The organism is Colwellia sp. MB02u-10, from assembly GCF_014077185.1.
GTDB lineage: Bacteria > Pseudomonadota > Gammaproteobacteria > Enterobacterales > Alteromonadaceae > Cognaticolwellia.
The window spans coordinates 115,344-173,014 of sequence record NZ_JACGVK010000117.1; the positions used below are offsets into that span (position 1 = coordinate 115,344).

Genomic DNA, 57,671 nt, shown 5'->3' on the forward strand with positions numbered 1-57,671 from the left:
TATGCGGCCTTTATTTAAGTTGCGATATTTATCATCAATTTCGTCATTGTTTAGATCAGAAATTTTAGCCTGAACAAGGTTACGAGCAGCGCGACGGTCAAATTGAGAGGCATTGTTCTTATAGACAACAATAATTGAGTCTGATTTGTAAGTAAGGTTTTTTACTGAATTTAGCTCGATTGATGCATTTGCTAATAATGGCAGTAAGGCTAAAGTTAAAGCCGATAATTTTGCTTTCATTTTTTGCTCCATATTTATTTAGTATTGTATTTACATTATTTATAGCCCAAAAATAAGCGTTAGGCCGTAGTCCTTTATTTTTAACTTTTCTACTTTCTATGGGTTTACGCAACCTTATTACTTTAATCATAAAAATAGAGTTGTGACTATAAAATTGCAACAAACACGACTTTCTCATTACTATAAAGATGTTTTTTTAATATTTTTACTACTTTTTTACTACTTTTTGTTGATTGTAATTAGCGCGCTAAAACTAGTCCTTTTTTAGTGCTTTTTAATTGTTAACATTTTCATATTCAATTTATATCTATTTTTTTCTCTTATCTTATTGTTTTTTAAGTTTTTATTTAAATAATGAAATAGGGTGATGTTTATTGATTGGTAAACGACGTAGAGTTCTTAACGCAACGAAATAAAGCGAACTGCGCTTTTATTGGAATTGTTGAGGTTAGTAAAGCAAAAGACTGAAAAGTGCCTTTTTTTGATGGTTTATCTATTGATGTAATCTGCAAATTTACTAATGATAGCGCTACTCCAATAAAACCAGTTAAGTGAAGTGAGACAAATAAAGCTGGTACTTCAAAATCTCACTGCAAAAATTTTTAATAAAATTACTGGTTTTTTTAATAATAGTATTCGTATTATTTTCAAAACTACTATGGGAATACAAAACGCTACTACAGATAAGAAAAGTAAGCTGCTTATCCATTAATAATATATATGGGTTAAATTTTTACTCATATAAAACAAAAATAGGGATATATTTTGAAACTTAATAAATCATTAATTGCTTGTGCTGTCTTTATGGCACTTGGACTAAACCAAAGCGCTTTTGCTGTTGAAGAAACAAAAGTAGAAACTGAAAGCACTATTATTCAATCCGATTTAATGGTGAGTGCCTCAGGCAATGTCATTGTTATATCTCAGACCTCTGCTGAAGGTGTTGATGAAGGTAACGAAACGGCTGTTATGCAAGAAGGTGACTTTAACGGTGACAGCTTTACTGTTATTGGTGAAGGCAATATCACTGAAATTATTCAAATTGGCAGTGATAACTTAGCTCTTGGTTCTTATACGGGTAATAATAATCTGCTGTTCGTTGAACAAAATGGTGATATTAACGAAACAGATAACAAGGTTACAGGTAATGACAACAGCATCGAAGTGACTCAATTAGGTGCGGGTTATTTGGGTATTGGTAACCGTGTGATTAACCAAGTGCTAGGCGATGGTAATTTTATTGCTATAGATCAAGCTGAAGGTGGTCATTGGGCATTTAATAACGAAATGGTTGGGGTTAACAATGATCTCGACATTGTACAAGACGGCGAATGGCATGAAGCTTATTTTAGAAGCATAGTGGGTGACTTCAATGCGGCTGAAGTCACTCAAGATGGTTATTGGAATGTGATAAATATTTCAGCGATTGCAGGTAATGCTAACGAATTGGCTATTGAACAAGATGGTGATCGTAATCAGGTGACTATTGCATCAGTTGATGGCGATGAAAATGAAATCTCTATTGATCAAGAAGGTGACCGCAATACTGCTGAATCAGGTATTTATGCGGGTATAGCTAACTCAACAGATATTATGCAAAACGGTAGTGATAACAGTGCTACTTTTGAAGCTATCGGTGATGATAATGAGTTTAATTACCTGCAAGTAGGTGATAGTAACATTAGTTATATTGGCGCTATCGGTGTTAATAACGAATACTCATCAGTACAAATAGGTAACTTAAATGAAAGCCACGTGGTTAACTTTAATGGTAACGACAATGACATTGACGTGATGCAATCAGGCGATGAAAACGTCGTCATTTTAGAGGCTTCAGTTGACAATAATGAGTTGACTACCAGCGAAAATGACATTGAAATCGCGCAAACAGGTTATGCTAACGACGCCGTGGTTATGTTAAGTACGATGATTAGTAGCAATACTAATACCATTGATATTGCCCAAAGCGGTGAGTTGAACTCATTAGATATTTTAGTTGAAGGTAGTAATCATGACATTAATATTGAGCAAATAGGTAATGAAAACTTAATCACTGGCGAAGGGGGGGACACTATGCTAATTGGCGGTACTAATGTCGCTTTTAATGTCAGCCAATTTGGTAATGGTAACATTGTTGAAGGTTCATTTATTAGTGATTCTGGTTCTGTTTCAATCACACAAGTAGGTGATTGGAATGCGGCAGTAATTGTGCAGCAATAATTGCTTATATTCTATAAGTTAATAAGGGGCTTAAAGCCCCTTTTTATGTCTCATTATATGTCTCATGATATGTCTAAATATATCTGCTTTTGTATGGTAACACTCTCCTTGTTATCTACTCCTATGTCTTACGCCACTAACGAAGTTGAAGAAGTCGAAATAGGGGGCCTATTACTTGATAACACTAAGAGTCGTTTAGGTCATGATTTTTATTTTAAATTTAGTCAGTTATGGCGTGACATACCAAATACGCAAGGCATAAATGCGCAATTAATTGAGCAAATTGTGCCGATGGCGGGTACTAAACTTAGCTTATTACTCAATGGTCGCATTATTTATGTTACTTATTTTGGCCGTCGTCAATCACCCGTTCAAAATAAAGTGGAGCAAGCTATATTTATCTTGATTGATGCTATGGCGAAAACTCAATATAACCAAGACAGTATAGATATGGCTAGCAGTGGTTGGTAGCAATGGTTGGTAATTAAAAGGCAGTAACAATGAAGAAATTAATTTTAGTGTTGGTGGTTTATCTTAGCTTAAGTAATTATGCGTTAAGTACAGAATTAGTTTACACACCCATTAATCCCAGTTTTGGAGGTAGCGCGTCAAACGGTGGTTTTTTGTTAAGCAAAGCACAAGCGCAAAATAAACATACAGCAACACGGAGTGAACAAAGCTTTGAAGAAAAAGTATCAGACGCATTAGAGCGTGCAACCCTCAGTGATATTGTCAGTAAATATAAAGATACGGTCTTAGGTGAAAATACCAACCTAAATATTGGTGAAGACGAGAGCTTTATTAGTGGTGACTATCAAATTGATATTTTATCTGCGAACAGTGATGCAATTACAATAGAAATTACTGATTTGTTGACGGGAAAAATAACAATAATTGAAATACCGAAGTTTGGATGAATAAATGAAAAAAATTATAATCGTGAGTCTTGTCAGTTTCTTGTCGGCCTGTAGTGTTCTGGATACCGCGAGTAACTTATTTCCGCCAGAGCAGTCGTTAGCAACAAAGATGACGCCACTTGAAAGCTTTAAAGAACTAAAGTCGCTGCCTAAGCCTAAAGGTGCCATACCTGTGTCGGTATATTCTTATCGTGACCAAACAGGGCAATACAAACCACAGGCGAATGTCAGTTCATTTTCTACTGCGGTAACGCAAGGAGCAACGTCTATTCTAATGCAAGCATTAAGTGATTCTGACTGGTTCTTGCCGGTAGAGCGTGAAGGTCTACAAAATGTATTAACTGAGCGAAAAATTACCCGTGCGGCAAATCAAGCAAGTAAAGCCACAGAAAATATTGAATTACCTCCTTTGACCACAGCTAAAATACTACTTGAAGGCGGTATTATCAGCTATGACTCTAATACTAAAACGGGTGGTTTTGGTGCGGAATATTTTGGTATTGGTGCTTCAGAGCTTTATCGTGAAGATCAGATCACTGTGTATTTACGTGCGGTTGATGTTCGAACTGGACAAGTTCTGGTGTCGGTATCCACTAATAAAAAGGTCTTGAGTCAAGAAGTACGAGCTGGATTTTTCCGCTATGTCAGCTTTAAGCGTTTAGCTGAAGCTGAAGGTGGTTTTAGTGAAAATGAACCCATGCATGTTTGTGTGCAGCAAGCGATTGAAAAAGCTATTACGGAATTGGTGGTGAAAGGAATTAAGCGCAAAGTCTGGCGAGCTGATACTTAGCTGATGTCAGTGTATGTTTGCTTTTTTATTATTAAGTTCTAAAGGTGAGAACACATTTAGAACTGAGCACACTCACCCATTTATTATTGTAAAAGTGTTAATCTTATTTATCCCGTGATGAAATCTGTAAATATATTGGATGATGGGACAGTTTGTATTTTAAAAATTCAGGTTATTAACTCAGGTTATTAACTCAGGTTATTAATTAAGTGTAGCTGTATAACGTTGTGTTCGACTAATAAGCTCAATACGATTTCGTGAGCTGGTTTTTCGAAAAATACTGTAGAGGTGTGTTTTTACCGTATTGGGACTAATATTGAGTTGTTCTGCTATTTCTTTATTTTGAGCGCCTCTAGAAACTAAGCCGATGATTGTTCTTTCTCGCTTGGTTAACGTAGGAAAAATCATATCCGTGTTGTCATCAAAAAGTTTAGTTTGCTGAATTTTGTTGTTTCTTAATAAGTCGCTAATGGCTTTGTTCATGGTCGTGCGTTTAAACCAAGACTCTTCTTTCATGATAGCGTCAAAACCTTTTAATATGATGTCAGGTCGATCCTTGGTATAAAATACGCCTTTTACATTGGACAGTAAGGCAGTTTTCTCACAGGTTATTCCGTCGGTAGCATTAAACAGTATGGTGGTATTATTAGCGGCAAGCGCTGTAATGTTAGTGGGTAAACCTTTTCCTACTTGATAATCCAATAAGTCGATTAGCAAAAATTGATATGAAAGTAATTCTGATTTATCAGGAAGTTTATTCCCTATCTCAATATTAATATTACAGGCTTTGATTAAGCCAGTGAAGCGATTGAGCAGCGTTAAGTGTGATTCCCCTGCTATATCAACTGTTGAAGTCAGTATAAACGCACGTAGTTTTGTCATATCCGTTGACATAATTAACTCTCCGAATTGCTAACCATAATTGTAAAACTCACTTGCTAAACTATTTACTAACATAGTGATAATATATACTAGCTGCTTGAAATTTAGTTGTGAATTAAATTATAATTCACATTTTTACAATTCATTGCTTAAAGATAAGTTTTTTACTTTTAATTATATATTTACATTAACTTTACAATCAATAATATACGCCGTTAGTTTATCTATGTCTATCCTAGAGCTATTTTGTTTTTAGCTTTTTGGGGTGATATACGGGCATGACTTTCCTGATTTATTAGAGTAAGTTATGCGATACTTGGCGTGATAGTAATTAATAACTAACTTAATATATTTGGCTTTCATGAAACATTGTTTTAATGATTTAATCTGCATTTTTGAAGACACTTTTAAAGAAAAATATAATACTCGATTAATAAAAGGGGATGGTGAACCGCTCTATTTACCGGTTCATGATAAATGTTCATACCATCAAATTATTTTTGCTCATGGCTATTATGCTAGTGCGTTACATGAGGTTTCTCATTGGTGCTTGGCAGGGGCTTCGCGGCGATTATTAGAAGACTTTGGCTATTGGTATATTCCTGATGGTCGTGATCAAAGCCAACAACAAGCATTTGAGCAAGTAGAGATTAAACCGCAGGCCATTGAATGGGCGTTATGTGTCGCTACAGGAAAAGCTTTTGATGTTTCTAGCGATAATCTGCTGGGTAACGGCGAAACTGACCGAGTGGCATTTAAAGCTAAGGTATACCAACAAGTGCTTGCCTATCTTGAATACGGTTTTCCTAACGATGCAGCAACATTTATTATCGCTTTAACAAATTATTATCAAACGCCTTGGCCTTTAATCTCTGGGCATTTTAAATTTTCGGACCATGAATGTTTTTGAAAATAATTTTTTTGAAAGTAATGTCATTAAAATTTAAATCCTCAGCAGAACCAGTGTCTTTGAAATAAATGGACGGAAAATTTATGAGATTAATTAATGAAACAATTTAAATTAGGCTTAGTCATTAATCCTATTGCCGGTATTGGTGGTAGTGTGGCATTAAAAGGTAGCGACGGTATGGGTATTGCTGAACAAGCGATTGCGCTTGGCGCTATGGCAAAGTCGAACACTAGAGCCACACTTGCGTTAGAAATATTGCTACCTTACAAAGAAAATATCATTATTTATACCGCTTCTGGCGATATGGGCGAGCATACAGCTAAAGCGTTAGGTTTTAACACCCAAGTGATATATAAAGTTGAAAATAGGCTTGGAGATAGGCTTACCACCGAGCTTGATACTGAGCAGGCAGTTACCGCATTAATCACTAAAGATATTGATTTACTGTTATTTGCTGGCGGTGATGGCACTGCACGTAATGTTTGCCATATTGTTGAAGACAAGTTTCCGGTATTGGGCATTCCTGCGGGTTGTAAAATTCATTCAGGTGTTTATGCTATTACGCCTAAAGCGGCTGGGCGAGTGGTCGAATTGATGATAACGAATCAATTAGTGAGCTTAACCGATGCTGACGTGATGGATATTGATGAAAGTTTATTTCGCCAAGGCATAGTAAAAGCAAAGCGCTTTGGTGAAATGCAAGTACCATCAGAGTTACGTTATATTCAAGCGGTTAAATCCGGTGGCATAGAGTCGGATGAGTTGGTGTTACAAGATATTGCCGCGGATGTTATCGCTAAAATGGATGACGAGCTATTTATTATTGGCTCAGGCTCTACCACGGCTTTTGTTATGGAAGAGTTGGCGCTTGAAAATACTTTACTGGGCGTCGATGCGATAAGCGAGCAAGCCTTAATCGCCAGTGATTTGACTGAACCTCAGCTTTGGCAGTTAATTCAGCCTTATGCACAAGGTAAAGTTAAGCTGCTTATTACCTTAATTGGTGGTCAAGGTCATATATTTGGCCGCGGTAATCAACAATTGAGCCCACGTGTTATTCGCGCTATAGGTAAAGAAAATATTATTATTATCGCAACAAAAGCAAAATTGAATGCGCTACAAGCTAGGCCTTTAATTGCTGACACCGGTGACAGCGAACTCGATATAGTTTTGTCGGGCTATTTGGCGGTTATCACAGGTTATAATGATCAAGTATTATATCCGGTTGCTAGTCCGCAATAATAAATAGCTCTGCCGAAAAAACTGTAAATATATTAAAAATAGACGCAGTTGAAAAACGAGTCTACATGAATTTGGAATTAAGTATGCAATTTGAAAACCTTACCGCGTTATATCACTTTTTAGATGAACAAGTTACACAAGATGTTAGCGGCGATGAACTATTTGCCGGGAGTTATTTAAGAGGATTTATTAGTTTAGCGAGCAGTGAATATGGCGATGAGTCACAAGTGTTAACGCAAACGTTAGCGATAAATATTAGTGAGAAGCTACAAGTTGCTCGTACTGAGCTTACGCCACAAGATCACCAAATTGTACAAGATTATTGGCTAGAATTAAAAACGGCTTTTACAGCGTAAGTTTACAACGTAAGTTTTACAGCGTAACTTTTATTGCCGTCAGTTTGAAAAAAAAGCAGCTTTTCATGTTGAATTAGCTGCTTTTTTTTTAGATTTAAGTAGAACTACTCAATCGAACTTACGACGAATAATGTCTCGAATAACAAAGCGATTTGGCGCCAGGTTAAATAACTGTTCATTATTTAGTGGATAGGGTGTACCACAAATATCAGCAGTTAAAATATCGGCCAATAGGGGTGCAGTACAAAGTCCTCGCGCACCTAATCCAGTCAACATATATAGATTTTCAATCACGGGTGCTTGTTGATTATAGCGCCAACGTTTATCTTTACTTAAGTGTGGGAATTGTTGCTTATGGCCATTAATGTCAGGCATAGCACCTACCATTGGTAAGTGATCTGGCGTCATACAACGTAAGCGCGCTTTGCTACTGAAAATATCTGTACTTTGCCATTGTGTTAAACCCGGTAAGCATTTATCTAGCATAGTAAGATTAAATTGGTCTTCTTCGGCTTTGTTGTCGATATCAAAGCTGTGCTTTTGAAACGTTGCCCCTATGCAGTGCAGATTTTTATTCGCCGGTGTTAAATAACCTTTATGGCAAATAACGGTGGCTAGTTTGGCAATTTTTTCATTACTGGTCATATTACTGACTTGGCCACGTACCGAGGTTAAGGGTAATTGCTCAATCAGGTTCAAGGGTATGCCTTGGGCGCCGCCACAATAGATAATAACATTGGCTGGATAATTATCTGTATCGCTGTGTAGTAACCATTTTCCTTGAGCTTGTTGGCTAATTTTATTAATTTTACAACCGGTTTCAATGCGCAGGCGATGACTTAATTCAGCCGCCTTAAATATTTGCTTTACCAGTTGAGCAGGGGCTATCCAGCCCGCTTTAGGGAAGAATAGCCCGCCATGATCAAGGGCTATGTCTGCTAATGCGCTAGCTTGGTTTTTATCAACACTATGAATTAAGCTTTTTGGCCAAACACTAGAGTCTGCTATATGTTGCTGACGCAATGCTAAAGCGGGTTTATAGGATATTTCTAACAGGCCGCACCAGTCGTGATCAAAGTGAAATCCTTGCTCGCTGATACTTTTATAATAAGTGAGTGCTTGCTCAAAAGCTTGTTGATAAAATAGGCTAATATCATCGGCTTTTTGATGAATAAGTGGGTATAGTGCGGCAATATTATTACTCGATGCACCTTGAGCAACGCTGAAGTCTTGGCAATATACTGTGACTTTAACCCCAGCTTTTGTTAAGGCATAAGCGGCACATGCTGACGCTATACCACCACCGATAATACTGACATGTTGCGGTTTATTTACTATAGGGCGTTGCTGATAACCCTTACCTGAAAGAGGATTTTGCTGAAACACCGCGCTAAGCATTTCATTTTTTTTACCTATAGCAGGGCGCTTTTCAACCCGAAAACCTGCAGAAACAAGTTGGCGTTTAACTTTTCCTGATACCGTAAAGGTGGCTAACGTTGCTTGCTCTTTTGATAAACGGGTGATTTGCTTAAAAAGCGCTTCGTGCCACATTTCAGGGTTTTTGGCGGGTGAAAAACCATCAAGAAACCAAGCGTCAACCTGCTTGGAAAGATGCACTGCTTTCTCGTTTCCTAGCTGAGCTAAACCTTGCGTGGCATCGTTAAATATTAGCTGTAGTGTGACTGAACCCTCAAGAAAACTTAGTGTAATATCTTTATCAAAATTTTCAGGGTATTGTGTAATAAGTTGTTGACTATATTCTTTAAGTTGCGGAAAAACTGCTAACGATTGTGCCAGTTGCTGCTTTGATAAGGGATATTTTTCCACACTAATAAAGTGCAAAGCACTCACTTTAGCCGGCGCTGCATTTTGTAGGTGAGCGGTTAATTTTATTTTGTCAAATACCGCTAGGGTCAATAAAAAATTTAATCCTGTACCAAAACCTGTTTCAGCAATGACAAATTTTTCTGGGTACTGGGCTAGTCTTGCTTTAAGATTATTGCCATCAATAAAAATACATTCACTTTGACTAGTGCCATGGTTGGTATCAAAATAGATATCTTCAAACTGGCTTGAATAAGGTGAACCGTCATCCTTAAAGGTAATCTTTGTTTGAACAATCACAATATTAACGTCTTCCGTTGGAGGTAAAAAAAGGTTATTTTATCTATTATTACAATATATTGTTATAAAATAAAAATATTCAGTGTACAAGTGTACGCTGGACAGACCAGTATAGGGGGCAAAAGTATGTATGATACGCCCAGATTTTTTAATTGAATATGGTTATTAATATGAAACGTGTAGTTATCACCGGATTAGGTATTGTATCAAGTATTGGTAATGATACAGAAGAAGTATTAGCGTCGTTAAAAACAGGGCGTTCAGGTATTACCCGTTCTGAAAGTTTTGCTGAAATGGGTTTGCGTAGTCAAGTTTGGGGCAAACCTGATATTGAAGTAAAAGATTACATTGACCGTAAAGCTTTACGCTTTATGGGTGAAGCTTCAGCTTTTGCTTACATAGCCATGGATCAAGCGATTAAAGATTCAAAATTAACACCAGATCAAGTTTCAAATTTCCGCACAGGTATTGTGGCGGGCTCTGGTGGTGCTTCTTCAGAAAACGTCGTTAAATCAGCAGACACATTGCGTGAAAAAGGCGTTAAACGCGTTGGGCCTTACGCAGTACCAAAAACCATGTCGAGCACCATTTCTGCATGTTTGGCAACACCGTTTAAAATTTTAGGTGTTAATTATTCAATTAGTTCGGCTTGTGCTACCAGTGCGCATTGTATTGGTCACGCGGCTGAGCTGATTCAATTAGGTAAGCAAGATGTGGTATTTGCTGGTGGCGGTGAAGAAGTTCATTGGTCATTAGCGATGATGTTTGACGGCATGGGCGCGTTATCTTCTAAATACAATGATTCACCTGAGCTAGCTTCACGCACCTATGATGCAGACCGTGACGGTTTCGTTATTTCAGGTGGCGGCGGCATGGTTGTTGTTGAAGAGCTTGAGCACGCTTTAGCGCGTGGTGCACATATTTACGCTGAGATTGTGGGTTACGGTGCAACATCAGACGGCTTTGATATGGTGGCACCAAGTGGTGAAGGCGCTATTCGTTGTATGCAACAAGCCATGCAGGGTGTTGACGCGAAAGTTGATTATTTAAATACCCATGGCACCTCTACGCCAGTAGGTGATGTTAAAGAGCTTGGTGCGATTCAAGCGGTATTTGGTGATAATTCTCCAGCCATTAGTGCCACTAAAGCCATGACAGGTCATGCTTTGGGTGCCGCTGGTGTTCATGAAGCAATATTTTCATTATTGATGATGGAACATAGCTTTGTTGCGCCATCTATTAATATCAATACCTTAGATGAAAAAGCTGAAGGCTTAGACATAGTTACCGAAAAGCGTGACATGGAGCTGAACTTAGTGATGTCAAACAGCTTTGGTTTTGGTGGCACTAACGCGACACTGGTTATGCAAAAGTATAAATAAAACCGCGTTAATTGGGCTTTAGCCCAAACTGTTTATTAAGCCGCTAATTTTAGCGGCTTTTTTATATTCAGTACTTTTTATATTCAGGATAATGGTATGGTGCGATCATTGGGTCGCTTTTAGACATGCTGCTTTTTAGGTATTAGTACATCTTTGTATGTCGAAGCATAGTTATTTTCATTAATTAGGTAGTCTACTTTATACGCAGTAGTTGGTTATTTTAACCAGTAAAAATGATCAGATAATTAGTGAGATTGGTATTCGCTTTTATGATTGCAAAAAAGGCTAAGTAACGACATCCATGGCACCACTGCATTAATAGTGCTTGGTCATTACTCCTAAACTACACCTACACTAATCCGACATTAGCCTAGTGACCTAGATCTAGGTCAGCATATATAGCTTGCTAAAATATACTTCAGCCTAAAATATTAGAAAATTGGCTAAATAACCTAGCCATCGATATTCTTTTTAGCCTAGATTTTCGTTACAATAGCTATCTTGTCTGTTATTAATTGTGTCTGCCTATTATGCCTCATTGTATTGTTGAGTATTCTGCAAAAATTATCGAAAGTTTACCCGTAGAACAGCTAATGCATGCTGTTTATAAAGGTGTAAACCAAAGTGAATTATTTACTGCAGCTGATATTAAAGTCCGAGCATGTGCTTATAATGACTTTTATCTGCCTGGCGCTGAGCAAGTCTTTGTCCATGTTAATTTAAAAATATTATCAGGGCGTGATTTATCACAACGTAAAAGCCTGACTGACAGTGTTAGTAATCAACTTGAACGCTTGGGTATTGAAGAGGCGGTAATTACGGTTGAAGTAACCAACATTGAAAAAGAAAGTTATATTAAGAAAGTCACATTAACGGGGTAATACCCTATCGTCATGTTTTTATGATTTCCTGATGAATTGGAAACGCTAAATGAATATTTTTTATGATGAAAATATGCCGTTTGCCGCGGAATTTTTTGCTGATTTAGGCGTGTTAACACCATTTTCTGGCCGCGATTTGTCGGCAGCTGATATCGGTGATGCCGACGTGTTATTAGTGCGTTCAATCACTAAAGTCAATGAAGCCTTGTTGCAAAATAATAAAAATTTAAGTTTTGTGGGTACAGCAACCATTGGCGTTGATCATATAGATCAAGACTACTTAACCGAACGAGCGGTTAACTTTTCTTCTGCACCGGGTTGCAATGCCGTGTCTGTCGCTGAATATGTTCTGAGTGCCTTAGTCGTATTAGCGGAGCGATATTTAATCACCTTATCAGGGTTAACCGTCGGCATTGTTGGCGCAGGTAATACCGGCTCAAGGTTAAGTGAGAAGTTAACGGCTTTAAATATTAAACATGTTTTATGTGATCCTATACTGGCTGAAAACTCAGCGGACAAACGAAATTTTGTTACCCTTGAGCAAGCGTTAAGTTGTGACGTGGTTTCGCTACACGTGCCCTTAACTCGCACCGGCAAACATGCTACATATCATTTATTGGATGCCGATCGATTAGCTCAATTTAAAGCTAACCAAATACTGATTAATGCTTGTCGGGGTGAAGTTATCGACAATGCTGCTTTATTGAAAATGAAGCAGCAAGGACATCTGTTAAAGCTTGTATTAGATGTGTGGGAAAATGAACCCAATATATTATCCGCTTTAATAGCGTATTGTGACATTACCACCGCGCATATTGCTGGTTATAGCTTAGAAGGAAAAGCTCGTGGCACAGAAATTCTCTATCAGGCATTATGCCGACAGCTAGATATTTTGCCGAATAAGCAGCTGGCTGATTTTTTACCGATATCGGCAATTAGCACTATTGAAATAAAAAAAGAATTTGATGAAATACTGCTAAACCAGCTAGTAAAAATGGTATACGATGTTAGACGTGACGATGCAATTTTTCGTCAACAAATTAAGACTCAAGGATTTGACCATATTCGTAAAACTTACCCGACTCGCCGGGAGTTTTCGTCAATAACCGTCAACTTGAATAACGCGTTGAGTTTAGATGTGCCACATCAGCTTGGCTTTAATAAATAAACTGAATAAAAAGAGAGAGGAACATGGCACAGAAATTTGATGTTTGCGTACTAGGGGCAACGGGTTTAGTTGGTAAAACAATTATTGAAATACTAGAACAGCGCGACTTTCCCATTAATAAGCTCTACCCATTAGCGAGCGCTCGTTCAGCGGGTGAATTTATTGACTTTAAGGGTGAGAGTATTGAAGTTTTAGATGCCGACAATTTTGATTGGAGCCAAGCACAAATTGGTTTCTTCTCGGCTGGCGGTGAAATATCGGCAAAGTATGCGCCAATAGCGGCTAATGATGGCTGTATTGTTATCGATAATACCTCTGAGTTTCGCTATGACGCTGATATTCCATTAGTCGTACCGGAAGTCAATCCACAAGCATTAGCTGAATACCGTAACCGCAATATTATTGCTAACCCAAATTGTTCAACCATTCAAATGATGGTGGCATTAAAGCCTATCTACGATGCCGTAGGTATTTCACGGGTTAATGTTTGTACTTACCAATCAGTTTCTGGTGGTGGTAAAGCGGCTATGGACGAGTTAGCCAAGCAAACTGCAGACTTATTGTGTGGTAAACCGGTCGAGCCGAAAAATTTCTCTCGTCAAATTGCTTTCAATGTTATTCCACAAATTGATGTATTTCTTGAAAATGGTTATACCAAAGAAGAAATGAAAATGGTTTGGGAAACTCAGAAAATATTGGGCGACGATAGTGTTATGGTTAACCCCACAGCTGTGCGCGTACCGGTATTTTTTGGTCATGGTGAATCACTGCATATTGAAACCAACTCACCCATTTCAGCTGAAGAAGTCAAAGAGTTACTGAGCAAAGCGCCAGGCATAGTGGTTTGTCATAATGATGAAGACTTTCCAACGCAAATTACTGATGCTAGCGGTAAAGATGAAACTTTTGTTGGTCGTATTCGTGAAGACATTAGCCACAACAGTGGTATTAATATGTGGATTGTTGCCGATAACGTTCGTAAAGGTGCCGCAACGAACAGCGTTCAAATTGCTGAGTTATTAATTAAAGAGCACCTTAGCGAGTATTAAACGCTAAGTAATAGCTTTACTAAAGAAACTTGAAAACCCGCCGTTATCATAAACGTCGGGTTTTTTGTTTTTAGAGTAACTATACCTATTTGAGTAAATATATGATGACCTTTTCATCAGGAAAAGTAGCTAAATACCAGGCATAAAATTTAGTCAGCAGTTATTGACCTTATAAATTTTATAACGCCGTAGTTGTTAATTTTAAGCCTTAAAAATAAACAGGTAGTCAATCAATCTGATATTACAACTTGGTATTACAACTTGGTATTATTTAACTTTTATTAAATTAACGATAAGATAAGTATTGTCGCGTTAATTTGATAATATAGTGAAAATTAGCGAGCATTTATCCAATTACGTAGCAGCAATGATTAAGAACTGGAATAATTTTTGCTTTAAAACCTCATAGCTTGGTCCCGTCATTGAATTGGCGCATAATTATTATAAATAGGAAATTTTAATGCAAACATTGTTACGCCTGTGCCTATGGCAGGTACTTATTATTAGCATTAGCTGTTTTAGTCTACCTATTTCTGCTGACGACGGTATACGTATTCGTGGCCCACAATCGACAGATGCTTTTCCTTATGACCGTTATGGCCCGATTGTAGGTAAAGATACTTTATGGAATATTGCGCTGCAAGTGCGGCCAGACTCGGGTTTGTCTGTTTATCAAGTGATGCAAGCACTGTATGAAAATAATCCTGACTCTTTTAAAGATAAAAATTTAAATCACATGATCAGTGGTCAGTATTTAAAAATCCCCTCAATTGCAGCAATGAGAGCCATTAACCCTGAAGGCGCACAACAAAAATCACTTAGTGATGATAAAGCTTGGCAAAAGAAAGTGCTGAAAGTAGCCCCTAATAAAGTGCGGCCGTCAGAAGAAACCTCGGTTAATAAAAAAGACTTAGATGATGCCAAATCAGAAATCAATGTGCAGTTACAAGCGATAGATAGTTCTCAACAGCAAAGATTCGCCACCATTCAGAATGATGTTTTAGACTCAATCGATGGCTTACAAAGTTTATTAAAAGAAAATGAAGTATTACGTCAACGCCTTACTAGCTTTACTGACCAACTGGGTGTTATGCAGAACGAAGTCGCTAAAAGCAAAGAAATAAAAGTGCAGATGGACGATATGATTTCACTGCAACAAGCCTTACTGGCAAAAGCTGAAGCTAGAGAGCAAGCTTTATTATTAGAAAAACAAAAAGCTGATCTCGAAGAAGGTAGCTTGATGTCAAGTACATGGTTTGTTGTATTAATGGCAACCTTACCCGCGATATTAGTGTTGTCATTTTTAGCTTTTTTATACCGACGTAAAGCCAGAGCTAGTGGCGAAAATGTTGTGCCTACAAAGAAAGAAAAAACCGTTGAACCGACAACTAAACCGATAAATGAGCAAGAGCCTGAAAGTGTAGACGATGAATTAGCGCTTGATGAACTTTCACTCGACGATGAATTATCAATAGATTTATCAGAGAATGATGAAGGTAATGATGATTTATTTTCCGACGATTTAGATGATTTAGACGAGCTCGAAGATATTTCTTTAGACATTGACTCGGAAACTATTTCTTTAGATGATGACATTGTTGAAAGTGAAGCCTTAGAAGGTGGTCAGTTAGACCAAGGCGATTTAGACTCCTTGTTTGCAGGATTAGAAGACGAACCCAGTACGGACGATGATACCAAGCTTGATTCAGACCAAATTGATCAAAGTGAATTAGATAGTCTATTGGCTGAGAGTGCTGAAAGTACGAAAAATGAGTCAACAGCAAGTGACAACACTGAAACCCTGAACGAGCCAGAAGATGTTGACGCTTTGTTGGATACCGTCAGTGAAAATACAAGTGAAGTATCAGATCCTGAAAATACGGCACCAGAAGAGACAAGTGAAGTATCAAGCACTGATGACATTGATGTATTAGAAGACGCGATAAATGATCAAAGTGATACGTCAGCAGGCAATAAACCAAAAGTTGAAGATACTGCACCAGAAGAGACTAATGAAGTATCAGACCCCGATGACATTGATGCACTGCTAGACTCGATAAATGATGAAAATGATACGTTAGCAGCCAATAAACCAAAAGTTGAAGATACTGCAGCAGAAGAGACTAATGAAATATCAGACCCCGATGATATTGATGCACTACTAGACCCGATAAATGATGAAAGTGATACGTTAGCAGGTAATAACCCAAAAGTTGAAGATACTGCACCAGAAGAAACTAATGAAGTATCAGATCCCGATGACATTGATGCCTTATTAGATTCAATAAATGACACGGATGAAGATGGTAGCAGTGAAATATCAGACCCTGATGATATTGATGCCTTATTAGATGCAATAAATGACAAGGATGAAGACGCTAGCAGCGAAGTATCAGACCCTGATGATATTGATGCCTTATTAGATGCAATAAATGACAAGGATGAAGACGCTAGCAGCGAAGTATCAGACCCTGATGATATTGATGCCTTATTAGATTCAATAAATGACACGGATGAAGATGGTAGCAGTGAAGTATCAGACCCTGATGATATTGATGCCTTATTAGATGCAATAAATGACACGGATGAAGATGGTAGCACCGAAGTATCAGACCCTGATGATATTGATGCCTTATTAGATTCAATAAATGGCAAGGATGAAGATGGTAGCAGCGAAGTATCAGCCCCTGATGATATTGATGCCTTATTAGATGCAATAAATGACACGGATGAAGATGGTAGCAGCGAAGTATCAGACTCTGATGATATTGATGCCTTATTAGATTCAATAAATGACAAGGATGAAGATGGTAGCAGCGAAGTATCAGACCCTGATGATATTGATGCCTTATTAGATGCAATAAATGACACGGATGAAGATGGTAGCAGCGAAGTATCAGATCCTGATGATATTGATGCCTTATTAGATTCAATAAATGGCAAGGGTGAAGAAGCTAGCAGCGAAGTATCAGACCCAGATGCAACAGCAAGTAATCCGGCTACAGCATTGGCAAGTGAGGATATCAGTAATGACGATATTGATACTTCAGCTCCATCGGATAATGAAAATATAGCACGGATTAATAATTTTACTGATGAATATGTGCAATCATTTTTAGGTACTGACTTTAGTGAACAGTCGAATGAGAGTACTGACGAAGCAGAGGTTGTTGAGCCACAAAAAAACACAACCAAAGAGAGTCAAACTGACACAGAGAGTCAAACTGACACAGAGAGTCAAACTGAAAACTTAACGGCCAACAGTGAAGAAATTTCAGATGATTTTGATTTCGATATTGATACTCTGATTGATGAAGTCAACCAAACGCCTGAAGCGAGTGACGCACCATTAGATATTGGTGATGATATTCTTGATACTACATTATTTGATAAAGAATTTGATAATAAATCTGATAGCGAATTGGTTAGTGATTTATCCAGTGAAAATACTGAAAATAAAGTCGCCGAACAAGCTAGCAGCGCGACTGATGAAGAAACTTTACCAGCATCATCTGACGACTTCGACGAGTCAACTTTAGCAAACTTGCTCAAGGATGAAAAAGATAGTGATGATAGGGTGGAACTATCACCAGATTTTACTGATAGCAATGTCTTAGCTGATTTACTTTCTAGTAATGATGACACAGCACCGAGCGCGGCTAAAAAAACTACAAAGAGCAACGCTGAAGAAGTTAATGGTATGAAAGAGCTTGATAACTTAGATTTTGATGACTTATTAGCAAATATTGAAGAAGAAAGTAGTCAACCTGCTAGTGATAATGTTGAAGTTAATAATAATGTTGAAGTTAATGATAATTTTGACATAGGTGATGACTTTGACATAGGTGATGACTTAGACATAGGTGATCACCTAGAGACAGTTGAGGAAAACACAGCGCTAGCAAAAGATAATTCAGATAATAAAACTGTAGATAAAGATTTTATTTCTGTAGATTCTTTGTTGTTCAATAGTCTATCAGATGGTGAGCCAAGTGAACCTTATGAAAAAATGAATATTGATGTCGGTCTGAATGAATTCCCTGAATTTTCAGGTGATGTCAGCGAAGACGATATTGATGATGACAATGGTATTGCGGCAAAATTAGATTTGGCTAAGGTCTATCTTGAGATTGGTGATGACGATAACGCCGAAGTGATTTTACTCGATGTTATTAAACAGGGTGATGCACAACAACAATCTGATGCACAGCGATTATTAGACAAGCTAAAAGACTAACTAAGATATAGTATTTTAGTTTGGGTAAAAAGGCTGCAATTTGCAGCCTTTTTTGATCCTTGTATCGGCAGAGCCATTGCATCAATAACAGGCATACAGCCTTTTAAACTCTTACCTTAAAGCCCATGAGGAAACTAATCCTGGCGCCAATAGATAAATTATATGAATGTACACAGCAGAGCAACTAAGTCAAAACCCTACTGATATTGATCCACTGGTACCTTGGAATGTAAAACTTGGCTAGGTGTCGATTGTCAGACGTTCACCATTAAATGACCAATAAAATGGTTCAATTGCTATAACAGCTCCTGTTGAACTATCTTTTTCCGTTCTGTCCCGTCCCGTTCAGCCGCTATGTATTCACTTTCCTCTTTGACAGTCATATTGCTGTCACATTAAGTACACAAAAATAACGCATTGCTGTCATTTATCAACCGTACGATAGCGAAAATAATTTATTCACTATTACATTTTTTCAACTACTTTCTACGGAGCAGAGCTAGATGCACATAAAAAACCTATTCAAAATAAGTACCATTGCAGGCGCGCTAATATTAACCGGTTGTGGTGGAGATATTAATTTATCATCCGATGTTGATAATTCCGCTGGAGACAATGTGATCAATAATCCAGCGCCAAGCAGTCCTGTTAATGTGGCTTTACCTGGCAAAACTAACTCTGCCTTGAGTGGTCAAGTTTCTCAAGTCATTGGTTTTGATGTCAACGTACAAACCTTAAATGGTGAAATTAGCGAAGATATGACGCTTGTTGCCTCTGCCAATGGTGCACCGGTTTTTTATGCGATTAGTGGTCCGTTAGAAGTCAAAGCGGGTGCAACCTTAACTATCGAGCCAGGGATAGTATTATTTGGTCAGTCAGGTGGTGATTATTTAGTTATTCATCGCGACGCAAAAATTGATGCACAAGGCTCTAATACAAAACCTATTATCTTTACCTCACTGCAAGATGTTATCGGTGAAACGACAGCCGCTGGTCAATGGGGTGGTCTAGTGCTGTTAGGTAATGCACCAACAAACAAATGTCCAACGGATGGCAGCGCGTGTTCATTGCAAGTTGAAGGCGCTAAAGAAGGCGCGGTATTTGGTGGTACTAACTGGGAAGATAATTCAGGTATATTGAAATATGTGGTCGTAAAATATGCTGGCTTTGAAATTGCCCCAGATAACGAATTAAACGGTATTACCTTTGGTGGTGTTGGTTCAGGTACCACGGTTGATTACGTGCAAGTGCACTCAAACGCAGATGATGGTGTTGAATTTTTCGGTGGTGCAGTGCAAGTTAAACATTTAGTGTTAACTGCCAACCAAGACGATAGTATCGACTGGGACAATGGTTTTCGGGGTAAAATTCAGTTTGCTTATATTGAACAAGACAAAAATTCAGGCCCAGGCAATCGCGGCATTGAAGCAGACAATAATGGTTCAAATCCTGCCATCGAACCACAATCTAATCCAACCTTATCAAATTTAACCATTATTGGTAATAATTTCAAAGGCACAGCTAACGACTCTGAAGGTATATATTTACGCGAAGGCACCGCAGCAAAAATATTCAATACTGTCGTTACTGGCCCAAGCGAGATGGGTGAATGTTTAGAATTTGAAGGCGGCAGCACCACATCGGTGACTGTTGATAATGCCAATAGCGCCAAAATAGTCATGCAAAACGTGGTGATGGCTTGTAGCAACGGTGAAAACTTTAAAAACTCAAAAGCAGCTGACGGTTCAGTGCTGTTAGACCTTGAAGCTTGGTTCTTGGCTGAGTCTTCAAACAGTATCAGTACATCTATATTGTTAGATGAAAGCGGTCAGCCTGATAGCAATTCACCCTTAGTTGGTACAGGTCAAAATGTAGCAAACACTCAAGACGGCTTTTTTGACTCAGTGGATTATATTGGCGCGATATCAAGCACTAATGATTGGCGTCAAGGCTGGGCATTTGGTTTTGGTGGTGGCGTAGTTACCGCCGCAGCAGAAGTACAAGGTTGTCCAACAGGTACTACCGCCATTTCTCCTATCGACGGCGTCACAACCACCTGTCAACTCACAGGTCACCTTACTGCAGATTTAACCTTAACGGCTAAAAATGTTTACGCATTAAATGGTCCAGTATTTGTGGGTAACGACAAAGCGGATTCTGCGGTATTAACCATAGAAGCAGGTACGACTATTTATGGCCGTTCAGGTGCTGACTATTTAGTCGTTAGCCGTGATTCAAAAATTCAAGCTAACGGCAGTCAAAGCAAGCCCATTACCTTCACTTCAAGTGAAGATCTTAAAGGAGAAGCGACATCAGCGGGGCAATGGGGCGGTTTAGTCTTGTTAGGTAATGCCCAATCCAATAAGTGTCCTACCGATGGTAGTGCCTGTTCATTACAAGTGGAAGGCGCTGAAGAAGGTGCTGTATTTGGTGGCAGCGATGACAGCGATAGTTCGGGAACTTTGCGTTATGTAGTGGTTAATCACGCGGGTTTTGAAATTGCGCCAGATAACGAATTGAACGGTATCACCTTTGGTGGTGTTGGCTCAGGCACAACGGTTGAATACGTGCAAGTTAACGACAACGCTGACGATGGTGTTGAGTTCTTTGGTGGCACAGTTAATGCGAAATACTTAGTATTAACCTCAAACCAAGATGATGCTTTGGATTGGGATAATGGTTTTCGCGGTAATCTGCAATATGTCTTGGTAAAAGCAAATCCAGACAATGGCCCAGCAAATCGTGGTATTGAAGCGGATAACGACGGTTCAAATCCAAGTAAGCTGCCACAGTCTAATCCAACGATCGCCAACATGACTATTATCGGCAATAACTTTAAAGGTACGTCAAGTGACTCTGAAGGGGTTTATTTACGCGAAGGCACTAAAGCTCAGCTTTTTAACTTTGTGGTAACTGGCACAGCAGATATGGGTGAGTGTTTTGAAATTGAAGGTGGCAATACCTCTTCAGTGACGGTTGACCAAGCCATTGCGGGCGAAACAGTGATTGCTAACTCAGTATTTGCTTGTAGCGAGAATTTCAAAAATGCAAAAGCGGCCGATGGTTCAGTGTTATTAAACACCAGTGATTGGGTATTAAACAGTAATCTTGATAACAGTACCGCCGCTAGTATGACCGATGTGGTTAACGGTATCTTCACTAACGATACTACAACGGCTAAAGACTTTACCGGTCATGCGTTCTTCAATAATGCCACCCATATAGGTGCGGTTACTGCTGACAACGATTGGACTCAAGGATGGACTGTAGGTTTAGAATAAGTTGTTAATAATCTAAACATTGCCGCCAACATACGTGTTGGCGGCAACATTAATTAGGGCATTTGTTATTACCTTTAATGCCTCGTTAACTCACAGTTTGCGAATAAGCAGCTTTTCCTATTGATGGACAGCCATTCATATGAGGTTAAAAATGAAAACTAAATCAAACCGTTTCTCTTTATCACACATTGCACTTGGCGTGCTAAGCAGTTTGATCGCTTTGCATGCCTCTGGTCAAGAAACAACCGAGCAAGTGGTTACATCCGACACTGAAGTTAGCGACCAAGTGACTAACAATGCGCTCGAAAACGCCGCCATTGAAGAAGTCGTTGTTAAAGCCAGTCGCTTAAAAGGAACTGCCAGCGCGGTCATTGCAGAGCGAAAAAATCAGGCGTTTATTGCTGATATTTTAGGGGCAGAGCAAATATCAAGAACGGGTGACAGTGATGCCGCCGCGGCGCTTAGACGTGTTACCGGTTTAACGCTAGTTGATGGCAAATTTATTTACGTACGTGGTTTGGGTGAGCGTTACTCCAGCACCCAGCTAAACGGTGCCGCTGTGCCTAGTCCAGATCCCACCAGAACTATTATCCCATTGGATTTGTTCCCTGCACTTATCATAGAGTCTTTATCGGTACAAAAATCTTACTCGCCGTCTATGCCAGCCCATTTTGGTGGCGGTAATGTTGATATTCGCTTAAAAACCATTCCCAAGGACTTTATCTTTAGTTTGGCGGGAAATTTTGGTGGTAATACTGACAACATTGGTGAAGGCTTTGGTTATCAAGGCGGAGGCAACGACTGGCGTGGCAAAGATGATGGTACCCGCGCAGCACCGGCAGCATTAAAGCAATTATGGGGCAATTACACTGCACTCAATGGTATTTCGCAAGAGGAAAATCGCCAAATTGCCGCCGATCTTAACCGTGACTACGACCCGGTAGTCGATACCGTAGCCCCTGATTTTGGTCTTGATGCGACCTTGGGTGACACTTTTACCTATAATGATTTTCGCTTAGGCTATTTGGCGGCCTTGTCTTATGACAATCAATGGCAAGTATCTAAACAATATGAAGGGCAAGACTTTACCAATCAAGGTGATGGTATCTGGTCATTAGTGCGCGGTTTCGATAAAGTGGATGCCACCGAACATTCGGTTAAATTTTCAGGTATGTTCAATTTTGGCATTGAATATAACCAAAATCACCGCCTTGATTTTAGCTCATTAGTGTTGCGTGATACTCGTGATGAAATAAAAGAAAAGTTCGGTAATACCAACAACGTATTATTAAGTGATGGCTTGCGGGTACGCGATACCGAAATAAATTATGAAGAGCGCCAAATGTTGGCTAATCAGGTGCGCGGTACTCACAACTTCCCTGCGCTGTGGAACATAGGGCTGGACTGGAAATACTCAAATGCCCGTTCGAATCGTTATGCGCCGGGTAATATTTCTACCCGTTATATTCTTTCAGATGTTAACGAAGATGGTTTGTTTGATGTCGCTAATGAAAGTTCACTGCGCAAAGCTACCACAGCCTCTCGATACAGTTTTCAAGACCTGAATGACAAAGTTGAAAACTATGGTTTTAACCTGTCGTTGCCGCTGTACTTCAAACAATTGGACGTTGAATTAAAAATGGGTGCTGATTTTGTAGAAAAATCACGAGATGCACTTGCCCGCAGAGTTGACGTGAATACGTTGGCGTTCGATGCGCTCGATTTAACGGGTAGTCAACTAAACAGTATTTTGACCGATGAGGTTATACTTAATCAACCACTGCGCGGCAATGAGCAAACTATTCGCGACACCTCCGTGGCTGGTGATGATTATTATTCTGCACAGTTAGTGGATGCTTATTATGTTGAAGCTGATTTTTTCTTCAATAATCGCTGGCGAGTTAGTGGTGGCGTGCGTTGGGAAGATTTCCGTCAAGTGGTGGCACCGTTAGACCCAGCAACCGGAAAATTTGATCTACCTTTACAGCCAACCACAGCCGACTTAGAGAAACTTGCCTTTGCTGAACAAGGCTTTTATCCGGCACTGGCATTGACCTATATTCCTGATACTGAAATGCAATATCGTTTTTCTTACGGTGAAACTACCGTGCGTCCTGATATTCGTGAAGTGGCTCCGGCAACTTATCTTGACCCACTGACTGGTTTCCCTATCGGTGGTACGCCTAGTGTCACTAGTACTGAGGTGAAAAACTACGATTTGCGTTGGGAATGGTATTTAAACAGCGGTGAAAACTTGTCGGTTGGTCTGTTCTATAAAGATATGATCGACCCAATAGAAGCGGTGCAATCACCCTCTCAAGATGGTCCGCCATTGATACGAATCGCTAATGCGGAAAAGGGCGAAGTTTACGGGATTGAAATGGAGTTTTTGAAAGACTTTAATTTTATCGGGCCGTGGGCTGAAAGTTTCTTCTTATCGGGTAACCTGACCTTAAGTGACTCTGAAATCACTATTGATACTCAAAAAGTGGTGGAGCAAACGGGCGTTTCAACTACCATCACTAACCCAATTAGACGCATGACAGGTCATTCTAAATACGTGGTCAATTTGAATTTGGGTTACGACGCGCCTAACGGTAACCATTCGGCGACTTTAGCGTATAACGTTTCTGGTGCACGCATTATCATTCCAGGTATTGATGAAAAAGATGATGCTTATGAGCAGCCATTCCATTCGTTGGACTTTATTTACACTTATTATCCAACGTATTCCTCAACGGTTAAGTTCAAAGTTAAGAACTTGTTAGACAAAGAAAAAGAAATTATCTTTGAAGATACCTTGTTACGCAGCGAGTCTCGGGGTGTCGGGGTAGACTTGTCACTAAAATGGGATTTTTAATGGCTCTGTTGTAGTTAAGCTTTGCTGATTGAACAAACAAGACGCGGTAAACCCGTCCATGGGCGCTCTACAGCATCATCGCTGATGTTGAAACTTGTTTTTATCAATCAGCAAAAGCTTATTTGCAGGTAAGTAATTATCGAGTAGTTAATGTAAAACAACGCTTAACGGGAATATAGCCTTTCTAATTTTGTCTTGAATTCATAAGGTCACTTCGGTGGCCTTTTTTTGTGCTTGAAAATTATAGCTAAAACTTACGGGTACAATTATTTATGCTGATTTATTTGTTCTAACTGTAAGAAAAGCATCATATTTTTGTCATTTAATAAAGATGAAATATTACTGCAACCTAGCTGTCACAATCGGTAAGTAAACTTTGGCTCATAATAATAACGGTAAACAAACACCTTAAGAGTAGGTGCTTGTTCTACCACTTTTAGCATCAACCGCACTAAGTAGGTTTTATTATGAAAACATCTCTAAAGGCGCAAGCTAACTTTCTGATTGGTGCAAGTACACTGGTTTGTTCGTTATTTGTTAGTCAAGTTAATGCCCAAAGCGCTGAACTTACTGACGTTGTTAAAGCAGGTAAACAGCTCAATAAAACGGCGAGTCAGTCACAGCTACAGATCAATAAGTTAAGTGATAAGACCTTGAGTAAATTACAGCAATTTAAAACTGTTAATAAGGAAATTCAGGGATTAAATGTTTACAACCAACAAATGCAAAGCCAGACCTCGAATCAGCTGATTGAATTACAGCAAATTGCTCAGTCGATGAATCAGGTAAGTATTATCGAACGTCAGGTTTCACCCTTGATGTCGCGAATGATCTCTACTTTGGCTGAGTTTGTAAAATTAGATGTGCCATTTTTACCTATAGAGCGCAGTGAACGTATTGCGAGTTTAAATGAGATGCTTAATCGCGCCGATGTTTCTGTCTCTGAAAAATTTCGTCGAGTGTTAGAAGCCTATCAGGTGGAAGTGGATTACGGTCGCACTATCGAAGCCTATTCGGGTTTACTTGAGGTTGCAGGGAGTGAACGCGACGTCGACTTTTTACGCATTGGCCGGATAAGTTTGGTGTATCAAACGCGTGATGGTAATCATTTAGGGCGTTGGGACCAGACAAGTCAAAGCTGGGAAACACTGCCGGGTGATTACCGCTTGGGTGTTAACAAAGCGCTGCGTATTGCGCGCAAACAACTTGCCCCTGATTTGGTCTTAGTGCCATTACTTGTTAATAGCAGGGCCAATAACATAGACAAGAGCACCTCAGCAAAGCAAAACAGTGTCAATTAGTCGCCAACCGATAGGAATATAGGAACATATAATGAAGCGAATTAAAAAACCATTTTCTTGCCGAGTATTGGCATTAAGCACCCTGTTGGTTACGGCAATGGCAACGGCTGTTTTTGCAAAACCAGCGGCAGATTTAGATGATTTGTTGGCTCAAGTAGCCGCCGGACAAATCACTCAAAATTCACAAAATAAAGCACGAGAAGCCCAGTTTAAGGCAAAGTTAAGCGAACAAGACCAATTACTGGTGCAGGCAAGTAAACAGCGTGATGCGCAAATTGATTTAAGTAACCAGCTTGAGGAAAACTTTCAAAATAACGAGCTTGCTTTGGCTGATCAAAGCGACGCCCTCAATAAAAGCCTAGGCGAATTAAAAGAATTGTTTGGGGTATTACAGCAAGTAGCGGGTGATACTAGAAGTAAGTTTGAAACCTCGGTCATTTCAGCACAATTTGCAGGCCGTGGTGAATTCTTAGATGAGTTTGCGCAAAGCATGGGCTCAACATCGAAACTGGCATCGATTGAAGAAATTGAACGTTTATGGTTTGAATTACAACGTGAAATGACTGAAAGCGGTAAAGTTCAGCCATTTACCCGAGAAGTGGTTATTGCTAATGGCACAAAAGTAAACCAGGAAATCACCCGTGTCGGTGGTTTTAACTTGATAGCCGATGGTAAGTATCTTGAATATATTAATGAAACTGGCACGGTCGCCGAACTTATCAGACAACCCTCTGAACGTTTTTTAACCACTACAACAGCCTTAAGTCACAGTGATGGTGACCTGGTGCCGTTTGCACTCGACCCCACTGGCGGCTCAATATTAGGTTTATTAGTACAGGCACCTGACATGCAAGAGCGTATCGAACAAGGTGGTGCTATAGGTTACGTTATTTTAGGTCTTGGTTTGATTGGTTTATTGATTGCTATACAACGTTTTATCAGTCTTTTTCTTACTGGCGCTAAAGTCAATCGCCAACTTAAATCTGATCAGGCATCAAGTGATAATCCGCTTGGCCGTGTGATGCTGGTTCAAGAGCAAAATCCAACGGCGGATACTGAAACCCTCGAGCTAAAACTTTCTGAGTCAATATTGCGTGAAGTGCCAAAACTATCCAGCAAATTAACCTTAATAAAAATTATCTCAGTGGTTGCGCCACTAATAGGTTTATTGGGCACAGTGACTGGGATGATAAATACTTTCCAAGCCATCACTTTGTTTGGTACCGGCGATCCTAAATTGATGGCAGGCGGTATTTCACAGGCGCTAGTGACCACAGTGTTAGGCCTAGTTGTTGCTATTCCTATGGTATTTATCTTTGCGCTATTAAACTCTCGTAGCCGCAACATTATCAATGTGTTGCAACTGCAAAGTGCTGGAATAATTGCCGAACGTGCGGAAAAAGGAGCGTAAACATGATTTGGTTCATGGAAATGATGAACGTAATCAGTGAATTTATGGACACTGGCGGTCTGGTGTTGACTGTGATTGCTTGGGTTATTTGTTTGATGTGGTTATTCATTTTTGAACGTTTTTCCTTTGTATATTTTGGCTATAAAGAGACCAAAAAAAAGTTACAAGCAAATTGGCAAGGGCGCAGTGAGCAAAAATCCTGGCACGCAGAACAAATTCGAACCGCGTTGATATCTCGCGGCTCAGCGGCGTTAAACAATAATTTGGTTCTGATCCAAAGCTTAGTGGTGATTTGTCCCTTATTAGGTCTGCTTGGTACGGTAACCGGTATGATTGAAGTGTTTGATGTTATGTCTATTTCAGGCAGCGGTAATGCGCGTTCCATGGCCTCTGGTGTGTCGCGTGCCACTATCCCAACAATGGCGGGCATGGTGGGTTCATTATCTGGGGTATTCGCGGTCACATGGCTGAAAAGTTATGCCAAGCGTGAAACTGAATTGCTTGAAGATAGTATGTCAATAAGCACTAGATAATTCGTTAACTAGGTGTTGGAACCACATGTTGGCAGAGCATGTTGGCACAACAAGAGTGACTCACGAAAACAACATTTGAGAAATATTATGCGTTCACAATTAGCAAAATTACAACAAAATACCGATGAAAACGTAGAAATTGACATGACACCTATGCTGGATGTGGTGTTTATCTTACTGATCTTTTTTATTGTTACTGCTTCATTCGTTAAAGAAGCGGGCATCGAGGTAAATCGTCCTGAAGCCGCTACGGCAGTAAAAAAAGAGCGCGCTAATATTTTAGTGGCCATCAGCGATAAAGGTGAAATATGGATCAACAAACGTCACGTTGATGTCCGTTCGGTACAAGCTAATATTGAGCGCTTAAAAGCTGAAAACCCGCAAGGTACTGTGGTTATTCAAGCGGATAAAAAAGCCACGACAGACGTATTAATTAAAGTCATGGACTCTGCTCGCGCTGCGGGTGTTTATGACGTTTCCATTGCGGCGCAAGAGGGCTAATCATGGTTTCGCACACTAGTCGTTACGGTATTGCTTTGCTGCTCGCTGTCGTTATGACCTTTTTATTACTTTGGAGTATGCAAGCACTTATCGTGGGGGGTAACAAAGCCATGACCGAAGCACCACGAGGTAATGTTCTTGATTTTATTCGCTTAAAAAAAGATGAACAGGTGCTAAAGAAAGAGCGTAAACCACAAAAACCCGCCAAGCCGAAAGAACCACCACCACCTATGGTTGTACCACAAATGCAGCAAAATAATCCCAATAGCGAAACGTTAAGCACCAGCTTTGCTGCTGACATTCAAATTGATGCAGGATTAAGCGGTGGCTTAAGTTTAGACAGCGGTGACGGCGATTATTTACCGATTGTTAAAGTTGCCCCGATTTATCCACGGCGCGCACAGGCCAGGGGCATATCGGGTTACGTTATTGTTGAATTTACCGTTACTAAAAATGGCTCGGTTAAAGACCCTGTGGTAGTAGAAGCAAATCCTGAAAGTTTATTTGACCGCGCTGCGATGGATGCAGTATTGAAGTTTAAATATAAACCTAGAGTCGTTGATGGTGAGGCGATGGCTGTGGCCGGCGTGCAGAACAAAATCACTTTTCAAATTGACGGTTAACACCTTGATCTAAAAAATTAAGATCAAGGTGATGTGAATGATTAACTTAGGATAAATACTCATGAATAAAACACCCTTAATGCTATTAAGCCTTAGCCTGTTATATTTTGCCCCGCTACTGGTAAATACCACCGGATTTATCACCATTGGCATGGCGCAAGCAGCGGACTCAAAACCTGCAACAAGGCAATCTAAAATAGTGCCAGCCATGCGAGATCGGGTTTACAGCCAGCTAGCACGAGCACAAAAACAGGCCGATGAAGGTGATAAAATTGGTGGCTTTGCGATTTTAGATGAAGTTAAAGCCCGTCTTGATAGTTTAAATTCGTATGAACGTGCCATGCTGTGGAACTTTTATGGATTTATGCAATATGGTAATGACGATACCGCATTAGCTATGACTAGCTTTGAAAATGTGGTGCGTGAAGAAGGGATCCCAGACAGTCTTTACCTATCAACTTTATATTCATTGGCACAGTTGGCAATGCAGCAAAATAACTACCCAAAAGCGTTGGGTTATCTCAAGCAATGGCAAAGTGTTAATAAAAAAGCGTTAACGTCAGGTCAAAATTTACTCTTTGCTCAGATTTTTTACCAAGACAAGCAATATGACTCGTGTATTACCCATATTGACAGCGCCATAGCACAGGCTTTAGCCAAAAATGACCTACCAGCAGAAAATTGGCTGATATTGCAACGCGCTGCGTATTTTGAATTAAAACAACCAAAGCAAGTCACTAAGGTAATGGAGCAACTGGTACGTTATTACAATAAAGCTGAATATTGGCCACAACTAGCAGCTATGTACGGAGAAATTGGTGAAGAAGCTAAGCAGTTAGCGGTCATGGAAGCGGCTTGGCAAAATGACTTTATTACCAAACCCAATGATATTATTTCTTTAGTACAGTTATATCTTTATCATAACGTACCCTACAAGGCGGCCAACTTGTTACATGAAGCCATTGACAAGGGGCAAGTGAGTGCAAAAGAAAAATATTTTAATTTGTTAGCACAAGCTTACCTAATGGCGAAAGAAGATAATAAAGCGATCCCGGTATTGCAACAAGCGGCCAGCATTGCTGAAACGGGTGTTTTTGATGCGAAATTAGCGCAAGCTTATTTAAATACCGAGCATTGGCAACTTGCGCAAGATGCCGCAAAAAAAGCGATAGCTCGCGGCGGCCTGTCCTCGACGGGCACTATGTATTTAGTGGCGGGTATGGCGCAATTTAATTTAAAAAAATATGATCAGGCGCTAACTTCCTTAACCCAAGCTATTAGTTATGCTGAAACGACCAAAGTGGCAAAACAATGGTTTACTTACGTTGAAAAAGAGCAGATTCAGCAAAACCGCTTAGCTATGTTGAATTAAAGCGTTAAACTAAAACCTTGAACTAAAACCTTGAACTAAAGCGCTGAACTAAAGCGTTAATATAATATCCCAAAAAACAGTAGAAATACTATTAGGCGATGAGTAAGTGAGTGCTATCAGAAGAGATAAACTATGTGATTGGCACCCTAGTAAGGCTGCAGTTTTAAGGATAAGGGCTAACTATTGACCTAATATAAACGCTCTATTGATGAGAAAAATAAATACCTAAAGGCGTTCTATGCGCCTTTTTTTATTTTTATTTTAATAATCAAAATTATAACTATTTATCGTCAGCGTCCGGCAACCTGCATATTTCCCTCGTTAATATTTCATTCATAAGTTACTTCCAGTTAATTCATTGGAGCAACTTATGTCTCGTAAAACTTTTGATGACTGGATAAACTCCTTGATGAACCAATAGCCAGCGGCTTATCTGTGCCTCAGTTTTGTCATCAGCATCAATTAAAGCCAAAATGTTTTTACTCCCGTTACTCTATGATTTGTAAGGCGCGAGACAACAAGGGCTTTATTCAAGCACATGTCATTACCAAGCAAGCCATATTGTCTTGAGCAACTAAGTCAAAACCCGACGGGTATTGATCCATTTTTCTGCATGAAAAAGGTACTCACTTAATTAATCAAATGAGTATAATTCATTATTTTATTGGTCATTACTCAATAGTCACTTGGTAATAATCAGTAAAATAATAGATAATGTCGTGATCTTAGCAGTGGAGGATAAAATGCGTTACGCTTTAGGCATAGAATACGATGGTAGTAACTACTACGGTTGGCAAAGACAAAAGAATGTTATTAGTGTGCAGGAGTCATTAGAAAAGGCTTTATCAAAAATAGCAAATGAACCCATTGAGGTAGTATGCGCAGGCCGAACCGATACTGGGGTCAGTGCAACTAATCAGGTCATTCACTTTGAAACCGATAAAGTCCGTAAAGATGTTGCTTGGACACTAGGCGTTAATACTAACCTACCAAAAGATATTGCGGTATCTTGGGTGAAAGAGGTTAATGATGACTTTCATGCGCGCTTTAGTGCAACGGCTAGACGGTATCGTTATATTATTAATAACAATCGTTTACGTTCAGCGATTTTAAGTTCAGGTATTAGCTTTTGTCATTTTCCACTTAATGAAAATTTAATGCATCAAGCCGCACAATATTTGGTGGGTCAACACGATTTTACTTCGTTTAGAACCGTGCATTGTCAATCACATTCACCAACACGTACCTTGCACCATTGTAATGTTTCTCGCCAAGGTGAGTTTATTATTATTGATGTTAAGGGCAATGCGTTTTTACACCATATGGTGAGAAATATTGCCGGTAGTTTGATGAAAGTGGGTCAGGAACTAAAACCCGTTAGTTGGCTCAAAGAAGTATTAGAAGCAAAAAATCGTTGTGTTGCTGGTATTACAGCACCATCGGCTGGACTATACTTTGTTGATGTTGATTACCCTGAAGAGTTTGGCATTCCAAAGCGCAACCCAGGACCCTTGTTTTTACTATAATCAAGCATTAGAAGTAAACAGACCAGTTTTTCCTATAATTATATAGGTGTTCTATGGTTTAATTCATAGTATTAGCAAAAATTTTATATTTAGTGGTTGTATTTTAAACAATTATTAGATCTTTCGTGTATAGGCAAAAATATATTATGAGCTGGATTGAAAAGATTCTCCCAAAAGCAAAGTCGACACAAAAAAGAAATATTCCAGAAGGTGTTTGGAGTAAGTGTACTAGCTGTAACGCGGTTCTATATAAAGTTGAGTTAGACCGACAGATGTCGGTTTGTCCAAAGTGTGATCATCACATGCGAATTTCTGCGCGTAAACGCATTGACGGTTTTCTTGACCAAGGCGAGCGAGTCGAGCTAGGTGAAGAATTTGAAGCACAAGATATTCTCAAGTTTAAAGACTCAAAACGCTATAAAGATCGTCTTTCTGCTGCGAAAAAAAGTACCGGTGAAAAAGATGCATTGGTGGTAATGAGCGGTGAATTACATGGGCAACCTATTGTTGTTGCTGCATTTGAATTCGGCTTCTTAGGTGGCTCAATGGCGTCTGTTGTTGGCGCTCGTTTTGTTAAAGGTGTTGAGTACTGTTTAGCAAATAATGTACCTTTTGTTTGTTTTTCTGCTAGTGGCGGTGCGCGTATGCAAGAAGCATTGTTTTCATTAATGCAAATGGCAAAAACCAGTGCAGCTTTAGCAAAAATGAGTGAAAAAGGTCTACCTTATATATCAGTATTAACCGATCCAACTATGGGTGGTGTTTCAGCAAGTTTGGCGATGCTAGGTGATATTAACGTGGCTGAACCCAAAGCATTGATTGGTTTTGCCGGCCCGCGTGTTATCGAACAAACGGTACGTGAAAAACTACCTGAAGGCTTTCAGCGCAGTGAGTTCTTAAAAGAGAAAGGCGCGATTGACATCATTGTCGACCGACGTGAAATGCGCAGTACTTTAGCAAGAATGCTTGCTAAGTTTATGGGACAAGATAGCCCAGCAGCCTAACGGTAAACTCATGTCAAAAATGACTCAAAGCCATTCACAAAGAAAAAATCTTACTGAATGGCTTTCCTATTTAGAAAGTATTCACTCAGTCGAAATAGAGCTTGGCTTAAAGCGTATTACCGCTGTGGCGAAAAATCTTAACATTGCTTTTCCTAGGTCAACGGTGATTACCGTCGCCGGCACTAATGGCAAGGGCACGACCTGTGCTTTTTTAGAAAATGCGTTTTTAGCACAAAACTTAACTTGTGCGGTTTACTCTTCACCTCATATTGAGCGCTTTAATGAGCGTTTGCGCCTTAATCGCTGTGAAGTGAGTGACAATGCACTGGTTAGTGCCTTTGAAACTATAGAAAGCGCCCGTGGCGATATTAGCCTAACCTACTACGAATACACTACGTTAGCCGCTTTGTTGGTTTTAATGGCAGAGCAGCCTGAGGTTATTATTCTTGAAGTTGGTTTAGGTGGACGTTTAGATGCCACTAACATGATCGACGCCGATATTGCCGTTATTACCACTATTGACTTAGATCACCAAGCATTTTTGGGTAACACCCGAGAAGCTATTGGGTTTGAAAAAGCGGGCATAATGCGGGCAAATAAAGTGGTGGTAGTGGGTGATACTAATCCACCTAGCTCATTAATCACTCATGCTAACGATATTGGTGCTATAGCGTATTCTCGCGAACAAAAATTTACCGTTGAACAAGGCCATAATAACACTTGGCATTGGCGCAGTAGTCACCATGTTTTTTCAGCACTTACTCCTTGCCAAATTCCCCAAGACAACGTGGCAACAGCGATTATGGTGTTAAGTGTTTTAGCGGACAAACTCAGTTTATCGTTAGATAGTGCGTTTATTAATCAGGTTATTACTCAAACAAAAGTCGCTGGGAGAATGGAAAAATTTATTCTCGATTGTCATGTTATTTTAGACGTTGGGCATAATCCACAAGCGGCGCGATATTTAGCAGCACAATTGCAGTCGTTAAACTATCCTAAGGTTCATGCCGTGCTAGGCATGTTGGCAGATAAAGATATCACCAACACCATAGCACCACTATTGCCAGAAGTTGCGCATTGGTATGTAGGTACGCTTGATATTAACAGAGGCTGTGAAGCCAAAAAAATTCTTGAATCTACAGAAATAGACTCGGCTAAGGTGAATTGTTTTGACAATGTCTCTCAGGCATTTAAAATGGCTAAAAAGAATGCAAAAGCAACTGATCTCATTCTGGTTTTCGGATCTTTCTATACGGTTGCTGAAATAAGACGTTTGTTAGTTTAGCCATGCTTGGAGTCTAATTTGTCTACACCATTTCAAAATCGTTTAGTGGGTACCATTATTGTTGCTGCTATCGCTATCATATTCTTACCTGATGTACTTGATGGTGACAAAAAAACTTATCAAGATAACTTTGAGGCCATTCCAAGCACGCCTCAGGTAGACTTTTTGCAAGCCAATAAAAGCTTTCCAGAAGAAAAACTGGCTAATTTACCCGTAGAGTCTATTTCTGATGAGCTTGCACTGGACGAGCAAAGTGTTATCGACTCAGCAAAAGCCCTTAAGGAAAAAGGTGTTACTGTCTCTACTTTATCTAAAGAGCCCGATTTCTCAGCTGTGCCGGCAGACGCGGCAGCAAAAACTTTGGTGACTGAAGTCATAAAAAAAGTCCCTAGCAAATCAATACCTCAACAGGCGTGGGTCATTCAATTGGGTAGTTTTCGTCATCAAAATAATGTTGATGACTTACTCAGTAAATTACAAAAAGCCGGCTATACCGCCTTTACTAAGCCTATTAAAACTAAAAAAGGTAATTTGACTAAGGTCTGTGTTGGACCTGAATTGATCAAGTCGTCCTTGGAAGCACAGTTACCCGCATTGAAAAAATTGACTCATGTGCAAGGTAAAGTGGCTCGCTTTTATCCAGCTAAATAATAAAATTAATAGTAAATCCTAGTCGCCTTCTGATAGAATGCGCGCCTCTAATCAATGAGAATATTCGATTTATGGTTTGGATAGATTATACCATTTTGGCTGTCATTGGCATTTCAGCTTTAATTAGCTTAGTGCGTGGCTTTGTCAAAGAAGCGGTTTCATTAATTGTCTGGATCAGCGCCTTTTTTGTCGCTAGCAGCTTCTATGTTAACTTGTCGACCCAACTCACCAATATTTCTGATCAACTGCTGCGTAACGCAGCCTCGATTACCATTTTATTTATCTCCACCTTAATTTTAGGTGCGCTTATTAATTACATCATTGGCCAACTTGTTAGCAAAACCGGTTTGTCTGGTACCGATAGGGTACTGGGTATCGTATTCGGGGCGTTACGAGGTGTATTAATTATAGCCGCGGTATTATTTTTTATGGATGCCTTTACGCCCGCGTCATCTAGAGCATGGTGGCAAAATTCACAATTAGTTCCAGAATTTACATTAATAGTTGAATGGTTTTTTGAGTATCTCAAACAATCATCAAGTTTTTTAGCTTAGTATTTAAACTTAGTTCGTCGGAGAAAAAATTCATGTGTGGTATTGTTGGTATTGTTGGTAAAACACCCGTTGTTACAGCTTTATATGATGGTTTAACGGTATTACAACATCGTGGCCAAGATGCAGCAGGTATCGTGACTATTCACGATGATACCTTTAGATTGCGAAAAGGTAACGGTTTGGTTAAAGATGTTTTTCATACCCGCCATATGTTACGTCTACAAGGTAATATGGGTATTGGTCATATTCGTTACCCAACGGCAGGAACATCAAGTTCATCAGAAGCGCAGCCATTTTATGCCAACTCACCTTTTGGTATTTCCCTAGCGCATAACGGCAATTTAACAAATGCCGAAGAGTTAAAGTTATGGCTTAACAGAGAAGCCCGTCGTCATGTCAATACGACATCTGACTCCGAATTATTATTAAATATTTTAGGTCACGAACTACAAAACTCAGAGCAACATACGTTAGACCCAAGTGATATTTTTAAAGCGGTAAGCAATGTTCATAAACGTGTACGTGGTGCCTATGCTACGGTTGCTTTGATTATTGGCTACGGTATGGTGGCATTTCGTGATCCTAATGGTATTCGTCCCTTGGTATTTGGTAAGCGCGAAACACCATCAGGTGTTGAATATATGGTGGCGTCTGAATCGGTAGCTCTTGATGCTAACGAATTTGAGTTTGTGCGTGATGTCGCTCCTGGAGAAGCGATATTCTTTACTGAGTCGGGTCAAATTCATAGCCAACAATGTGCTGAAAATCCATCATTTCATCCCTGTATTTTTGAATACGTCTATTTTGCTCGTCCTGACTCATCTATCGACAAAATTTCAGTTTACGGTTCTCGTGTTGAAATGGGTAAAAAGCTCGGTGATAAAATTGCCAAAGAATGGGACGATATCGATATTGACGTTGTTATTCCTATTCCGGAAACCTCTTGTGATACCGCATTAGAAATTGCCCGTCACCTTAATATTCCGTATCGCCAAGGTTTTGTTAAAAATCGTTATATTGGCCGTACTTTTATTATGCCGGGTCAAGAGCTGCGTAAAAAATCAGTACGACGTAAGCTTAATGCCATAGGTACAGAGTTTTTGGGCAAAAATGTTTTGTTAGTTGATGACTCTATCGTACGTGGCACAACGTCAGGACAAATTATTGAGATGGCTCGTGCCGCCGGTGCTAAAAAAGTGTATTTTGCTTCAGCTGCGCCAGAGATTCGTTTCCCTAACGTTTACGGCATTGACATGCCAAGTGCTAATGAGTTGATTGCTCATGGTCGCGAACTGGACGATATCTGCGATCTTATCGGTGCAGATAAATTGATTTTTCAAACATTAGAAGATTTGGTTGCGGCTGTTTCAATACAAAATCCAGATATTACTGAATTTGAAACCTCAGTTTTTAATGGTGAATATGTCACTAAAGACATAGATCAAAGCTATTTAGACCGACTAGACGCTTTGCGTAATAACGATACTAAAGAAACCTCTGATAAAAATGCTGACTCAATTATTGATATGCATAATGAAGGTTCAGAATAATTATCTAAATACTAAATTTTTGATATAAAAAAACCGCTAATTAAGCGGTTTTTTTATGTTCAGTAATAAGGGTATGTTGCGATCACATATCTGTGAACGCACGACAACATTCATCTTATGCGGTTAGCTAATATATTCAACACCTAAACCAGAGCTAAAAACGATAGCACTTGCCGCCATGAGTGCCACAATGAGTACTAGGCCACAAGTTACAACAGAGCTTGAATAAATAAAGCCTTTTTCTTCAGGTATATTCATCATAATGGGTACACCTGAGTAAAGCAGATATACCGAGTAACACAGCGCGGCTAACCCGGCTAAAGTTACAAACCAAAGCACTGGAAATAGTGCAGCTAAACCAACCATTAATAAAGGTGTTGCTGCATAGGCGGCTAGTTCTAATGACTGGGTGAAGTTTGGTGTTGAATCAAAGGTTTTTGCCATCCATTGAATTAAAACTGCTAGGGAAAGTACACCTATAATTAAACCAATATACATAGCGATTGACATAAAGATTGCGTTTGATTCAGTCAATCGAATCGGATCGCCTGCGCCTATCGCCCAGCCAATATGTGCAGTAGCATAATAACCACAAATGGCAGGAATTAAGGCTATAGTGAGAATATGCACCATAGAATATGTTAAGCTTTCGTGACGTTTCTCAATAGTTTGCCATTCTTTCTTAGGTGCAGTATAAAGCCCCCAGATATGATTTAAGATCATGTTATGTACCTCTCTCTGTACCCCAAAATATTGCAGATATAAGTAAAAATCTGCGACCTGACTTTAAATCAACGTTATTTTTTTTATTGTTGATATGCTATTTATGTAAGATGAAGAGGGATTCGTCAAGGCTTGTTTGATATTTAGACGCAAATATATTTTTTTAGCCATCTATCAGTCTGCTAATTCGGCTTTTATACAAAAAACTGATTAGCAGACTTTAATTATTAGCAGACTTTAATGCGCACAATCTTCATCACTTCAAGTTCAAAACCTGCAACGGTTTCTTTAGTGGCATAATAGGTAATATTGACCTGTTGGTTGTGTAACGACTTATATAGTTTTTTTCTACGATACTTAAAAGGTACATCAATACCCTTTAACATGATGGTATTTAGGTACCAATGGTCAACTTCACGCTGCACATGTGAGAGCACAGTTTTTTGCTCACTATGAGTAAGTGCCTGGTGTTTCTTTGTTAGTGATTCAGCGTCAGTTTTTTTCATTGTGGTATTCACTATGTTTTTGTTAAAAATAAGTTCGTCTGGTTAACTTGTTAATAAAATATTATAACAAATAGTGCCGCTTTATTTTAGTTAATTGCTGACTTTTAACGCTATCTTTGAATACTTGTTCATAAAAATTAATTATTATTTAGTGAGTTAAACGTCCATAATTTATTTCTTCCAAAGAAAATCACTATTTATTGCCATAGCAGGCAGGTAAGTTTTTGCGAAAACCACTTATCAAGATTGTAGGGCGTTGAGCTATAAGCTGTGGTGAGTAAAAGGTTAGTAAAACGATTAAACTGCTGAAAAATAATCAGTTAAAATAAATAGACACTAATACCTGACTCTCAAACAATAAATAAGCAAACATAATGGTGTTAATAATCTAACTGTCAAGGTAAAATTGGCGCTATTGTGGTAACCGTTATTTTATGTGGTCTAGTAAAAGGTAATTGAAGGTTTATGGATTATTTTGAACAGTTAGGTGTTAGTAGAGTATCGACCACCTTAGAGATTAAAAAAGCTTATCGAAAACTCGCTAATAAATATCATCCAGATAGAAATGATAGCGTTGAAGCTAAAGAAAAATTTCAATTAATTCAGCAAGCTTATGATGTTCTTGCGGATCCAAAAAAACGCTCTTTATATTTAAAAAATAACTATACCGTTATCACTGATCCTCGAGAAATTGCTGACTCCTTTTGGCAAAGCGCTTTAGGCTAGGTAGTTATTAAGCTTTACATGAGTTTCTCAATTGGCCTCTCCATTAGGAAATAAAGAATGCAAGCAGAAACCAATATTCCTGATTATTTAACCGATGATTTTTCTCTGTATTTAGAGAATATGACCTCGTTAGCTGATCCTGAAAATCCTGACTTATTATCAAACTATGTCGCGACGTTATTCGAACAATTAAAGCAAATGCCATTATTATTTACTGGCATGGTTGATCAATTAGCGATGGCGATATCAACTAAAATTAGAATCGACAGTAAAGGCCTAGAAAAAATATCTTTTACCCCTGAGCCTTCATGGGATGACGTAAAACCTTTTGTTGGAGTACACACAGATGCTCGAACTTGTATTACTGAGATAATGACGCATGCTGAACAAGATCTAAAAATTGCTGTTTTATTGATTCATTTTTATAACCGCTATGATGCGACACCTTTAAGAACGCAAGTAGATGAAGATGATCAAGTCACAGATGATGAATATAATGACTATGATGAGAATTACTAAGGCGATAAGCAATAGATTTTATAAAATTTGCAATGAACAAAATAAAAATTTTATTCATGACTCAATCGATATAAGTTTTAAGGAATGACCTTGACAAAAAATGCATTAATTCTTGCTAGCGACATTATTGAACAAGCACAACTGAGTGGTCGACGTGCCGGCACCTCACTAGAAGCTATTGCCTCTGAACAAGGCGATGAGAAAATGCTTGCGGTACTAACAGAGATGGATATTTTAACCGTAGCTAAAATTGTGCGAGAGCATGATGCCACCATACCTTCCATTGCCACCTGGTTAATGGATGCAGATTCAATTAAACAACTATTAAACGTTGAACCCTCATACTGGCAAAATATCGATGAAGACCATGTGTTTTGTGCGCAAACAGAAGCACACAGTTTATTAACACAAATATTTCTCTCCTCTGATGATGAAGAAAAACAATTAGAAGTATTAAAAGCTATTGTGGAAGACGATTTTGGTCTTTTATATTTATCGTTACCCTTTATCGGTCACGATTTTTCTGAATTAGAAGAAGATGAAGAACAAACATCAGGCAGCCTTGAAGAACTGTTAATGAAAATAAAAACACTAAGCGAAGAAGCTTATCGTGAAGTGATGACAGTTAGCAGCAATGGTACACTTGAGAATATTGAAAATTCGCTAAAACAAAATGCCAATAAACATCGCGTTACAGCTCTTGAAATGGACACCGACGATATGTTCGCGCCACTGTAATGTATAAATATTGTATTTAGAGCCTGTTGACTATTAAACATTGAACATAGAACTTCAGCTTTGGACAACAAAAACCCATCAAGTAGATATTAAAAATATTGTTGGGTTGCTGCTAATAAACAATGAAAAATTTAAGCTTAAGCTTTTTAAACTATCTGTAAAGGGTCAGGGCTATTTACCCGGCTAACGCTGTTTGTCGTTTACCTAGCAACACTAATAGAGATTCTTTATTACTTGGCATAAAACAAGCGCGAGCAGAGATAAAGATAAAAGCTTAAGCCAAGCTCACCAATATCAACCGCTTTAATTGATTGGGATCCATCAATGACCATTGCAGAGTTAAGAAATCATCCTTTTTTACTTTTAGTATTAAAAGATGGTGAAAATGACGGCTATTTTACCGCCGAATTTATCCGTAAAACCAAACAACAATTAATTGATATGTCGTTGAGGATAGCCTCTGATAATCTTTCAATAATTTATGCCGATCAAATAAAAAAAGGCTGTGAAATTGTATTAGGTATGAGTAACTTAGGTTTATTAGAACTTTGTGATAACGATACGGAGCAAGCAAAGGCGATACTAAAAACCCACGGTGTAGTTTATTGCTTTAGGGCCGGCTGGGCAAAGTATGCTCAGTTAAAAACTATATCAGCCTCATACTTCGACAGTATTTCTATTTTTTCCTATGCCTTAGCTGTTAATGACACCTCAGATATTCGCCTTATGCATGCCGCGTTAGTGAATGAAGGCTATCAAAGTGCTAAGCTTTTACAAGTCTATAAAACCATTGCGGCGAGCTATTGCGCTAGCACTATACTCATTGATAGTGATGAGGAGGTATTGAAATTTGAATTACAACGATTTCTTAACAGCGCTATTGCATTATTATTGATTGATTCTGATAAAAAGACCTTTACCCATAGCTTATATCAGCAGTTAACGACTTACCTTTTGAGTACAGAAAAAGAGCTAGTGCTGATTAAAATAGAGCGTTGTATTATTAGCTTTACTGAAAAATTATCACGATTAACCAAAGGTGATCTTCAAGCGCTAGCTTTATTGGATTTTACTGAACTCAAAGGTATTATTCACCAGCAAGAAAATATCGCTATTTATATACAAGAAATATTAGAGCTACCCATCACAGTTGCTAATGAGTTGAATGATGACTTTGATGGCGGTTACGACTTTCATGCTGATGATGAAGACGATATTGCCTACCTAAGACCAGATGTTTCATCACATCAGTAGGTATTTGAGCGGTTTTTTTTTAAATTAGTTATACTTATCGATATTAAATTTTTATATATAACAGGTCACTTGCAGTAATGATAAAAGCAATTCTGTCTCATACTATTTATCCACATAAAACAAGTAAAGAATGGGTGGTTTTTGTCCATGGTGCTGGTGGTAGCTCTGCGGTATGGTTTCGTCAGATCAGAGCGTTCCAACAACAGCATAATGTGCTCTTGTTGGATCTTCGTGGCCATGGAAAATCCAGTCAGTTAGTAAAAAGCTTTGTCGGCAGTCATTATTCTTTTAATAAAGTATCTGAAGATATTATTGATGTCTTAGATCATAATAATATTGCTTGTGCACATTTTGTTGGCATTTCGTTAGGCACTATTATCATTCGTAACATCGCTGAGATTGCACCAACGTACGTATCAAGTATGGTTTTAGGTGGTGCTATTACACGTTTTAACGTGCGCAGTAATATTTTAGTTTATTTAGGCAATACCTTTAAGCATTGTTTACCCTATATGTGGTTGTATCGTTTATTTGCTTTTATTATGATGCCGAAAAAACGCCATAAAGAATCTCGACATTTATTTGTTCGCGAAGCTAAGCGCTTGTGTCAGAAAGAATTTATTCGTTGGTTCAAATTAGCCATGGATGTTAATCCTTTAATGCGCTACTTCAAAGAGAAGGAAATCGACATACCTATTCTTTATATTATGGGTAAAGAAGACCATATGTTTCTAGAACCGGTAAAAGAAATGGTTAAGCGACACAAAAATAGTTTATTACATACCATTCATCAATGTGGCCATGTTTGTAATGTTGAGAGCCCAGATATTTTTAATAAACACTCTTTAGCTTTTATAGCGCAGCAAAATAACTAAACGGCTTTATGGGTATGAAACTACTCTATAAAAGTTAACACTAAATAACGCGCAAGCAGAGTTGTTGAAACAAGCCTAGTCAATATATTTTAGTCACGTTAAATACCGACTCTACGCTAGAAGTATGCACATAACATATCTTAATGGCGGCGAGTTGGCCCTTGTATGGTTTGTTACAGAGAGAAAATTCACTCCATGATTTACCAATATTCCCACTCATAAATTCATGATGAAATAGTCATGATTTCTAAGCCTATAGCGAGATACCTTACCTGTGACTACAGAAAAACTTTTAGCCCCTATCAAGTCATTCTTAAAATGTGAAACACCACAAGCATGGCTTGATGAAGCGGCGAAAAAAGAAAACTTATCGATTCTGTTAATTGATCACCTGATATGCGAGCTTAAAGCCGCACAATCTGCGATGTTTTTCATCCGAAAATATGTGGTTGATAAAGCCAGTGGGGATGCATTATTAGCTTGGTTACAACCTTTTGAAACCCTAATATACAAGCGAGAAGGTGATTGGCGTTCATTAGCAACTAAAAATAAACTGACAAAATCAGTGATCCCAAAAGCAAATTCTCCTTATGGACAAAGTTTGATTGATAAAATGGTCTTGTTAATAAAAGAAGAGCTGCATCACTTTTATCAGGTCTTAGAAATCATGGATGAATACGGTGTTGAATATCGAAGCATTACTCCATGTCGCTATGCTAAAGGCATGTTAAAGCACGTTAAAACCTTCGAGCCTGATGCACTTATCGACAAATTAATTGTTGGTGCTTATATTGAAGCAAGATCTTGTGAACGTTTTGCTATGTTGGCGCCATTGGTTGATAAACGCTTGGGTGACTTTTATATCTCTTTACTTCGTTCTGAGGCGCGACATTATCAAGACTACCTAACACTGGCAAAAGAAATTTCAGGTCCAGAACAAAGTGACAAAGTTGATAGTCGTATTGCTTACTTTGCTGAGGTAGAAAGCCAATTAATCATCAGCCCAGATAATGATTTTAAATTTCATAGCGGTGCACCATCATTTTAGCGGCGAAAACCAGCTTAGCTGTTCAACTTGCTGACTAATGACTAAAGGCAATCGTTACCGAAAACATCCCATCTATAACATTGAATAATTAAAACCCTATTACCCTATTATATATTTTGGGTTGTAGGGTTTATACGTTTCAAATGATGAATAATGCCGGATAAAATTTTTAATTTTTATCATAACTCGCTAGACTGCTAACAGGCGTTTTAATGCGCTGCCTATGAATATGATATTTATATAAAATACAATAATAAGGAAAATAATTGATGCGCACTATAATTGCATTAGTTGGAGCTGTGGTCTTTTTATCTGCCTGCCAACCTAATAGTTCAACACCAAAGTCCATTCAAGCACCGACCGAAGTGTCGGTAATTCAACAGGTTGAAAAAAATAAACTTAGCGAGTCGCAACGATTAAACGAATGGTTTGCGGTTAAATATGAAGAGCAGCTGCAAAGCAACCCCATAATGTTGACGTTTTTAGGGCGGAAAGATCAGTACGATCAAATCAATGATATGACGGAAGCTTTTGAGCAAAAGCAATTGGCATGGCAAGCGGCAACAGTTGCTGAGTTAAGTGCTAATTTTGATTACAACAAATTAACCGCCGAGGCTAAAATATCATACGATATTTGGCTTTATCAGTATGAACAAGCTAAAGCCGGCCAAAAGTTTAACAATAATAATTATATCTTTACTCAATTCAATGGCATTCAAGCCTTTGCCGCGCAGTTTTTAATTAACTTTCATCGTGTTGATGAGTTAAGCTATATGCAGGCATATATCAAACGTATTGGCGGTATTAGTACGGCAATTAGTCAATTATTGCTGCGAGCAAAAGAAAATGCGGCCTTAGGTACACGGCCACCAAAATTTGCTTACGAAGGCGTTATTGAACAGGCAGGTAATTTGATTACGGGTCGTCCATTTTCAAATGCAAAAAGCGCAAGTGATTCGCCACTTTGGCAGGATGCTCAGAAAAAAATTAAAACGCTAGTTGACGCTAAAAAAATTACGGCAGCACAAGCAAAAACTTTAGAGTCAGACGCTAAAAAGCAACTGCTTGAAGCCTTTTTACCAAGTTACCAAGCGTTAATTGCTTGGTTTGAAAGTGATATAGTTAACACAGTGAGTAACCCAACAGGCGTTTCATCACAAAAAAATGGTCAAGCATTTTATAATTATATGATTGGCGCTTCAACAACCACTGAATTATCTGCTGATGAAATTTATGACATTGGTGTTAAAGAAGTCGCGCGTATCACAGATGAGATGATCGCGATTAAAGACCGTGTTGGTTTTGAAGGCGACTTACCTGCGTTTTTTAATTTTATCAAAACCGATGAACAATTTTTTTATCCGAATACTGACGAAGGGCGACAGGGTTATATTAGTGATACTGAAGCTTACTTAGGCTTTATTAATGAGCAACTACCACAATACTTTGGCCTGTTGCCAAAGGCTGATTTAGTGGTTAAGCGTGTAGAAGCCTTTAGAGAACAAGATGGTGCAGCTCAACATTACAATCCAGGTACGCCAGACGGTAGTCGTTCAGGGGTTTATTATGCGCATTTATCTGATATGTCAGCCATGCCAAAAAATGAAATGGAAGGCGTGGCTTACCATGAAGGTAATCCGGGCCATCATATGCAAATTTCCATAGCACAAGAGCTAACATCAGTGCCACAGTTTCGTCGGCAAGCTAACTTTACTGCCTATAGCGAAGGTTGGGGTTTATATGCTGAATTGCTAGCGAAAGAAATGGGCGCTTATCAAGATGACTTTTCTGATTTTGGTCGACTGGTGAATGAAATGTGGCGCGCCGTCCGTTTGGTGGTTGATACCGGTTTACATGCAAAAGGCTGGACTGAAGCGCAAGCTATTGCTTACTTTAAAGAAAAAACACCTATTGCTGAAGAAGCTATTGTTTCTGAAGTGCGTCGATACTTAGTGCTACCAGGTCAAGCAACCGCCTATAAAATTGGCATGCTGAAAATATTAGCCTTACGTGAAAATGCTCAACAAACACTCGGTGAACGTTTTGACATTCGAGGCTTCCACGATACGGTGCTTGGTGGCGGTGCTATGCCATTAGCGATATTAGAGCGAAGAGTTAATGACTGGGTAAGTCGCCAAATGCCGAAGTAGTGATCAACCCTAGGCAGTTATTAGCTTTATTAATGAAGTGCCTGAATGAAAGCGCCTAAATGAAAGTGTCTGAGTGAAAGTTCAGGCACTTTTTTATATTCAGGATTAATGATATGCCAAGATCATAGGGCCGCACTTAGCCATTGAGGTCATTGTGCCGGCATTAGGCTAATAACTTACATCTATGTAAAAATATGATGCCACGGCATTAATACCTCCATGGGCATCGATGGTGCAAGCGTGGCGATATTTAGGCTAATAAGTAGAGTTAGGTAGGGTGATTTTTTTACTTAAATCACCACTAGTAGGCTGATAAAATGCACTCAGAAAAGCGGTTATTATTTGTTTAGCTCAAATGGGCTGTCCATTAATTCCATGGTATCAGGCGTGACTTTAAGCCAAGCACCTTGCTCGTACCAATCGCCGAGGACAATACGCTTTGCTGCTTTTTTGTTGGCTTTTATTTCATGTACCGCAGGTCTGTGCGTATGGCCGTGGATCAAAATCTGACTTTGGTATTGCTCTAAACACTGAACAACTTCGCTGGGCGTAACATCCATAATGTCTTGTGACTTCATCGCTGTGGCTGTCGCACTTTGGTCACGATAATTATTAGCAATTTTTCGTCGAACAAATAAAGGTAAGCTTTTGATCATCGCTTGCCACCACCAACTACGTGACTTTTTACGAAAAGCCTGATAGCTAACATCGCGAGTACAAAGGGTATCACCATGCATAATAATCACAGGCTTACCATATAAGTCTATTAAGGTAACCTCGGGTAATAGTTGCATACCGGATTGCTTAGCAAAACGTTTACCTAATAAAAAATCACGATTACCATGAATAAAATAAATTTTACAACCAAGTGCTGAAAGTGCTTTTATCGCTTGAGATATGTCTAGAATAAAGTGGCTATCGTCATCGTCGCCAATCCAGTATTCGAATAAATCACCTAAAATATATAATACTTGTGCTTTAGGTGCTTCGTTTTTCAAAAATGCTAAAAAACAGGCCGTTATATCGGGCCTGTTTTGCGCGAGATGTAAATCAGCAATAAAATAAGTTAAAGCTGATTCATTGCTCAAGTGAGAAGTTTCGCTCATGGCGTTAACGTGCGTATTTATACCCATTCCACTCAAGGTGCAGTTTTAGAGCTTAGCTCCCTAAGGGCAAACCAATAAAGGGTCATCTCCGGCGTTATGGATTAAAGACAATAGAACAACTATTGTCTTTAATCCATGCCTGGTAGCTAAGCCTTTCTCGATTTGCTCAAATCTGCATCTTGCAGTAAAGCGGATATAAGTATTACGCTACGATGGTTTCTTCAATTAATATTTCTTCTTTTGGCACATCGTCATGAAAGCCAGAACGACCGGTATCAACTAAAGTCATTTTGTCAACAATGTCCATACCTTCAACCACTTTAGCAAAGACACAATAACCCCAGCCTTGGACATCTTTACTTTTGAAGTTAAGGAAGTCGTTATCAGCTAAGTTAATAAAAAATTGTGCTGATGCTGAATGTGGGTCTTGGGTACGTGCCATAGCTAAAGTACCACGGGTATTGCTTAAACCATTATTTGCTTCGTTTTGAATTGATTCACGGCTGTCTTTTTCGTCCATACCTGATGCGAAACCACCGCCTTGCGCCATAAAACCTTTAATAACACGGTGAAAAACTGTGCCATTATAAAAGCCGTCTTCAGCGTATTGTTGAAAGTTTTTAGCGGTAACAGGTGCGTTATCAAAATCTAATTCAATTTTAATGTCGCCTAAGCTTGTTTTAAATGTGATCATTTTTTTACTCATAAATCTAAAGGAAATTTAACTGGCTAAATTGTAACTCAATAAAGGAAACATTTCTTGGCAAAATTTCATCGTAAATTTATCAGAAAATTTCTCTGCAAATGAGCCAAGTTAATGATTCATACCCATACTTGGGGTACAATTGCGATAATTCCCGTTGTGGGGATAAGTGAATTTAATCACGTATTGATATTAGATAGGAAAAAGCGCCATTATGTTGCAGATTTATAATACCTTAAGCAGGAAAAAAGAAGTTTTTAAGCCGATCACTTCCAACAAGGTAGGTTTATATGTTTGCGGTATTACTATTTATGATCGATGTCATATCGGTCACGCCAGAACCTACGTTGCCTTTGATATTATTGCCCGTTACTTAAAATATTTAGACTACGACTTAACGCATGTGCGTAATATTACTGACGTTGACGATAAAATTATCAAACGTGCTAATGAAAACGGTGAAAGCTGTGAAGCTTTAACCTTACGTATGACCGAGCAAATGTATCAAGACTTCGATGATCTTAATATTATGCGCCCAGATATTGCCCCAACGGTTACGGGTCATATGGTTGAGATCATTGCTTTGGTTGAACGCCTAATAGCGCGAAAGAATGCTTATGTTGCCAGTAATGGTGATGTTATGTTTGAAGTCAGTACCTATAAAGATTATGGCAAATTGAGTTTGCAAAATTTAGATATGCTGCAAGCGGGTTCTCGTGTCGATATTGACGAAGCAAAACGTAGCCCATTAGATTTTGTGCTGTGGAAAATGGCTAAACCCGATGAGCCAAGCTGGGAGTCACCTTGGGGTAAAGGTCGTCCGGGTTGGCATATTGAATGTTCGGCAATGAATCTAAAGCATTTAGGTGAACATTTTGATATTCATGGCGGCGGCTCAGATTTACAATTTCCACACCATGAAAACGAAATAGCTCAATCTTGTTGTGCTCACGATACACCGTACGTTAATTACTGGATGCATGGCGGCATGGTGCAAATAAACAAAGAAAAGATGTCAAAATCTTTAAATAACTTTTTTACTTTGCGCAGCGTGCTTGATGCCTATGATGCAGAAAGTGTGCGTTTCTTTTTAACCTCGAGTCATTACCGTAGTCAGTTAAATTATTCACAGGACAACTTAACGCAGGCGCGTGCAAGTTTAGAGCGTATTTATACGGCGTTGCGTGATGTCACGCCCATTAAGGTCGAGTTAAAAGGCAACGCATATGTTCAGCGTTTTGAAAAAGCGATGAATGATGACTTCAATTGTCCTGAAGCGATGCCAGTTTTATTTGAATTAGCGAAAGAAATCAATCGCATCAAAGCAACAGATATTGAAGCCGCCTCTAAATTGGCCTTTATTTTAGTTTCATTAGGTGCAGTATTAGGCGTTGCGCAAAATTCACCGGAAGATTTTTTACAAGGTGGGAATGGCGATAGCGATGAAGTGGCAGAAATTGAAGCTCTGATTAAACAACGTAATGACGCTCGTGCCAATAAAAATTGGGCAATGGCGGATGACGCACGCGATAAGCTAGCGGCATTGAATATTATTTTAGAAGATAGTGCGGGCGGTACAACGTGGCGTAAAGGCTAGAGTTACCTTAGCACAAGCGTATTATAAAGATAAAAGCCTGCAATAGCAGGCTTTTATGTACATGATGTGCCGGCAGTTTTTTGTTCTAGAAAAAACTCAATACCTGCGTCCATGCAGGCAGTGTCATCAGCGCATCAATGCACAAGCGCTTACATTGACAAATAACCAGACTATTTACTATGAAACTCTTCGCAAGCAATAAGAGTGTTTTCTATTAAGCTAGCGACCGTCATTGGACCCACACCGCCGGGTACCGGTGTAATATAACCCGCATTTTCTTTTGCTTTAGCAAAGCCAACATCACCCACTAGCTTGCCGTTCTCTAAACGGTTAATGCCCACATCAATAACAATAGCGCCTGCTTTTATCCATTCACCAGGAATAAATTCAGGTTTACCAACAGCTACTACTAATAAATCAGCATTTCTTACTTTGGTTTCAAGGTCTTTGGTAAATCTATGGGTGGTGGTAACCGTACAACCGGCGAGTAATAACTCCAGTGTCATAGGGCGACCAACAATGTTTGATGCACCGACCACAACAGCCTCTAAGCCGTGAGGTTCTACGCCAGTTGAGGCGATTAATTTTATAATACCTTTTGGCGTACAGGGACGAAGTCCAGGCTGGCGTAGGGCTAATTTACCTACATTGTTGGGATGAAAACCATCAACATCTTTTAATGGGTTAATATGCTCAATAATTAAATTGGCATCTAAGCCTGCAGGTAAGGGTAGTTGAACAAGAATACCGTCTATTGCATTGTCGTTATTTAACTCATCAATTAAGTTGAACAGTTGCTCTTGAGATGTTGTTAAAGGCAAGTCATAAGAACGTGATACAAAGCCGACTTCTTCACAGGCTTTTCTTTTACTACCAACATAAACTTGAGAGGCGGGATCTGAACCGACCAAAATCACGGCTAAGCCGGGAACACGCAGACCATTTTTTATGCGTTGTTGTACTTTATCTTTAACAGAAAGGCGTAGTTGTTGGGCGATCAATTTACCGTCAATAAGAGCTGCAGTCATAATTCTTCACAAAAGGCTAAAAAACGTGGTTATTTTCGCATAATAGAAAAGCTATTTGTAGAAAATAAATGCATAGCGTGTAGAAATAATTATTTATTGAAAAATAAGGGGGATATTTTTATTTTATCAGCCAATATCAGTGGTATTTTAATCAAGATGCTGTAAAAGTGAGCGAACGAACATTTATTTAAAAAAAGTGTTTGACGGACAACGGGCAACTAGGTAATATCCGCATCCGTTGAGAGAGCAAGCTCTTTTAACATACGTCGGTGATTAGCGCAGCTTGGTAGCGCACTTGGTTTGGGTCCAAGGGGTCGCAAGTTCGAATCTTGCATCACCGACCATTTTTTTATTTTTAATGTTTTTATTTTAAAATAAAAAAAGATAAGTTTTATACCTAATAAAACTTGTTTAGCATCTGTAGGCAATGTGCGCCCTTAGCTCAGCTGGATAGAGCAACGCCCTTCTAAGGCGTGGGTCGTAGGTTCAAATCCTACAGGGCGCGCCATACAGTGGTGGCTATAGCTCAGTTGGTAGAGCCCCGGATTGTGATTCCGGTTGTCGAGGGTTCAAGTCCCTTTAGCCACCCCATTTTTTGTATGGTTTAGTAAAAAGTATATCGGTGATTAGCGCAGCTTGGTAGCGCACTTGGTTTGGGTCCAAGGGGTCGCAAGTTCGAATCTTGCATCACCGACCACTTTTTATTTTTAATTACTTTACTTGATTTAATTACTCTACATAGTTTAAAAGATAAAGTGCAGGTTTGGGTGTTACTAAGTTCAGTCACAAGCTCGAATCTTGCATCACTGACCACTTCTTATTTTATGTTGTTTATTTAACTACTTTATGTAGCTTAAAAATTAAATACTGATTTAGGTTCCACTAAGTTCAGTAGCAAGTTCAAATCTTGCATTACTAACACTTTTATTAATATTCTTCAGTTAAATTTCCCTTAAATAGCCATTTTACTTTCTATTATTACCTTTATAGCATTAAATTTTTAATTTATTTGCGTTCTATGCTCGACTCTTGTTTAAAGCACCGCTATAATTTCGCGTCATTATTTTAATCTGAACATCTTTATTCGGATTTTCCGGGTTCTGCTAGTAATATTGGCAGGCTGCATACATAACTTTATTATAAAGTTTTGTTGACTATATTTAGATGCGTTATAGAAAGCGTACAAACGCTAAGTTTTTTGAGGTAATTAAATGCAAGTTTCAGTTGAGACTACACAAGGTTTGGAACGTCGTTTAACGATTTCTGTTCCTGCCGAAACAGTAGATGTTGAAGTTAAAAATCGTCTTCGCCACATCGGTAAGACCCAACGTATCAATGGTTTTCGTCCAGGCAAAGTGCCACCATCGGTTATTCAAAAACGCTATGGTCAATCTGTTCGTCAAGAAGTTGCTGGTGAATTTATGCAACGCAACTTTGTTGATGCGATTGTTGCTGAAAAATTAAACCCAGCAGGTCGTCCATCATTCGTTGCTAAAAGCAATGAAGATGGTCAACCATTAGAATTTGAAGCAACATTTGAGATCTACCCTGATGTTGTTTTAAAAGATTTAGATAAGATAGCGGTAGAACGTCCTGCAGTCGACGTTACCGAAGCTGACCTTGATGAAATGTTTGAAACATTACAAAATCAGCATAAAACGTGGAAAGAAAACAAGCGTAAAACGAAGACAGGCGATAAGCTAACTATCGATTTCAATGGCCGCGTTGACGGTGAAGAATTTGAAGGTGGTAAAGCTGAAGGTTTTGAACTTGAGTTAGGTTCAGGTCGTATGATCCCTGGTTTCGAAACAGACATCATAGGTATGAAAGCTGGCGAAGAAAAAACTATCACAGTATCTTTTCCAGACGATTACCATGCTGAGAAGCTTAAAGGTAAAACTGCTGAGTTTGATATTGTTGTGCATACAACTGAATCAGCAGTTTTACCTGAAATAGATGATGAGTTTGCAAAACTATTCGGCGTAGAAGCTGGTGGTGTTGCTGCACTTCGTGAAGAAGTTGGCAAAAACATGGCGCGCGAACTTAACCAAGCTGTTAAAGCTAAAGTTAAAGAGCAAGTGATTGAAGGCCTACTTGAAGTTAGCGAATTAGATATTCCAGCGGGACTTATTGCGCAAGAAGTTGACGTATTGCGCGAGCAAGCTATGAAACGTTTTGCCGATCAAATGGACCCTAATAACTTACCAGAGCTTCCAGCTGAAATGTTTGAAGAACAAGCAAAACGCCGCGTTAAAACGGGTTTGCTTTTAGGTGAAGTGATCAAAGTTAACGAATTAAAAGTTGACGAAGCTAAAGTCACTGACTTAATTGAGTCAGCCGCTTCAGCTTATGAAGATCCATCTGAAGTTATTGAGTACTACAAAACTAACAAAGAACTTGCTCAACAAATGCAAAATGTTGCATTAGAAGAACAAGCCGTAGAATTGTTACTTGCCAGTGCAAAGGTAACAGACAAAAAAGCCAGCTTTAAAGATATCATGAATCCTGAAGGTAAATAGACCTTTTAGATTGACATTCTGCTGAGCAATCGCTTAAATGGCTTGTATGGGGACATATGAGCCATTTTTTTTATAAAAGGAAAGTTAGTTGTTTACTTCTCACAATAATTCTCACGATTTAACGAGTATGACCGAAAGTGCCTTAGTACCTATGGTTGTTGAGCAAACTGCCAAAGGTGAGCGCTCTTACGATATTTACTCAAGACTGTTAAAAGAGCGCGTTATCTTCCTTTGTGGTCAAGTTGAAGACCATATGGCTAATTTGATCGTTGCCCAATTGCTATTTTTAGAATCAGAAAGCCCAGATAAAGATATTTATTTATATATAAATTCTCCAGGGGGCTCTGTGACTGCAGGCATGGCTATTTACGATACCATGAAGTTTATTAAGCCAAATATTAGCACGGTTTGTATTGGTCAAGCGGCTAGCATGGGCGCATTTTTGCTGTCTGGTGGAGAAAAGGGCAAACGTTATTGTTTACCTAATGCTCGTGTCATGATCCATCAACCTCTTGGTGGCTTTCAAGGTCAAGCTTCTGATATTCAAATTCATGCAAAAGAAATTTTGTATATCAAAGACAAGCTTAATCGTTTAATGGCAGAGCACACCGGTCAATCTTTAGATAAAATATCTGACGATACAGATCGTGATAATTTCTTAAGTGCTGAAAGCGCGGTTGAATATGGTTTAGTTGATGCCATACTAGAACAAAGAATGGATAAATAACGTTCTATTTTGTGATGCGCGTTGTTATTTTCGCGATTTATGAAATACTGAATAGTATTTGTTTATAAAATTTTTAAAATATTAGAGGTACCGTATGACCGATATGAAAACAGGTGACGGTGATGACGGTAAGTTACTGTATTGCTCATTTTGTGGTAAAAGTCAGCATGAAGTACGTAAGTTAATTGCAGGCCCTTCAGTTTTTGTTTGTGATGAATGTGTTGAGTTATGCAATGACATTATCCGCGAAGAAATTAAAGAAATTGCGCCTAAGCAAGATAAAGAAAGCTTACCAACGCCAATTGAAATTCGTGAAAGCTTAGATGACTATGTTATCGGGCAAGAACACGCTAAAAAAGTGCTTGCTGTTGCGGTTTATAACCATTACAAGCGCTTGCGCAATGGTGACTCACATAATGGTGTAGAGCTAAGCAAAAGTAATATTTTGTTAATTGGCCCTACGGGTAGTGGTAAAACATTACTAGCGCAAACATTAGCGCGCTTATTAGATGTACCATTTACCATGGCGGATGCCACCACACTAACCGAAGCGGGTTATGTGGGCGAAGATGTTGAAAACATCATTCAGAAGCTACTGCAAAAATGTGACTATGACGTTGAAAAAGCACAACGTGGTATTGTTTATATTGATGAAATTGATAAGATTTCACGTAAATCAGACAATCCATCAATCACCCGTGATGTTTCGGGCGAAGGTGTGCAGCAAGCGTTATTGAAACTCATTGAAGGTACTATTGCCTCGGTACCGCCGCAAGGTGGTCGTAAGCATCCACAACAAGAATTTTTGCAGGTTGACACCTCGAAGATTTTATTTATCTGTGGTGGTGCGTTTGCAGGCCTTGATAAAGTTGTTGAACAACGTTGTCAAACCGGCACAGGTATTGGTTTTGGCGCGACAGTTCGTGGCAAAGACGATGAGAAAACCTTAACGCAGCTTTTTCAAGAAGTTGAGCCTCAAGATCTAGTGAAATATGGTCTGATCCCTGAATTTATTGGCCGTCTACCTGTCGTTGCAACCTTGACAGAGCTTGATGAACAGGCACTTATTCAAATCTTACAAGAGCCTAAAAATGCCTTAACTAAGCAATTTTCTGCGCTTTTTGATATGGAAAATGTTGAACTTGAATTTAGAGCCGATGCTTTAACCGCTATTGCCCATAAAGCCATGGTGCGTAAAACCGGTGCTCGTGGCTTACGCTCGATTGTCGAAGGGGTTCTACTAGAAACTATGTATGAATTACCATCGATGGAAAATGCTGTTAAAGTTGTTGTTGATGAAACGGTAATTAGAGGCGAGTCTAAACCTATTATTATTTATGAAACGCAGCAAGATAAAGCGTCATCAGAATAATTATTTCGCTAATTTAAGTCTAAAAAGTGATGTTAGCCAGTTTGGTTAACGTCACTTTTTTTTATTCATCTGTTGAAAGTATTTACAAACACCCCATATACAAATACATATCCTTAAAAATAACATCATACTATTCACCGAGAGAGTAACCAATGACTAAAGAGTTATCTGGCGTAGTTGAAATTCCCGTATTAGCCTTACGTGATGTCGTTGTCTATCCACAAATGGTTATCCCATTATTTGTTGGTCGCGAAAAATCTATCCGTTGTCTTGATATTGCCAACGAAAATGATAAGCAAATATTCCTTGTTGCACAAAAAGATGCTGCAGTGGACGACCCCGCACAAAGCGATTTGTACCAAACTGGTACTATTGCGACTATTTTGCAAATGCTTAAATTACCTGATGGTACCGTTAAAGTACTAGTTGAAGGTGTGCGTCGAGCTCAAATTACTGAGTTTGTTGAAACTGATGAATACTTTACCGCCAATGCTACATTTTTAAGTGTTGAAGGTGTTCCTGACGATAGTACTGAAGTGTTAATTCGCTCGGCTATTTCTCAGTTTGAAGGTTATGTTAAATTAAATAAAAAAATACCACCGGAAGTGTTAACGTCGGTTTCAGGTATTGATGATGCCGAGCAGTTAGCTGACACTATGGCAGCTCATATGCCACTTAAATTAGTCGACAAACAAAAGGTACTAGAAATTACCCATGTTTCAGAACGTCTTGAGTTTTTAATGGCGTTAATGGAAGGTGAAATCGATTTATTGCAAGTAGAGAAAAAAATTCGCACGCGTGTTAAAAAACAAATGGAAAAAAGCCAACGCGAATATTATTTGAATGAGCAAATGAAAGCAATTCAAAAAGAATTAGGTGATGACGAAGAGGGTACGAACGAAGCTGATCAAATAGAAAAGCAGATCGAAGCAGCGCAAATGCCTAAAGAAGCAAAAGAAAAAACCTTAACAGAATTAAAAAAATTAAAAATGATGTCACCCATGTCAGCTGAAGCCACTGTTGTGCGCAGCTATATCGAATGGATGATTAGTGTGCCGTGGAAAAAGCGCAGTAAATTAAAGCGTGATCTTAAATTAGCACAAGAAGTGTTAGATAAAGACCATTACGGACTCGATAAAGTTAAAGAGCGCATAGTAGAGTACTTGGCCGTTCAACAACGTGTTAGTCATTTAAAAGGGCCTATTTTGTGTTTAGTTGGGCCTCCGGGTGTAGGTAAAACCTCGTTAGGACAATCTATTGCTAAATCGACAGGTCGTAAATATGTCCGTATGGCGTTAGGCGGTGTGCGAGATGAAGCTGAAATACGTGGACATAGACGAACCTATATTGGCTCATTACCGGGTAAACTAATTCAAAAAATAGCTAAAGTTGGTGTGAAAAATCCGTTATTTTTGTTAGATGAAATAGATAAAATGGCTTCTGATATGCGTGGCGATCCTGCATCGGCATTATTAGAAGTGCTAGATCCAGAGCAAAACAGTAGCTTTAATGATCACTATTTGGAAGTTGATTATGACTTATCTGATGTGATGTTCGTTGCTACGTCAAATAGCATGAATATTCCTGGCCCCTTGCTAGACCGTATGGAAGTTATCCATCTATCGGGTTATACCGAAGATGAAAAGCTTAACATTGCGAAAAATCACTTACTTGATAAGCAAATAGAACGCAACGGTTTAAAAAGTAAAGAAATTGAAATAGAAGACAGCGCCATTGTCGGTATTATTCGTTATTACACTCGCGAGGCTGGTGTGCGTGGCTTAGAACGTGATATCTCTAAGTTATGTCGTAAAGCGGTTAAATCGATTTTATTGGATAAAAACGTCAAAAAAGTAACGATAAATCAAGCGAATTTATCAGAATTTCTTGGTGTGCAACGCTTTGACTATGGTAAAGCAGACGATGAAAATCGTGTTGGTTTAGTCACTGGTCTTGCTTGGACTCAAGTCGGCGGTGAGCTACTGACTATTGAAACTGCTTCTGTGCCAGGCAAAGGTAAGTTGAGCTATACGGGTTCGCTTGGTGACGTAATGCAGGAGTCGATACAAGCGGCAATGATGGTAGTGCGAAGTCGTACAGAAAAGTTACGGATTAATAGTGACTTTCATGAAAAACGCGATATACATGTACATGTACCTGAAGGTGCAACACCGAAAGACGGCCCAAGTGCTGGTGTGGGTATGTGTACCGCATTAGTATCAAGTTTAACCGGTAATCCAGTAAGAGCTGATGTGGCAATGACTGGCGAAATTACTTTACGTGGTGAAGTGCTGGCAATTGGTGGCTTAAAAGAGAAATTACTTGCCGCGCATCGCGGTGGTATCAAAACCGTTATTATACCTAAAGATAATGAACGCGACTTGATAGAAATCCCTGACAATGTAAAAGCTGATCTAGCCATTTACCCAGTGAAATGGATAGATGAAGTGTTAAACATTGCTTTAGAACATCCTGTTGATAAATGGCAGTTAGACAAGGAAGTGGTTAGAAAATAGCTGTTTTTGTTAAAAAACTTAAAAAAATAGCAAAAAATTTGATAAAAACGTAATTAACGCTTTTCAAACGCTGAAACTATGGTAAGTTAATGACGCTAACGACGCTAGAGCCCCCATTTATAAGGGGCCTAGTAGAGATAAAAATTATTATCAATATTTTTAGTTTTCTTTAACTCGGCGCTTTATGTTCAAAAAGAAGCTTAAGATAAAGTTTCTGCAGGACGCTAAACAGAAGATAGCGCTGAATAATAACAATTGAAGGGGAATACACTGTGAACAAATCTCAACTTATCGAGAAAATTGCTGCGGGTGCTGACATTTCTAAAGCTGCGGCTGGTCGTGCATTAGATTCATTTATCGAAGCAGTTACAGAAGAATTACAGGGTGGCGAGCAAGTGGCACTAGTTGGTTTTGGTACTTTCTCAGTACGTGACCGTGCTGCACGTACAGGTCGTAACCCACAAACTGGTGCGACTATCGAAATCGCAGCAGCAAAAATTCCATCTTTTAAAGCTGGTAAAGCACTTAAAGATGCTTGCAACGCTTAATTAATAGCTTTGCTAAAGATTGAACATTAAGCCGCTTTTATAAGCGGCTTAATTGTTTCTAGACCATTAGTTATCATTGAAAAGACTAATCGTTATAACATCACTTCCTTCGCTAAACTATAAAGTTTAATACCAATTTCATTAAGTTATTGTCACTTATGCTGGT

The 57,671-nt window shown here is 39.0% G+C and carries 47 protein-coding genes and 4 tRNA genes (1 of these 51 only partly in view); 43 read left to right on the forward strand and 8 right to left on the reverse strand.

Annotated features, from left to right (window positions below; translation table 11 throughout):
* Positions 1-240: the start of a S8 family serine peptidase gene (locus H4J59_RS09560; RefSeq protein WP_182238867.1), read on the reverse strand. 2,262 nt of this gene lie to the left of the window's left edge; the window shows 240 of its 2,502 coding nt (coding positions 1-240); the start codon lies at positions 238-240; the stop codon falls past the left edge of the window.
* A gap of 765 nt (positions 241-1,005) precedes the next feature.
* Here H4J59_RS09560 and H4J59_RS09565 point away from each other — a divergent pair.
* The 4 genes from H4J59_RS09565 to H4J59_RS09580 are packed head-to-tail and all read left to right on the forward strand — an operon-like array spanning position 1,006 to position 4,167.
* Positions 1,006-2,460, forward strand: coding sequence for a curlin (locus tag H4J59_RS09565; protein ID WP_182238869.1), 1,455 nt, complete (start codon positions 1,006-1,008; stop codon positions 2,458-2,460).
* Between the two features lie 45 nt (positions 2,461-2,505).
* Positions 2,506-2,931: a curli production assembly/transport protein CsgE gene (locus H4J59_RS09570; RefSeq protein WP_259369464.1), complete on the forward strand. Its 426-nt coding sequence runs from the start codon at positions 2,506-2,508 to the stop codon at positions 2,929-2,931.
* A gap of 29 nt (positions 2,932-2,960) precedes the next feature.
* Positions 2,961-3,377: a curli assembly protein CsgF gene (locus H4J59_RS09575; protein ID WP_182238871.1), complete on the forward strand. Its 417-nt coding sequence runs from the start codon at positions 2,961-2,963 to the stop codon at positions 3,375-3,377.
* Between the two features lie 4 nt (positions 3,378-3,381).
* Entirely contained in the window at positions 3,382-4,167 is a 786-nt protein-coding gene (locus H4J59_RS09580) for a CsgG/HfaB family protein (RefSeq protein WP_182238873.1), read from the forward strand.
* A gap of 201 nt (positions 4,168-4,368) precedes the next feature.
* Here the strand turns inward: H4J59_RS09580 and H4J59_RS09585 are convergent, their stop codons facing one another.
* Positions 4,369-5,061, reverse strand: coding sequence for a helix-turn-helix transcriptional regulator (locus tag H4J59_RS09585; protein ID WP_182238874.1), 693 nt, complete (start codon positions 5,059-5,061; stop codon positions 4,369-4,371).
* Positions 5,062-5,410: 349 nt separating this feature from the next.
* On the opposite strand from H4J59_RS09585, the gene H4J59_RS09590 reads away from it, so the two are divergent.
* From H4J59_RS09590 to H4J59_RS09600, 3 genes are all read left to right on the forward strand, one after another.
* On the forward strand, positions 5,411-5,959 hold the full coding sequence (locus tag H4J59_RS09590; protein ID WP_182238876.1) for an elongation factor P hydroxylase: 549 nt from the start codon (positions 5,411-5,413) through the stop codon (positions 5,957-5,959).
* Between the two features lie 96 nt (positions 5,960-6,055).
* Positions 6,056-7,201 carry an ATP-NAD kinase family protein gene (locus H4J59_RS09595; protein ID WP_182238877.1) on the forward strand — a complete coding sequence of 382 codons (1,146 nt, stop codon included), beginning with the start codon at positions 6,056-6,058 and terminating at the stop codon, positions 7,199-7,201.
* Positions 7,202-7,284: 83 nt separating this feature from the next.
* The gene (locus H4J59_RS09600) at positions 7,285-7,557 is read left to right on the forward strand and encodes a YfcL family protein (RefSeq protein ID WP_182238879.1); all 273 of its coding nucleotides are present in this window, start codon (positions 7,285-7,287) and stop codon (positions 7,555-7,557) included.
* Between the two features lie 108 nt (positions 7,558-7,665).
* Here H4J59_RS09600 and mnmC read toward each other — a convergent pair whose 3' ends face one another.
* Entirely contained in the window at positions 7,666-9,681 is a 2,016-nt protein-coding gene (gene mnmC / locus H4J59_RS09605) for a bifunctional tRNA (5-methylaminomethyl-2-thiouridine)(34)-methyltransferase MnmD/FAD-dependent 5-carboxymethylaminomethyl-2-thiouridine(34) oxidoreductase MnmC (RefSeq protein WP_310733180.1), read from the reverse strand.
* 170 nt (positions 9,682-9,851) lie between these two features.
* Between mnmC and fabB the strand changes: the two genes are divergently transcribed.
* From fabB to purF, 19 genes are all read left to right on the forward strand, one after another.
* Complete coding sequence (gene fabB, locus H4J59_RS09610; RefSeq protein ID WP_182238881.1) at positions 9,852-11,063, forward strand: beta-ketoacyl-ACP synthase I; 1,212 nt, start codon at positions 9,852-9,854, stop codon at positions 11,061-11,063.
* A 530-nt stretch (positions 11,064-11,593) separates the two neighbouring features.
* A complete protein-coding gene (locus H4J59_RS09615; protein WP_182238883.1) occupies positions 11,594-11,944 on the forward strand; it encodes a 5-carboxymethyl-2-hydroxymuconate Delta-isomerase in 351 nt (116 codons plus the stop codon).
* A gap of 49 nt (positions 11,945-11,993) precedes the next feature.
* Positions 11,994-13,112, forward strand: coding sequence for a 4-phosphoerythronate dehydrogenase (locus tag H4J59_RS09620; protein WP_182238885.1), 1,119 nt, complete (start codon positions 11,994-11,996; stop codon positions 13,110-13,112).
* A 23-nt stretch (positions 13,113-13,135) separates the two neighbouring features.
* Positions 13,136-14,161 carry an aspartate-semialdehyde dehydrogenase gene (locus H4J59_RS09625; protein ID WP_182238887.1) on the forward strand — a complete coding sequence of 342 codons (1,026 nt, stop codon included), beginning with the start codon at positions 13,136-13,138 and terminating at the stop codon, positions 14,159-14,161.
* Between the two features lie 460 nt (positions 14,162-14,621).
* Positions 14,622-18,398 (forward strand): FimV/HubP family polar landmark protein, encoded by a 3,777-nt coding sequence (locus tag H4J59_RS09630; protein ID WP_182238889.1) that lies wholly within the window; start codon positions 14,622-14,624, stop codon positions 18,396-18,398.
* 503 nt (positions 18,399-18,901) lie between these two features.
* A complete protein-coding gene (locus H4J59_RS09635; RefSeq protein ID WP_182238891.1) occupies positions 18,902-21,679 on the forward strand; it encodes a hypothetical protein in 2,778 nt (925 codons plus the stop codon).
* Between the two features lie 151 nt (positions 21,680-21,830).
* Complete coding sequence (locus tag H4J59_RS09640; protein ID WP_182238893.1) at positions 21,831-24,539, forward strand: TonB-dependent receptor domain-containing protein; 2,709 nt, start codon at positions 21,831-21,833, stop codon at positions 24,537-24,539.
* 500 nt (positions 24,540-25,039) lie between these two features.
* Positions 25,040-25,840 (forward strand): DUF3450 domain-containing protein, encoded by an 801-nt coding sequence (locus H4J59_RS09645; protein WP_404852017.1) that lies wholly within the window; start codon positions 25,040-25,042, stop codon positions 25,838-25,840.
* Between the two features lie 31 nt (positions 25,841-25,871).
* Positions 25,872-27,251, forward strand: coding sequence for a MotA/TolQ/ExbB proton channel family protein (locus H4J59_RS09650; RefSeq protein WP_182238896.1), 1,380 nt, complete (start codon positions 25,872-25,874; stop codon positions 27,249-27,251).
* Positions 27,252-27,253: 2 nt separating this feature from the next.
* On the forward strand, positions 27,254-27,784 hold the full coding sequence (locus H4J59_RS09655; protein WP_182238898.1) for a MotA/TolQ/ExbB proton channel family protein: 531 nt from the start codon (positions 27,254-27,256) through the stop codon (positions 27,782-27,784).
* Between the two features lie 87 nt (positions 27,785-27,871).
* Positions 27,872-28,285, forward strand: a complete 414-nt coding sequence (locus H4J59_RS09660; RefSeq protein ID WP_182137015.1) for a biopolymer transporter ExbD — start codon at positions 27,872-27,874, stop codon at positions 28,283-28,285.
* A gap of 2 nt (positions 28,286-28,287) precedes the next feature.
* Complete coding sequence (locus H4J59_RS09665) at positions 28,288-28,908, forward strand: energy transducer TonB (protein ID WP_182238900.1); 621 nt, start codon at positions 28,288-28,290, stop codon at positions 28,906-28,908.
* A gap of 61 nt (positions 28,909-28,969) precedes the next feature.
* The gene (locus H4J59_RS09670) at positions 28,970-30,280 is read left to right on the forward strand and encodes a lipopolysaccharide assembly protein LapB (RefSeq protein ID WP_182238902.1); all 1,311 of its coding nucleotides are present in this window, start codon (positions 28,970-28,972) and stop codon (positions 30,278-30,280) included.
* 743 nt (positions 30,281-31,023) lie between these two features.
* Complete coding sequence (gene truA, locus H4J59_RS09675; protein WP_182190180.1) at positions 31,024-31,806, forward strand: tRNA pseudouridine(38-40) synthase TruA; 783 nt, start codon at positions 31,024-31,026, stop codon at positions 31,804-31,806.
* 146 nt (positions 31,807-31,952) lie between these two features.
* On the forward strand, positions 31,953-32,810 hold the full coding sequence (gene accD, locus H4J59_RS09680; RefSeq protein ID WP_182238904.1) for an acetyl-CoA carboxylase, carboxyltransferase subunit beta: 858 nt from the start codon (positions 31,953-31,955) through the stop codon (positions 32,808-32,810).
* Positions 32,811-32,820: 10 nt separating this feature from the next.
* Positions 32,821-34,095: a bifunctional tetrahydrofolate synthase/dihydrofolate synthase gene (gene folC / locus H4J59_RS09685; protein WP_182238906.1), complete on the forward strand. Its 1,275-nt coding sequence runs from the start codon at positions 32,821-32,823 to the stop codon at positions 34,093-34,095.
* Between the two features lie 18 nt (positions 34,096-34,113).
* Positions 34,114-34,746: an SPOR domain-containing protein gene (locus tag H4J59_RS09690; RefSeq protein ID WP_182238908.1), complete on the forward strand. Its 633-nt coding sequence runs from the start codon at positions 34,114-34,116 to the stop codon at positions 34,744-34,746.
* Between the two features lie 71 nt (positions 34,747-34,817).
* Positions 34,818-35,300 carry a CvpA family protein gene (locus H4J59_RS09695; protein WP_182137008.1) on the forward strand — a complete coding sequence of 161 codons (483 nt, stop codon included), beginning with the start codon at positions 34,818-34,820 and terminating at the stop codon, positions 35,298-35,300.
* A 32-nt stretch (positions 35,301-35,332) separates the two neighbouring features.
* Positions 35,333-36,850 carry an amidophosphoribosyltransferase gene (gene purF, locus H4J59_RS09700; protein ID WP_182238910.1) on the forward strand — a complete coding sequence of 506 codons (1,518 nt, stop codon included), beginning with the start codon at positions 35,333-35,335 and terminating at the stop codon, positions 36,848-36,850.
* A gap of 123 nt (positions 36,851-36,973) precedes the next feature.
* Here purF and H4J59_RS09705 read toward each other — a convergent pair whose 3' ends face one another.
* Together H4J59_RS09705 and H4J59_RS09710 are read right to left on the reverse strand one after the other, a co-directional pair.
* Complete coding sequence (locus H4J59_RS09705; protein WP_182137006.1) at positions 36,974-37,573, reverse strand: Yip1 family protein; 600 nt, start codon at positions 37,571-37,573, stop codon at positions 36,974-36,976.
* Between the two features lie 227 nt (positions 37,574-37,800).
* Complete coding sequence (locus tag H4J59_RS09710) at positions 37,801-38,079, reverse strand: hypothetical protein (RefSeq protein WP_182184995.1); 279 nt, start codon at positions 38,077-38,079, stop codon at positions 37,801-37,803.
* Positions 38,080-38,544: 465 nt separating this feature from the next.
* On the opposite strand from H4J59_RS09710, the gene H4J59_RS09715 reads away from it, so the two are divergent.
* From H4J59_RS09715 to H4J59_RS09745, 7 genes are all read left to right on the forward strand, one after another.
* Entirely contained in the window at positions 38,545-38,805 is a 261-nt protein-coding gene (locus H4J59_RS09715) for a DnaJ domain-containing protein (protein WP_182238912.1), read from the forward strand.
* Between the two features lie 57 nt (positions 38,806-38,862).
* Positions 38,863-39,324 (forward strand): hypothetical protein, encoded by a 462-nt coding sequence (locus H4J59_RS09720; protein WP_182238914.1) that lies wholly within the window; start codon positions 38,863-38,865, stop codon positions 39,322-39,324.
* Between the two features lie 84 nt (positions 39,325-39,408).
* On the forward strand, positions 39,409-40,062 hold the full coding sequence (locus H4J59_RS09725; RefSeq protein WP_259363249.1) for a hypothetical protein: 654 nt from the start codon (positions 39,409-39,411) through the stop codon (positions 40,060-40,062).
* A gap of 324 nt (positions 40,063-40,386) precedes the next feature.
* Positions 40,387-41,316, forward strand: a complete 930-nt coding sequence (locus tag H4J59_RS09730; RefSeq protein WP_182238916.1) for a DUF6178 family protein — start codon at positions 40,387-40,389, stop codon at positions 41,314-41,316.
* A 77-nt stretch (positions 41,317-41,393) separates the two neighbouring features.
* Positions 41,394-42,191 carry an alpha/beta fold hydrolase gene (locus H4J59_RS09735; RefSeq protein WP_182238918.1) on the forward strand — a complete coding sequence of 266 codons (798 nt, stop codon included), beginning with the start codon at positions 41,394-41,396 and terminating at the stop codon, positions 42,189-42,191.
* A 274-nt stretch (positions 42,192-42,465) separates the two neighbouring features.
* Entirely contained in the window at positions 42,466-43,239 is a 774-nt protein-coding gene (locus H4J59_RS09740; RefSeq protein WP_182198759.1) for a tRNA isopentenyl-2-thiomethyl-A-37 hydroxylase MiaE, read from the forward strand.
* A 269-nt stretch (positions 43,240-43,508) separates the two neighbouring features.
* Positions 43,509-45,389 (forward strand): DUF885 family protein, encoded by a 1,881-nt coding sequence (locus H4J59_RS09745; protein WP_182238920.1) that lies wholly within the window; start codon positions 43,509-43,511, stop codon positions 45,387-45,389.
* Positions 45,390-45,727: 338 nt separating this feature from the next.
* Here the strand turns inward: H4J59_RS09745 and H4J59_RS09750 are convergent, their stop codons facing one another.
* Entirely contained in the window at positions 45,728-46,495 is a 768-nt protein-coding gene (locus H4J59_RS09750) for a UDP-2,3-diacylglucosamine diphosphatase (RefSeq protein ID WP_182238922.1), read from the reverse strand.
* Between the two features lie 202 nt (positions 46,496-46,697).
* Positions 46,698-47,189, reverse strand: coding sequence for a peptidylprolyl isomerase (locus H4J59_RS09755; protein WP_182238924.1), 492 nt, complete (start codon positions 47,187-47,189; stop codon positions 46,698-46,700).
* Positions 47,190-47,412: 223 nt separating this feature from the next.
* Between H4J59_RS09755 and cysS the strand changes: the two genes are divergently transcribed.
* Positions 47,413-48,795, forward strand: a complete 1,383-nt coding sequence (gene cysS / locus H4J59_RS09760) for a cysteine--tRNA ligase (RefSeq protein ID WP_182136995.1) — start codon at positions 47,413-47,415, stop codon at positions 48,793-48,795.
* Positions 48,796-48,965: 170 nt separating this feature from the next.
* Here cysS and folD read toward each other — a convergent pair whose 3' ends face one another.
* Positions 48,966-49,823, reverse strand: a complete 858-nt coding sequence (folD, locus tag H4J59_RS09765; protein ID WP_182185002.1) for a bifunctional methylenetetrahydrofolate dehydrogenase/methenyltetrahydrofolate cyclohydrolase FolD — start codon at positions 49,821-49,823, stop codon at positions 48,966-48,968.
* 267 nt (positions 49,824-50,090) lie between these two features.
* Here folD and H4J59_RS09770 point away from each other — a divergent pair.
* The 9 genes from H4J59_RS09770 to hupB all read left to right on the forward strand — a co-directional run bounded on the left by H4J59_RS09770 (position 50,091) and on the right by hupB (position 57,505).
* Positions 50,091-50,167, forward strand: a tRNA-Pro gene (locus tag H4J59_RS09770).
* 87 nt (positions 50,168-50,254) lie between these two features.
* Positions 50,255-50,331: transfer RNA gene (locus H4J59_RS09775), tRNA-Arg, on the forward strand.
* Positions 50,332-50,338: 7 nt separating this feature from the next.
* Positions 50,339-50,414 (forward strand) — tRNA-His (locus H4J59_RS09780).
* A gap of 29 nt (positions 50,415-50,443) precedes the next feature.
* Positions 50,444-50,520 (forward strand) — tRNA-Pro (locus tag H4J59_RS09785).
* A 514-nt stretch (positions 50,521-51,034) separates the two neighbouring features.
* Positions 51,035-52,342: a trigger factor gene (gene tig, locus H4J59_RS09790; protein WP_182238926.1), complete on the forward strand. Its 1,308-nt coding sequence runs from the start codon at positions 51,035-51,037 to the stop codon at positions 52,340-52,342.
* A gap of 127 nt (positions 52,343-52,469) precedes the next feature.
* Complete coding sequence (gene clpP / locus H4J59_RS09795) at positions 52,470-53,069, forward strand: ATP-dependent Clp endopeptidase proteolytic subunit ClpP (RefSeq protein WP_182137037.1); 600 nt, start codon at positions 52,470-52,472, stop codon at positions 53,067-53,069.
* Positions 53,070-53,163: 94 nt separating this feature from the next.
* Complete coding sequence (gene clpX / locus H4J59_RS09800) at positions 53,164-54,441, forward strand: ATP-dependent protease ATP-binding subunit ClpX (RefSeq protein ID WP_182136992.1); 1,278 nt, start codon at positions 53,164-53,166, stop codon at positions 54,439-54,441.
* 152 nt (positions 54,442-54,593) lie between these two features.
* Positions 54,594-56,957: an endopeptidase La gene (lon, locus tag H4J59_RS09805; RefSeq protein WP_182136991.1), complete on the forward strand. Its 2,364-nt coding sequence runs from the start codon at positions 54,594-54,596 to the stop codon at positions 56,955-56,957.
* 272 nt (positions 56,958-57,229) lie between these two features.
* A complete protein-coding gene (gene hupB, locus H4J59_RS09810; protein ID WP_182238928.1) occupies positions 57,230-57,505 on the forward strand; it encodes a nucleoid-associated protein HU-beta in 276 nt (91 codons plus the stop codon).
* The last annotated feature ends 166 nt before the right edge of the window (positions 57,506-57,671 follow it).

Coding starts and splice junctions, on each gene's coding strand:
- H4J59_RS09570 (WP_259369464.1), top strand. CDS start 2,506: ATGTCTCATTATATGTCTCATGATATGTCTAAATATATCTGCTTTTGT.
- H4J59_RS09575 (WP_182238871.1), top strand. CDS start 2,961: ATGAAGAAATTAATTTTAGTGTTGGTGGTTTATCTTAGCTTAAGTAAT.
- H4J59_RS09580 (WP_182238873.1), top strand. CDS start 3,382: ATGAAAAAAATTATAATCGTGAGTCTTGTCAGTTTCTTGTCGGCCTGT.
- H4J59_RS09585 (WP_182238874.1), bottom strand. CDS start 5,061: ATGTCAACGGATATGACAAAACTACGTGCGTTTATACTGACTTCAACA.
- H4J59_RS09590 (WP_182238876.1), top strand. CDS start 5,411: ATGAAACATTGTTTTAATGATTTAATCTGCATTTTTGAAGACACTTTT.
- H4J59_RS09595 (WP_182238877.1), top strand. CDS start 6,056: ATGAAACAATTTAAATTAGGCTTAGTCATTAATCCTATTGCCGGTATT.
- H4J59_RS09600 (WP_182238879.1), top strand. CDS start 7,285: ATGCAATTTGAAAACCTTACCGCGTTATATCACTTTTTAGATGAACAA.
- fabB (WP_182238881.1), top strand. CDS start 9,852: ATGAAACGTGTAGTTATCACCGGATTAGGTATTGTATCAAGTATTGGT.
- H4J59_RS09615 (WP_182238883.1), top strand. CDS start 11,594: ATGCCTCATTGTATTGTTGAGTATTCTGCAAAAATTATCGAAAGTTTA.
- H4J59_RS09620 (WP_182238885.1), top strand. CDS start 11,994: ATGAATATTTTTTATGATGAAAATATGCCGTTTGCCGCGGAATTTTTT.
- H4J59_RS09625 (WP_182238887.1), top strand. CDS start 13,136: ATGGCACAGAAATTTGATGTTTGCGTACTAGGGGCAACGGGTTTAGTT.
- H4J59_RS09630 (WP_182238889.1), top strand. CDS start 14,622: ATGCAAACATTGTTACGCCTGTGCCTATGGCAGGTACTTATTATTAGC.
- H4J59_RS09635 (WP_182238891.1), top strand. CDS start 18,902: ATGCACATAAAAAACCTATTCAAAATAAGTACCATTGCAGGCGCGCTA.
- H4J59_RS09640 (WP_182238893.1), top strand. CDS start 21,831: ATGAAAACTAAATCAAACCGTTTCTCTTTATCACACATTGCACTTGGC.
- H4J59_RS09650 (WP_182238896.1), top strand. CDS start 25,872: ATGAAGCGAATTAAAAAACCATTTTCTTGCCGAGTATTGGCATTAAGC.
- H4J59_RS09655 (WP_182238898.1), top strand. CDS start 27,254: ATGATTTGGTTCATGGAAATGATGAACGTAATCAGTGAATTTATGGAC.
- H4J59_RS09660 (WP_182137015.1), top strand. CDS start 27,872: ATGCGTTCACAATTAGCAAAATTACAACAAAATACCGATGAAAACGTA.
- H4J59_RS09665 (WP_182238900.1), top strand. CDS start 28,288: ATGGTTTCGCACACTAGTCGTTACGGTATTGCTTTGCTGCTCGCTGTC.
- H4J59_RS09670 (WP_182238902.1), top strand. CDS start 28,970: ATGAATAAAACACCCTTAATGCTATTAAGCCTTAGCCTGTTATATTTT.
- truA (WP_182190180.1), top strand. CDS start 31,024: ATGCGTTACGCTTTAGGCATAGAATACGATGGTAGTAACTACTACGGT.
- accD (WP_182238904.1), top strand. CDS start 31,953: ATGAGCTGGATTGAAAAGATTCTCCCAAAAGCAAAGTCGACACAAAAA.
- folC (WP_182238906.1), top strand. CDS start 32,821: ATGTCAAAAATGACTCAAAGCCATTCACAAAGAAAAAATCTTACTGAA.
- H4J59_RS09695 (WP_182137008.1), top strand. CDS start 34,818: ATGGTTTGGATAGATTATACCATTTTGGCTGTCATTGGCATTTCAGCT.
- purF (WP_182238910.1), top strand. CDS start 35,333: ATGTGTGGTATTGTTGGTATTGTTGGTAAAACACCCGTTGTTACAGCT.
- H4J59_RS09705 (WP_182137006.1), bottom strand. CDS start 37,573: ATGATCTTAAATCATATCTGGGGGCTTTATACTGCACCTAAGAAAGAA.
- H4J59_RS09710 (WP_182184995.1), bottom strand. CDS start 38,079: ATGAAAAAAACTGACGCTGAATCACTAACAAAGAAACACCAGGCACTT.
- H4J59_RS09715 (WP_182238912.1), top strand. CDS start 38,545: ATGGATTATTTTGAACAGTTAGGTGTTAGTAGAGTATCGACCACCTTA.
- H4J59_RS09720 (WP_182238914.1), top strand. CDS start 38,863: ATGCAAGCAGAAACCAATATTCCTGATTATTTAACCGATGATTTTTCT.
- H4J59_RS09725 (WP_259363249.1), top strand. CDS start 39,409: ATGACCTTGACAAAAAATGCATTAATTCTTGCTAGCGACATTATTGAA.
- H4J59_RS09730 (WP_182238916.1), top strand. CDS start 40,387: ATGACCATTGCAGAGTTAAGAAATCATCCTTTTTTACTTTTAGTATTA.
- H4J59_RS09735 (WP_182238918.1), top strand. CDS start 41,394: ATGATAAAAGCAATTCTGTCTCATACTATTTATCCACATAAAACAAGT.
- H4J59_RS09745 (WP_182238920.1), top strand. CDS start 43,509: ATGCGCACTATAATTGCATTAGTTGGAGCTGTGGTCTTTTTATCTGCC.
- H4J59_RS09750 (WP_182238922.1), bottom strand. CDS start 46,495: ATGAGCGAAACTTCTCACTTGAGCAATGAATCAGCTTTAACTTATTTT.
- H4J59_RS09755 (WP_182238924.1), bottom strand. CDS start 47,189: ATGATCACATTTAAAACAAGCTTAGGCGACATTAAAATTGAATTAGAT.
- cysS (WP_182136995.1), top strand. CDS start 47,413: ATGTTGCAGATTTATAATACCTTAAGCAGGAAAAAAGAAGTTTTTAAG.
- folD (WP_182185002.1), bottom strand. CDS start 49,823: ATGACTGCAGCTCTTATTGACGGTAAATTGATCGCCCAACAACTACGC.
- tig (WP_182238926.1), top strand. CDS start 51,035: ATGCAAGTTTCAGTTGAGACTACACAAGGTTTGGAACGTCGTTTAACG.
- clpP (WP_182137037.1), top strand. CDS start 52,470: ATGACCGAAAGTGCCTTAGTACCTATGGTTGTTGAGCAAACTGCCAAA.
- clpX (WP_182136992.1), top strand. CDS start 53,164: ATGACCGATATGAAAACAGGTGACGGTGATGACGGTAAGTTACTGTAT.
- lon (WP_182136991.1), top strand. CDS start 54,594: ATGACTAAAGAGTTATCTGGCGTAGTTGAAATTCCCGTATTAGCCTTA.